Here is a 57,671-nt window from a genome sequence, read left to right as displayed (position 1 = left end):
TCGTGACGAAGTAAAAGACATTATTAGCTTCTGGGCTGAAAAAGGAGTTGATGGTTTCCGTCTTGATGTGATTAATTTAATCTCAAAACACCAGGACTACCAAAATGACTATCAAGGTGACGGCCGCCGTTTTTATACCGACGGACCTCGTGTGCATGAGTTTTTGCAAGAGATCAGTGATGCGGTATTTAATCAATATGGCTCGGTAACGGTTGGAGAAATGTCTTCAACCTCACTTGAGCAATGCCAGCAGTATTCATCACTCGATGGCAAAGAGTTATCTATGGTGTTTAATTTCCATCATTTAAAAGTCGATTATGAAAACGGTGAAAAATGGACTGAAACGCCTTTTGATTTTTTACAGTTGAAATCGATTTTTAATCATTGGCAACAGGGTATGTTTGCTCAAGGTTGGTCTGCTCTGTTCTGGTGTAACCATGATCAGCCGCGTATCGTTACTCGATTAGGTAATGATCAGGTGTATCGAGTTGAATCCGCTAAAATGTTGGCTACATCTCTGCACATGATGCAGGGTACGCCTTATGTTTATCAAGGTGAAGAGATTGGCATGACCAATCCCGGTTATACGTCGATTGAACAATATCGTGACCTTGAAAGTACTAATATGTACGACATTATGCTGAACCAGCAAGGTAAAAATAAAGCCGAGGCGTTGGCAATACTAGCTCAAAAATCACGAGATAACTCGCGAACGCCGATCCAATGGAATAGTGAACAGCATGCTGGTTTTACCAAAGGTAACCCATGGTTGGAGGTCGCTGAAAATTACCAAGACGTGAACGTAGAGCAAGCGCTTAAAGATGAAAATTCAGTGTTTTATTATTACCAGCGTTTAATTGCGCTGCGTAAAGAGATTGAGGTGATCACGACCGGAGATTACACCGATTTAGCACCAGCACATTCTCAACTATTTTGTTATCGACGCCGCAGTGACAAGCAAACGCTTATCTGCCTCAATAACTATTACGCAGAGCCTGCAGAATATGTATTACCTGCGGATTTGGCTGTTGGAAAAGGAACCTACATTCTGGGTAATTACCCGGAATTATTAACCGATGAGGTGACACATTTAGTTAAACTACAACCATATGAATGCCGTGTGTTATTGATCGAACACCCGTGATTTAATCAGTGATGACGAGTTATAAAGCCTTTAGTATTTCAGTATTAAAGGCTTTTTTAGTTATTGTTAACGCATCTTACATACTCTTACATTCAAAGCGAGTGTGGTATGTTTTAATGCTTGGCGCTGAAAGCTGGTTGTTATGACGTTTTATAAGTTAACCCCATTTTACTCGTTTATGTTAATTCTGATATGGTGAATTCTCCCTCATGCTTAAGAAATTTATCTTGTGTGCATTGTACTTGACGAACAGTCCTGTCTCTCTCGCTGAGAGCCTTTGCCATCCGCATGAGAAAATGGCATTTTCTTGTGGAGTTGGAACAAAAAGTCTATCCGTGTGCTCAGGGAACGATCGTAGTGTTATCTATCGATTTGGTACACCAGAAAATATAGCGTTAGAAATGGAGTCCGCCGTTCATTTTAGCACCTCGAGTTACAGTGGTGGTGGGACGGGTCATTTGAAATTTACCAACGGTAAGTATAAGTACATCGTCTATTCCAGTGGTGTAAGCGGTGAATGGCGCAAAGATGGCAGCCGAGAGTTTATTGAAACTGCGGGTGTATACGTTGTTAAAAATGACACTGTGTTGGCTGATGTTGCATGCCGGACTTTCTCGGGCGATAAGTTTATAAGCTATCTGCCACCGTACGAGGAAGAAGAGTTTAGGTATTACTAGACGATAATTAACATCGCGGATACAAACAAGCACACTTAAATTATAATATTGAATAATATAATAAAAACTCAGTTTTAATACTGTTTTTTATTGGTTTTTATCGGTTGCTTTTAATGGATACAAACAACTTTATTTTTTAAAGTTAGCTGTTAGTATGCGATTTCTTATCAACGATAGAGCATGAAAATTGAAGAAATTAATATTATTAGCTATGGCATTTTTGTCTACACCGGTTAATGCGGATCAACTTGCCTTAGGTTTTATAACCTCATATTCTCCTGCGGTTTACAAAGGGCTCGATTCAAATGTCGTCCCTTTTCCCATGGTAGGCTATGAAGGTAAACATCTTTTTTTCCGCGGCACTGGGGCTGGTTATGCTCTTTTACCACAAGGTACTCCGCTAAATATCATTTTTCGTGCTGAATATGACTCTCGAACTTTAAAGCCTGAAGATTCAGACAATCTGGGTATACGAGAATTGGATGAACGAAGCGCTGGTGCCCTTGGTGGCGTTACGTTCCAGGTGATTACTACTACCGGAACTCTTGAAGCGTCTGTCGGTAGTGATATCGCTTTAAATCATAACGGACTCTATGCTGAAGTGACTTTTAAGGAGACGTTCCATATGGGGGCTTGGGGTTTTACGCCTCAAATTGGCTATGCATTCAATGATGACAAACTTAACAATCACCTCTACGGCGTATCGGCAGAAGAAGCTCAACGTAGTGGTTTTTCAGAGTTTGATGCAGGTTGGAGTGGCCAGTTATTCGTTGGTGTTGGCTTTTATATGTATTTATCTAAAAATGTGAGGCTTATAGCTTCTGCTCGTTATTCTAAATTAGATTATGATTTAGCAGACAGCCCTATTATCAAAAGTGATAATGTGTTGTCTGGTGTTATTGGCGCATCGTATGTTTTTTAATATGTAGAAAGAGTGATAACGCTAAACGGTTAAACTCGAGATGAATAACTCGGAGCCGATTAGCTAGGTTGTAGCTCAATGTTACAAATAACCCTTTCGGTTATCATATCGGTGTTTTTCTGTTGGCGGAAGGCGGCAAAAAACCTAAATATCGTCCATAATTACAACTAGATAAAAGGTGGATTTAACACCGCCCCTGCAAGTGAAGTCATGTTCGACACTCGCGCGAACGGGTTATTATAGGGTAATGATATGCAACGATTTAAAAAAATCATTTGCGTCGTAACGTCTGATTCTAGCAGTGCTGCTGCATTAGAACGTGCGGTCGTGTTAGCAAAAAATAGCCAAGCTCGACTGACGGTTGTCAGAGTGATTGAAAGGATACCGTCCAATATAAAAATACCAAATAGTATTCTGTCACTTGAAAAAATTCAGGCCAGTATCGTTACGGAACATCAAAAAGAACTGAAAGCCTTGATAGCGCCTTGGCATAACCATCTTGACATCGAAGCCAAGATACTTATCGGTACGCCGTATTTAGAAGTCATCCGTGAAGTATTACGTGATAAACATGACTTGGTTATTAAGGCTGCCGAAATTAACGGTCGATTACAGAACTTGGTCGGCAGTAATGATATGAACCTGATGCGCAAATGCCCCTGCCTAGTCTGGTTGGTGAAGTCGGATACTCCCAAATCATACCGCCGAATTCTCGCAGCTGTGGATGTTGATAATAATGTCACAGCAGAAGAGATAGAGACAAGAAATTTACTTACCCATGAAGTTATCGATTTGGCGAGTTCGTTAGCACTGTCTGAATTTGCTGAACTGCATATTGCTCATGCATGGGAAGCTACTGGTGAAAGAGACTTACGCAGTGGGTTTGCCGCAATATCAGAGAAAGATATCGTGGCTTATACCGATAAGATAAAACAACAACACAGCCAGAGTTTGAACAAAGTAATGGATGGGATAGTGAGTAAGTTGGGAAAAAATTCTTTTGAATATCTCAACCCGCAATCACATCTGATCAAAGGCCTAGCACACAAAGAGATCCCCGCGTTAGCGGATAAGATTGAGGCTGATATTGTGGTCATGGGGACAGTGGCTCGTACTGGTCTTTCTGGATTTTTTATGGGTAATACGGCGGAAATGATCCTCAACCGGATCGACTGCTCAATACTTGCGGTCAAACCGCCGGGCTTTATCACTCCGGTGACCTTGGAGGAATAACAGGGTATACCGCTCTGTGTACAGTTTGAGTTGATAAAAAAATAAGCAATTAAGTTCCTAATATGTCACGATGCTACTTTGCTATAACAAAGAGTTAGTGACATGCAGTTAAACTTTTCTGATTTTTCCGCCATTCAACGTTACCACTTAATGACACAAACCATCATTCCACGTCCTATCGCTTGGGCGCTCACCGATTCGGGTGATGAGAACTATAACCTAGCCCCATTTTCCTATTTCACCGCGGTGTCTAGTGATCCTGCCTTGTTAATGATTTCTGTTGGCAAAAAGCCTAATGGTGACAACAAAGATACATTAACCAATATACTTAAAAATAAGCAGATGGTTATTCACATTGCATCTGCAGATCAAGCAGAACTAGTGACTCAGACCGCCGCGACATTAGCGCATGGCCAATCTGAGCTCGCCAATTCAGGGCTAACCACAGCTGCATTTGAAGATTTTCCATTACCGCGATTAGCGCAATGTGATATCGCTTATGGTTGTGAGCTTTACGAAATTAAAGAGTTGGGTGATGTACCACAAACATTAATATTTGTTGAAGTTAAGCAACTCTACATTAGTGATGCGGTTGTAGTTAAAGATGATAAAGACCGCATGAAAATTGCTGCCGATAAAGTGAAACCGCTAGCGCGATTAGGTGGCGGGGAATACGCGTCCATTACCGCGCCGTTTAGTCTGCAAAGGCCTGCGTAAATAAAGTTAGCTTAAGACGGGGATCGCTGAATAATGAAAACCCCGCAATCCATGAGATGGCGGGGCTAAAGGATACTCCTTGTTACAAGTTACTTGCTTATATTTTAACTGGTGGTATATCTATACCATTCATGACCCCCGGTATTAAGCATGGTTCGGTGAGATCATGTGCATGACCAGGGCTTTCTGACAAGATATCCTCGAAGGTTGCCAGCGGTAGGGTATTACCCAATTCCCCAACGGCAGGAATACCAACAAGTATGGTACTACCATCAGTGTCATGGCCCAGCGGTACGCACAGTTCTGGATGGTCATATTTACCGCGTTCAAAGGCTGTATTCCAGTCGGTTAGACCCGTTTCCATCATTTCTATAACTGCAGCTTCCCTTTCAGGACTTAAGGTTATCACCCTTAAACCGGCATCAAGATTTGCCAAGTTCATATTCGGGAACCCTTGTGTCGTCTCAGTTAGTGAACCTATATTCCTATAAAACGCAAACACCTGTTTTAAGCTCATTTTCGAACCATTGTGGAAGTACGGTGCGGTATGCTTAACATTATGTAGACTTGGCGCTTTAACTGCACCATTACGTAATAGGAACTCATCTGCAGCAATATCAGGAACACAATTTACATTCGGGTTGTTGTTAGGCTCTCCGTTACCGTTACCGACACCGACTAAGCCGGGCCCGCAGGCTAGCGTTAGCTGGAATGGAACGGGTGCTAGATTGGTTACGCCTAACCCATTTACTTGCATCGACGTTGGTAGTTGTAAAGAACCTGCGCCTGCGACGCCTGTGGTCAAATTAACGCCAATATCGGCTATCTTATCGGCATTGAAAGGTTGGTCTCCGACGCCAAAGCTAATAAGTGTTTTTAATTTGGTGAAGGCAAGCGGTACGTCTCCTTCACGGCCACCAATGCCCAAGTCTTCCGCTGTCGGACGCACGGCGATATTATAAAAACCGGCATCATAAACGGCGATACCACCATCAAATTTTATCATACGTTCGGTCAGTGCTGCTGGTTCTTCTCGGGCAAGTTGACCGGGTGGGATAAAGGGTTCTGGTGGTGGCGCACCAAATCCAGTGGTCGCCGCTACGGTTGCGCCGGTGAAGGTTGGATCAAAGTGACATACTGAGCAGGCTGTCGCCCCAGCCTGAAAACGCCCTAAACCTTCATCAATATTAAGCAGGCTAGCAATTGCTTTCTGGCACTGAGGTGTTGTCGGATCGTCACCTGCACACTGACCGATTAGATCGCCAGCGACGAGAGCACCGCCTAGCGGCTGATTAGGGCCATTGCCAGATTCTGAGCCTGCTACTGCGCCCGGGTCGATAAATTCAGCAAATTTTAGCGTACACAATTGGGTTGCGATAGCCTCCTGAGCGGCGCTATTATTTAATGCGACTAGTTCGATGCACTCCTCTAGATTTAGACCGACATTTGCAAGTCCACCGGGGCGGTTGCCATTACCTGGGAACGGAAGACCTAGATCGACAGTGACACTTTTATTTCTTAATGTATTGGTAATCAAGGCTTCATCTTCAGGGGTGATCACACCACCGTTGAGTAGTTCAACAATGGAATTTCCGGCAGTGAACAGGGTTGCTTCATAGGACTGTACAGCCAGCGCAAAGAACATAGGGAAATTAAGCTCCATCAGAGTTCGGTTTGCTGAGCCGATACCGCAATCGCTCGGTGATACGACTGTATTGAAATCTGGTGCTTCAAGGCAAATGTCATTTCCACTGCCATCCCCCCAGAAACGCTTGTCATAGATCTCGGTGACAAAAGCGCGATAATTATTGTAAGGTGCGGCAAGGCCTCGTTTGAAATCATCAGTGCTTGTACAACCTAACAGATCCCCTAACAATGAATCATCACAAGAAATCAGCTGATTGAACAACGGCGTTGCATTGACCAATTTTTTACCCATAAAGTGATTTGGCCGGCCGCTACCATCATCAATATGACCAACCATTTCCATCACACTGCCGATAGGTCCCAGAGCCTGAGAGGCGAGGGAAGAGAATGGCACATTCATGCGTTCTTTTCCTATCTTCGCTTCGTTGTCAGGGATACCACCGCCAATGTATACCCTGACCATGGCATCCGGATCACGAAACCCTAAGGTATTAACACCATTGAAGAAGATATCAGCCCTACCATCAAAAAAGCTGCGTTGATTAAAGATGGCATTATAGACGGTTTGGGTATTACGTGGTTCCACGTGCCGAACTGTATTTGGTAGTTCACTAAAGTTTTTATTAAATCCTTCATCTTCACTGTCCAGTTCTCCCATATCCTGACGACCTGGGCTGGTGCCGTTAGCGGCGCTAGCTATTGGGAATGACATTGCTAAAGGAGCATCACAATCAATATCGTTGCCGAGACCGTTTACTCCATCTTTACAATGTAGTCCCTCAAAACTCATCGCTCTCGGTCCCTGCGAGGATACTACGTCATTAACATCGCCAGCAATGTCTGAGTCGACTGGAGGAAGTGCAGCTGGAGCACCATCCAGAGGGTCATCTGTGGATGGTGCTCCAGTAATCACAGCAGCAATCACGGCGGCTTCGCTCACAAGTAAACCTTGTTCACTGCCTGCACCACCATATTCAGCTAGCGTTAATTTGCCATTAGGACCTACTAACTGATGGGTGAATTCTTCATTGAAAAGGATGGCTGGATCGTTTCCTCCGCCACCGTTTGTACGCCGTAAACCTGGACTCATTTGGTTGATATTACGATTATCCGCCCCTGCGGTGAAATGGCATGAGGCGCAGGAGGTAATACCATCCCCGCCGACCTGCATATCATAAAATGCAGCCTTGCCCATTTGTTGCAATAATAATTTTTTTCCTGAGTTGGTTATAGGGTTCCCCCAATCTGCGACGCTATAGCTAGGATCTGAACCGTCAAGCAGACCGAGTTCATTAACATCGGGAACGCCCATGGTTTTCATTGGTAATACGGCGTATACGGGGGTTATCGCTAGGTTCAGGCACAAGGCCAGTGCCAACATTCTCACTGGCGGCCTGATATGACTAGGAGATATTATTTTTTCACGTGATTTCATCTAGTGTACTCCATTATATGCGACTCTAGGTTACTATCCTTTTTATTGTTGCAACGTTAAGTTGCTATCCATGGTTTTACTTGTGGGAGAGTAAAATTCTCTCACAAGTAGAACTATAGGTAGATATAATTTAAATATAAAGGCGACATTGCTTTTATATTGGGAATAAAAGAAGTAGCTGAAAATATGGCGGACGATAACTGCAGTTTTAAATGAAAAATAGAGCCTTATTGTAGAGACTCTACCCATCTTGATTTTACTGTTTAGTGATGTTCAAGCGTGGAACTAATGCATTTTACCGTTAAACGCGATAAGCGACCCGCTTAGATTAGTTTTCGTTGGCTGAGTCAGTTCAATCATTAACTCGGCCATTTCAGCTGGATCAACCCAGGTGGTATGGTCAGCATCCGGCATCGCATCACGGTTCACTTGGGTATTCACTATCGTTGGTAGTATCGCGTTTATCTTAATATTATGTTCCGCCCCTTCGGCAGCCATACTTTCAACAAGTCCGTTTAATGCCAGTTTTGATGCCATGTAAGGACCAAAACCAGCAGGAATATTACGCACCGTATCGCGGGCTGAAACGAACATGATAGAGCCGCCACCGCTTTGTGCCATGGCATTAAAAATCTCACGGCCAAATACAAACGCAGTCATAAAGTTAGCATTGAATATTTGTTCCACTTCCTTTACTTCGATGTCTTGCCAATATCTCCACGTGAAAATACCGCTGCAATGGTAGTGCGCTTCAATGTTTCCTAGAATGTCGACAGCCTTGGCAGTCAGCGCTTTGCTCTCAGCTTCATCAGCAAGATCACCAAGTAGCGCTGTTAGCTTGCCTGGGTATTTATCTTCCATTTGTTTAACTTGTAATGAGTGTAAACCTGACTCATTATGAATAAAAATGATTGCGGTTGATAATAGTTATGAATGAAAATAATATTGCTAAAGTGGACTTTAACTTACTTAAATCGCTGCAAGCGTTATTGGCTGAGCAACATGTAGGGCGCGCGGCAAAGAAAATGAACGTGAGTCAGTCTGCAATGAGTCATACCCTTACTCGCCTTCGAGATACGTTTGATGACCGACTTTTTATTCGCCATGCTAAGGGCTTAGAGCCTACAGTTCGGGCGCTTGAACTGGCCGATAAACTTGACTTTATTTTAAATGAAATTGATGGATTGTTCGCGCCAGCGTCGCTAGAACTGGCACAAATCCATGCTCGTTTTCGTATTCAGACCCATGATTTTATTGTCGCGGCATATCTTGCTAAAGCTATCCGAGCGATTAATACTGAAGCGCCTCATGTGATCATGGACATACAGATGATGAGTCAGACTGGTTATGATGATCTTGATATTGGTAAGCTTGATATGATCATCGGCACAGGCGTAAAAGCTAAGCCTCGTTTTATGCAAAAGCGCCTAACGGATGAGACGGTAGTTTGCTTACTCGATAAGGATAATCCGGTATTGCATAGCTGGAATGCGGAATCACTCTTTCAGTGTTCGCACATTAAGTCGAGTTTATTGGATGAGCAGCACGACTCTGTTAGCCAGTTCGGTATCACAGCAGGCATGCCAGCGCGTAAAATAGGTTTGTATGCTGAAACGCTTAATCTACAACTCGCGTTATTAGCTAATACGCAGTTAATTTCCTTCCTACCGCAATCAATGGCAGTACAAGGGCAAACGTTATATGGACTCGCTGTAAAGGCGTGTCCATTCCCCCTACCTAAGGTGACGATCCGAGGCGTATGGCATGAAAGGCATCAAAACGATTTGTTACATAAGTGGGTAAGGGACAAGATTAGCGATGCTTTTGTGAGTGCATGATAACGTGATGATCCAATAGGTTGCTAATTTTATATACAGCAACAATCACCTCTCCTTTTTTTCCTGTGTTTTATTTGATTTAGGATAGGGATGTTTGATTCTCAATTGGTAATTAATAATAAATTTGCTACTGTTCATCGTAATAAAATGACAGTGGAATTCACGTTTTACGGCATTCCATTTAACGAGCTGTTAGTAGCTTAAAGGATTGTCGTGATTACAAAATTACCCCGTTGGGTTGAATATGGTTCGTTTGTGCTGGCGCTGGTTGCAGGGCTGATTAATTCCATTGGATTATTAGGTTTCAAACACCAAGCCGTTTCCCATTTATCTGGTACCGCGACACTACTTGGCACCGGCATGATAACCGCCAATTTTTCTGATGTGCTGCATTTGGCTTTAGTGATCCTTAGCTTCGTCATGGGTTCTGTTATATCGGGTTATTTCCTGCGTAGTGGCGCATTAAAATTGGGTCGTAACTACAGTGGTCTGCTTGCTCTAGAGGCAATGTTTATTTTGGGTTCTGTTTATTTTTTAGTAGAGGGCTCAGTGCAAGGCAATTATTTGGTTTCAGCGGCCTGCGGCTTGCAGAACGCACTTGTCACGACTTACAGTGGCGCGGTTATTCGAACAACACATTTAACCGGTATATTCACTGACTTGGGTATTATGTTTGGGGCCAGATTGAGAGGTCAGCCATTTGATAAAAGAAAGGCATCCTTGTTTATCTTAATTATTATCGGCTTTATTTCGGGTGGTACATTAGGTGCTTGTTTTTTCAATCAATTAAATTTTTATGCCCTATATATCCCCGCTGGTATCTGTTTGTTGTTGGCCTTTTCCTATTCAATTTACAGTGCCAAAGTCAGCAGAGCATGAGGGATTAATATTTCCTTCATCTGGCGTCCATACAACACAGGTTCATTTAGATTAAGGCCTAAAGGTGTACTCTGATAATCACTTACTACCGAGTACGCTTCCGGCTATAACGTCAATCACATTCATTACAGCTCCGCATTTTATACATAAACCATCAAAAACTAAGCCTTTTTCCTAGCGGACTTAGGTACCTTTCTCAAGCCAAACTGAAATATAAAATTTAAAATTTCACGTTCCTGATCAACTATCTGCATCAGCGTAGCTAAGGCCGTGAACCTCATGAAACACCCGCAATCAAACTTCTTTCTAATGAACAATACAATTCAAAATTACGCTTGGGGAAGCACTGACTCAATGACGGATCTTTTTGATACGGCTAATCCCCAGCAGCTACCACAGGCAGAGATGTGGATGGGTGATCACCCTAACGGCTGTTCCAAGATCCACCAAGGTGAGCATGAAATTCTGCTCTCTGATTTTATTGCTTCAGATATTGAGGCTATTCTCGGTCGGTCTGCAGCCTTTAAAGCTATGCCTTTTTTGTTTAAAGTATTAGCAGCCGAAAAAGCGTTGTCAGTACAGGTTCATCCGAATAAACAACAGGCGGAAACTGGTTTTGCCTTGGAACAGCAATCAGGTATTGCTCAAGACGATCCAAACCGTAATTATCGCGATGCAAATCATAAACCAGAACTGGTATTTGCGTTAACTGAGTATCAGGCAATGAACGGTTTTAGAGACTTACAAGCGATTGCGGATGATTTTACCGCACTAGATAGCAGCAGTTTAAATGCCGCGCTTCACATTTTTAAAGCCGACTTATCTGAGCAGGGATTAGCACAATTCTTCTCCTCGGTATTAAGCCAGCAAGGAGCACAGAAAGACCGGGCTGTAGCGCAGCTATTGCATTATGCAGAGCAGCAGGCTGACACGCGTTTTCAGCTGATTCGGCAGCTAAAAGACCAGTACCCAGAAGACATCGGCCTATTTTCACCACTATTTTTGCACACCGTGACTCTGCAACCGGGTCAAGCAATGTTTTTAGATGCAGGCACTCCTCACGCTTATATTCACGGCACGGCATTAGAGATAATGGCTAACTCAGATAACGTACTGCGTGCAGGCTTAACCCCTAAATATATAGATATCGCTGAACTTATCGATAAAACCAGTTTTAAAGCGCTTAAATACGAGGCATTACGCCTAGATCCAGTTCTCGAACATAACAGTGAACACTATCAAGTACCAGTGGCTGACTTCTGCTTTTCAGTTTACAAACGACCGCAAAAACAACCGCTTAAAGTTGACACAGCAGAAATACTATTTGCCCTTGACGCCTCGGTATCGCTAGAGCACAGCTCCGGTGAAGAGATGGTCTTTAATAAAGGCCAAGCCGTGTTTATTCCCGCCTATGCACAAGAATTCAGCATTAGCACTAGCGGTACACTGGCAAGAGCTTACTGTTAACTCCTGCGGTTTGGAAAAACATGATCTTGACCACAGTTCTGAAACAGAAAGACTAAAGCTAGGAATTTTTCCTAATAGCAATAAGCCGGCTTCTCAAGCCTCTGCAACATTAACCCTTTAAACTTTGTGGCATATCTGGTTGAACAGCAACTCAACCGGTCTCCGTTTATCGAGTGCAACCATTAGCAGCTTTCGATAAACATGCATCTAATAAACCTATTGAGGATTTCATATGTTTAAGCTGTTAGACCAGGTCAGAAAACCGACCCTGAATCTGCCCGTCGAAGAACGCCGTAAAATGTGGTTCAAACCATTCATTCAGTCATACCTAGTGGTATTTATTGGTTACATGGCGATGTATCTAATTCGTAAGAATTTTAACATTGCTCAAAATGACATGATCAGTACTTATGGTTTATCCATGACTGAACTGGGTATGATAGGACTGGGTTTCTCGATCACTTACGGTATCGGTAAAACGGTTGTTTCCTATTATGCTGATGGTAAAAATACCAAGCAGTTTCTGCCATTCATGTTGATCTTATCCGGCATTGCCATGATCGGCTTCAGTGTCAGCATGGGCGGTTCAGGCGTCAGCTTATTCCTAATGATGGCCTTCTACGGTTTAAGTGGTTTCTTCCAAAGTACCGGTGGACCGTCAAGTTATTCAACCATTACCAAGTGGACTCCACGCAACAAACGCGGCACTTATTTAGGTTTATGGAACATGTCGCACAACGTTGGTGGTGCTGCCGCAGCGGGTGTTGCATTGTTCGGTTCTAACTACCTGTTTGGTGGTCACGTTATTGGTATGTTTATCTTCCCGTCAATCATTGCCATCATTATTGGTTTTATTGGTCTGCGTTACGGTAATGATTCACCTGAAGCTTACGGTTTAGGTACTGTTGAAGAATTATTCGACGAAGAAATCAGCGCTGAAGATATTGAAGCTGAAGAACATCAGATGACTAAACGTGACATATTCGTTAAATATGTACTGAAAAACAAAGTGATTTGGTTATTGTGTTTTGCGAATATCTTCCTGTATATCGTGCGTATCGGTATCGACCAGTGGTCTACGGTATATGCATTCCAAGAACTTGGTCTTTCTAAAGAAGTTGCCATTACCGGTTTTACCTTGTTTGAAGTCGGTGCACTGGTTGGCACGTTGATGTGGGGTTATCTTTCGGATCTGGCTAATGGTCGCCGTGCGATTGTTGCTTGTGTGGCTTTAGTCTTAATTATTTTTGCTTTAGAGTTTTACCGTACTGCAACCAATGAATATATGTACCTTGGTTCACTGTTTGTACTTGGCTTCTTGGTATTCGGTCCGCAGTTGCTAATTGGTGTTGCTGCCGTTGGTTTTGTGCCGAAAAAAGCCATCAGCGTAGCCGATGGTGTGAAAGGCACATTTGCTTACCTTATCGGTGATAGTTTTGCCAAACTAGGGTTAGGTATGATTGCCGACGGTACTCCTATCTTCGGTCTGACTGGCTGGGCTGGTACGTTTGCAGCATTAGATGCTTCGGCAGTGGCTTGTATTGTGCTGTTATTGTTTGTTGCGATAGCCGAAGAGAAGAAGATCCGCCATGAAAAACGTATACATCGCGATATGTTAGCGGCAGCTGACGCTGTTTAATCGTGCAGTTTACCTCTCTGCTATTGCTTACGCGGTGGGATAGGGGTAATTTACGTTTTTATCATTTTCTTTGGATATATCAATATGATCAAAGTCGCCCTCGTTGATGATCACGTCATTGTGCGTTCTGGATTTGCACAACTGCTATCACTGGAAACCGATATCGAGATTAGCGGAGAGTTCAGCTCCGCAGCAGAAGCGCGTAAGGGCCTACCTGGCCTGAACGCGGACGTATGTATTATTGATATTTCCATGCCCGGTGAGAGCGGCCTGTCATTATTAGCCGATCTGCCTAGCGGTGTATCCTGCATCATGCTTAGTGTACATGATTCAGTTGCAATTATAGAAAAAGCGCTGGAGTTGGGAGCGCGCGGTTATTTAACTAAGCGCTGCAGCCCTGATGAACTGGTGCAGGCCGTGCGTACAGTGGCCAGTGGTGGTTGTTATTTAACTCCAGATATCACCATGCAGTTAGTGAAACCGAACAGCGGGAGAAAATCAATTACCCAACTGACCAAACGTGAGCATCAAGTAGGGGAGATGTTAGCCCAAGGCTTAGATGTAAAAGCAGCAGCGGCGCGTCTTGGTTTAAGCCATAAAACGGTGCATGTACATCGTGCTAATGCCATGGATAAGCTCAACGTCAAAAACAATGTTGAATTGGCAAGACACTTTGCCTGTGAAACACTATAAATGCCTAATATCTGGATAACATCGTTATGCACTTGGCTGCTGGTATCATGCAGCTGGTTCTGCTTGTGGGTGTTGTCTTATTCTTTTATTTCTGAGCCTGAACTGGCTATTCTATTTTTTCCTTTTGCGCTTCGTCTTGGTATCTCTTTGCATACCGCCAAACGTTTTTGGCCAGCAATATACGGCGCAGAGTTGTGGCTGATGGTGTCATTAGCGTTCTTACTTGAGCAACCGCAGTGGTTAGCCGTTATCGTTGCTAGTATCAGTAGTATTCCATTGGTGTGGTGGGCGCAACAATATTATTATGGTTCGCAGTTGCGCAGATTAGGGGTAATGGGAGTGGTGATATTAATGACTGCTTTGGCGAATACCCTGATACTCGGATTGTGGTTAAATCCTGCTGGTATGGTCTTTTTAGTTAGCGTAACGGGCGGTCTAATGTTGGTTCCAACTTGCTATTTATTATGGAGTTATTTGTTCCAGAATGTTTGGACCCCGTTAACGGCCGAGTTAGTCGCCAAACCCGTGGAACTGCGTAGCCGTCATATTATTTTTTATGTGCTGCTATTTGCACTTAATATTATTGTGCAGCTCGGCCTACCGGATGAACTGCGTCGTTTTGCCCCTTTTTGTTTAGTCATTCCTATCATAGTGTTGGCGTTTCGCTACGGCTGGAAGGGGGCGCTGCTCGGCACCTTGCTTAACAGCATCGCATTAATTGCCGCGCGCAACGGCGTCAGCCATATGGAAATAACCGATCTACTGTTGTCTCTGTTAGCGCAAAGCCTGACCGGGATATTATTAGGCATGGGTATTCAGCGCCAGCGGGAACTGAATCAGCAACTGCGTCACGAGTTGACCAGAAATCACAGCCTATCCCGAGAGCTTATTAAAGCCGAAGAATCTGTACGGCGTGATATTGCCAGAGAGTTACACGATGAAATTGGCCAGAATATTACTGCGATCCGAACTCAAGCTAGTATTCTCAAGCGTGTTGAAAATACGCCTGTGGGGGAGCGCTGTGCAACAACGATTGAAACGCTGTCCCTTAACATTTACGATACCACCAAAGGGCTGCTGACTCGTTTGCGCCCGAAAACCTTAGATGATCTTGGCCTTAAGCAAGCGGTACTGGAGTTGGTGCGCGAGTTAGAATGTGAAGCCAACGGCATAAAAACTACCGTTATTTGGAATGAACCGCTGCCAATGGACTCCGAACTTAGCGATGCCACGAATATCACCCTGTACCGGATCTGTCAGGAAGCGTTAAATAATATGGTCAAATACGCACAAGCTACCGAAGCAACCATCACGTTGACATTTCAGCAGGAAGCCCATTTGTCAGTGAAAGATAACGGCATCGGATTTAAGCCGGAAGATACTTTAGCCGGATTTGGTTTACGCGGTATTCGCGAGCGGGTACAGGTACTGGGTGGCAAATTTATGCTGACAACGCAGTCTGACAGTCAACAACCCGGAACCGAATTACAGGTGATTTTACCGATCCTGTGAAACCGCCGTTATCTATTTATCAATAATGAAAGACTTTAAGTGATGATCCATTTTTTAAAATCAGAACCAAACAGCCCACAGGTTGATGATCCTAAACAGGTTGATGCGCTGTATAAATACTGGCGTTTGCATATCATGTTTACCATGTATGTTGGTTATGCGATGTTTTACTTTACGCGTAAAAGCTTTAACTATGCAATGCCAGCGATGATCGCCGATCTTGGTTTAGATAAAGCCGACATTGGTATGATGGGCACGCTATTTTACATTACTTACGGCTTCTCGAAATTCTTTTCTGGTATTGTGTCTGATCGTTCTAACCCGCGTTATTTTATGGGATTAGGCCTGATAATGACCGGTATTATTAACATTCTGTTCGGTTTTTCAAGCAGTGTGCTGATGCTGACTGCACTATGGATGCTTAACGCCCTGTTTCAAGGCTGGGGCTGGCCTTCCTGTTCCAAGTTGCTGACTACTTGGTATTCTCGTTCGGAGCGCGGTTTCTGGTGGGCGCTGTGGAATACGGCGCATAATGTCGGTGGGGCATTGATCCCGTTGTTAGTCGGTTTTGTTACCTTACATTATAATTGGCGTTATGGTTTTATTATCCCCGGTATGTTGGCTGTGGTGGTCGGGTTGTTTATCTGTTGGCGGCTGCGAGATAAACCCGTGTCTATGGGGCTACCGACCGTTGGACATTGGCGCAATGACCCTCTTGAACTTAGTCATGAAAACGAAGGGCTAGGACTCAGTCGCAAGCAAATACTGAAGAAATACGTCTTAAATAATAAATATATATGGCTGCTGGCTTGCAGTTATGTATTAGTTTACATTGTCCGCACCGCTATTAATGACTGGGGTAACTTATACTTGACCGAGCAGTATCATTACAGCTTAATTACTGCTAACAGTGCTTTGTCACTGTTTGAAGTCGGTGGTTTTATTGGCTCTTTGGTCGCAGGTTGGGGCTCTGATAAGATTTTTGGTGGGAATCGTGGACCAATGAATCTGATATTTTCCCTAGGGCTATTTTTAGCGGTTGCAGCCTTGTGGTTAATGCCGATGATAAGCTTTGTGCTCCAAGCCGCCTGCTTTTTTGCGATTGGTTTTTTTGTATTTGGGCCACAGATGTTAATTGGCATGGCTGCCGCCGAATGCTCGCATAAAGATTCTGTTGGTGCGGCCACTGGTTTTGTCGGGTTATTTGCTTACATGGGGGCGGCATTGGCTGGCTATCCTTTAGCCTTGATAATGGAACAATATCATTGGAATGGCTTTTTTACGGTTATCTCCTGCGCCGCCGGGGTAGTGGGTTTATTGCTGTTGCCCTTTTTAACGGCACAGTCATCAAATTCGCCGAAGATAGCTCAAAACCCAAGCGAGCCAAATTACCTTTAGCAGTTAAATTGTTGATTTTAAATTAACCAGCGTTATCATTTGATGACGTAAAAAGATCTTCGAGGTAATATAAACAAAATAAGTAGAATTTTTATTCACTCTTAGCATGTCAAGGTTGATGTATATCAGTTTACGTGGCTATCTAGTGAGTTATTGTTACTCTGCTAGCTAATAAAGAGTTATTAAGGAAGTTAATTTGAAGAATAAGCATATTTTGGTTGTTGAAGATGAAGCGATAACCCGCGCGAAACTGGTTGGTTATTTTCAACATGAAGGTTACCAAGTGAGTGAAGCAGCTAGCAAAGCTGAAATGAATGTGGTGTTGGCGAATCATCACATTGATCTTGTTATGCTTGATATCAACTTGCCAGACGAAGACGGCTTGATGATCACTCGAACCCTGCGCAGCCAATCAAATATCGGTATCATTCTGGTGACTGGTCGTGTCGATGCCATTGATAAAATTATTGGCTTAGAAATGGGGGCGGATGACTATGTCACCAAGCCTTTTGAGTTGCGCGAGTTATTAGTACGGGTGAAAAACTTGTTATGGCGTATTTCACTGACAACGCAGGCCAACCATGCATTGGAAGATGTTAGTAACGTTGAACGTGATGATGACTTATTTTATTTTGGTGCATATAGTTTTGACATATCTAAACGAAAACTGTGTCAAAACGGTGAGCAAATCAAACTGACTAAAGCGGAATACGACATTTTAGTCGCCTTTACCGCCAATCCTGAACAGGTATTATCTCGAGAAAAACTACTGAATTTGATTGATCATCGAGTTGAAGCACCTAATGATCGTACGATAGACGTATTAGTACGTCGACTGCGTAATAAAATAGAATTAGATCCGAAAAATCCAGCATATTTAATTACCGTTCATGGTGAAGGTTATTTATTCGCAGGTTAGTTTCGCTTCGTTTAATTGAGTGAATTGAGTTCAATTCAATTAAACCAAATTAAGGGTTAACCGAATAAACAGGTTTGAAATAACTCGGCGACAAGGATTGCTCGGTAGGGAATTGCGCTAACAATTCTTTGGTGAGCGTTAATATTTCAGGCGCCTGATCCTTGGTGATTTTTCGCTTTAATAAATAATCAGTGGCCTGATCGATGGCCATTGCGCCTTGCAATACCATTTGGTCAGAATTGGCCATCAGAATTTTACCGCGGAGAATACCACGATAGACACCATGACTTAGGTAATGACTTAAGATTTGTGGACGTTCGCTTTCTTCTAACTTAGCCAATTCACCAATCGCCATCTCTGCCATTATGGCGTTGCCAGCAAGGTAATCGAGCTCATTCCGACCGTCCTTATCAACAAATTCAGCCAAGGTTTCATTTATTAGCGAAAACTGACGCATTTTATTATTCAAACCGTGTTTAATTGATACGATCTCGACATCACTATTTTTCAAAGCATCCTGTAAACCCAACGTCGACTGTTGACTGCCGCCACCGGAGTTAGGACCGGGGAACCAGGCTAGTTTTAACTTTTTGGTGCTGTTTGTTTTAGGGTGCTTGCGACTCAAGAATTGCCCTAACTTTGCGCCCATTTGGTACCAGGATACGCCCGTGCGTCCCGTCAGACTGGTGGTGGATACTTCGTTCACCAAGCCAAATAGCGGTACGGTTTTATTCAGCTCAGCGAGTCTGGTACTGAGCTGCTCAAAGTATACTGCGCCGACTAATATCGCATCGGCTTGCCATTGCAGGCACTGTTCAATTTGCGTCCATTGCTCGGAACTATTTTTATAACCGCCAGCTTCCAGCACTTTTAATGATACAGCTCTTTGTTTTGCACGTTCAGTCATGCCAAAATTGATACTTAGCCAATATGAATCTTTCAGATGTGGGTAAACGGCACAAAGACGTAATGGCGTTTTCGCCTGTTCAGTGGTTGCCGATACTGGCGCATTAAACAGCAATGTGATGAATACTAACTTGATGAATAGGAACAAAGATTTCATAATAGATTTCATTCTGTATTTCACTCTAAATGTGTACAAGTGGTTGATGGCTAGTGATTAGCGTTAAATTGGGTAATAGTCGTTGCTCTAGTCATAGCTGTTGTTTTAGTTCTAGTCATGTTAGCAAAGGAGATTACATTGCGATTTCGTCAAAGTATAGGTAACAAGCTGTTGTTCGCGTTTAGTTTTGTTGCTTGCTTATTGGTTGTTATCAGTACCGTATCTTGGCATAGCTTAAGCCTTATTGCCGACAACAGTGAAAAAATCACGCAACAGACGTTGCCAACGTTATCAAGTGCCCGTGAACTGGCGAACATCAGTCTGCAAATAACTAATCGCACTACCTTACTCAAAAATGCTACCAGTGACATTGAGCGACATAACATTAATGCTGAATTGACCCAGTTAAATCTTGCTATTGGCAAGCAGTTTAATGCCTTTGATGCTTCAGGGTTTGGTCATAGTAATGGTAATAGCAATATCCGTCACCTAGTATTGCAAAAAACCAATATCATCAACAATATCCATCAGCTCAATGACAATGCCAAATTACAAATTCAGCAGTACCAGCAGCGTGAAACTTCATTTCAGCAGGTTACTGTTGGTGTGCGACATATATTTCAGTTATCACAATCTCAGGTGGCCAACGCTAATACGTTTGCTTTAGTTAGATTGAGCGGACTTTATGAGTTAATTGGGCAAGGTAAGGATAGCAATATTATCTATCAAGATATTGATCTTATTATTGATGAAGATCTTAATTTATTAGATAAAATGACCGCATTGGAAAAATACAGCTTAGAGCTGGGACAAGTCGCTGACCTTATTATTACTAGCTCGAAACCAGCGCAACTGACGCCATTGATTCAACAAAAAGATCAACTCTTACACATTATCAATCAGCTGGTGGGCTCAATCAAGGATCCTGATCGTTTAGAACGCGCTCAGTCTACAATGTTAAGCCTGGTTATGTTCAACGATTTAATCAGTCAGCAACGTGATTATCTCAATCTAGAACAACAACTGAATGATTTACATTTGCATATATCCAAGCAATTAAGTGAGCTTAATCAGGGTATTCTAGCCTTGGTAGAAAAACAAACGAAGCAGGCTCTAGAAACCAGTAAACAACATCAAAATCAGGTTACTTGGTCGCAGAGCATGCTTTTACTCGCTACCTTTTTGTCATTAATCGTGATTATTGGGGTAATGTGGAAAATTGTATATCAAGGCATAGTGTTCAAATTATCTAACTATACCCAAGTGATTAAAAAGCTTGCAGAAGGTGATCTTGAAATCTGTGTTGAGCCTTCTAATGATGAAGAGTTAAAGCAAATGGCATTGGCGCTTGATGTTTTCCGTGACAACGCCTTAAAAAAACAAAAGCTTGAACAAGCACAAATTGAAACAGAAAAAGAACTACGTCTACACAAAGAAAACTTAGAGCAACTGGTAAAGCAAAGAACAGCGCAGCTTATGCGAATCAATCAACGACTCAATGATGAATCTGTGGGTCATGCATTGGCAAAGAAACAGGCGGAAGATGCCAATAATGCCAAATCGGTGTTTCTTGCTAATATGAGCCATGAGATCCGCACGCCGATGAATGGCATGTTGGGTACATTAGAGTTGTTATCGGATACGCCACTGTCTGCGCAACAACAGACTTATACCCAAACTATTCTGACATCGGGTGAAAACCTGTTAGAAATTCTCAATGATATTCTTGATTATTCAAAGATTGAAGCGGGTCATATCGAAGTATCAAAACGTGCCGTCAATCTAGCGCGTTTGGGTAATAATGTGATAGCACTGATGCGAGCTAGGGCTGAAAAAAAGGGACTGAATTTAACCTTTAATCTGGATGCCGATCTCGAACCTTGGGTACTTGCTGACTTAGGTAAGCTTCGTCAGATTATCATCAACTTAGTCAGTAATGCGATAAAATTCACCGTTGCAGGCAGTGTGTCGCTGACCATTAGTAAGCATGACAAGCATAGTAATGAACTTAGTTTTCGCATTACTGATACCGGCTGTGGCGTAGCTCTGAATAAACAGAAAACCATTTTTGAAGCTTTTACCCAAGTGGCTAATTTAAGCAGCGCTGCTGGTACCGGCCTAGGTTTAGCTATTTGTCAGCGACTGGTTTCGGCAATTAAAGGCTCACTTTCGTTAACGAGTAAGGAAGGACAGGGCAGTTGTTTTTTCTTTAGCATTCCATTGGAAACTGCCCCACAAGCGTTGATCAACAAACAGTTATCTATAGCGACCAGCGTGGTTGAAAGCAACAGCTGTTTCCGTATCCTCATTGTTGAAGACAACCAAATCAATCTTGATGTTGCTTGCGCACTGGTTAAAAAATTAGGCCATCAAGTTTACAGTGCTAGCGACGGTGCTTCTGCACTGGCGATGTATTCACAACAACATGTTGATCTGGCCTTACTCGACATCAACCTGCCTGATATTGATGGCGTCGAATTAGCGAGCCAACTGCGTGAGATGGCGCAGCATAATCAGCGCCCATTAAAGACTATCGCAGTCTCTGCCCATGTGTTTAAACAAGACATTACCAAGTTTATCGACTCAGGTTTTGATGGTTTTATTGCTAAACCTGTGCAGATGAAACGCCTTAAAAGTACCATTGCTAAGGTGATGGTGAATACAATTGGCCTTGATGATACTGCTAACATAGCTGATAAAGCAGTACCTAAGGTCGAAGGTCAAATGACAGATAAGGGCGCGATATTATTAGACTATCTACCGTTATTGGAGTCTCCACCGTTATTAGAGACAGCAACGCTTGAACAAGACCGTCAATATTTGGGAAAAGATAAGATTATTGCGTTAGGGCAGTTATTCTGTCGACAGACAGAGTCGGATTATGCTGACTTTTCTGCGCTTGATGCAGAACAACAGGAGAAGTTACTGCATAAATTGAAAGGCGCTGCGATTGCTTTAGGGCTGATTGCTTTGTATGACCTGTGCAGCCAACTGGAACACGCTTGTAAAAGTAACATATTAACGACATTACAATTGTCAGAACTCGATTTATTGATTAGCAATTCTGTCGGTCAGCTCGAAAATTATTTAGCACAACTTGCTGACGAGATTTAATTTCAATTAATCCGCGCCTTGATCATTATTAACGCCACAAAGCGTTTCGAAGCTGGTATCGACATTTTCCTATTCAATTTACAGTGTAAAAGTTAGATATGGAGCACCCCTAAATAGATATGCTCACTAGTATTGTAGATCGCATTCCGTATAATTAAGATGATTATGTATTGAATATTAACAATTTTTCATATCATATCCTTAAATTGTCAGGGTCTTAGATGAACATAGAAAATTTACTGCAATTCTTTGAGCAGTTAAAACCATTACAACGTGTAGTTATACAAGCTCACGATTTTCCCGATCATGATGCTATATCTTCAGCCTATGGTTTGTCATTCATCTTACAGTCATTAGGTATGAAAACATTGATTGTGTATAACGGTGAAATAGACCGGATCTCCTTATCTAATATGGTTGAATGGCTAAATATCCCAGTGGTTCATTGCAGTAAAGCCAATCTAAATGCAAATGATCATATTATTACAGTTGATGGCTGTATCGGTGAAAATAACGTAACTGATTTACCTGGTGATGAAATTGCGGTTATTGATCACCACACCGTTACTGCTCCGAATAGCCTTTGGTTTTCTGATATTCGTCCCAATTATGGTGCTACAGCCACTATTATATTTGAATATTATCAGATGCTTAAAATTGATATGCCGATGAAAGTTGCTACTGCGCTATTAGTTGGACTAAATATAGATACAGCCAATTTAACGCGTGGTTTTTGTAATGCTGATTTGAAAGCTTTTATTACTTTTAATCAAATTGCTGATTTAGATATCGTCAACAAAATATGCCGTAACTCACTGATTCATTATGAATTAACAAACTTTGAAGATACCTGCAAATTGGTCAAACAATCAGAAGGGATCGCAACTGTGCTTCTAAAAGAGCCTTGCGCCAAGAATATGTTAGGGGTTCTTGCTGATTTTTTATTAAGTGTTAATGAGTTTGATGTGGTTATTGTAGCGATAGAGAATAAAGGCGCATTACAATTGTCTTTACGTTCAGAATGTCCGAAAGTAAACGTTGGCCAATTGCTACGTAAAACACTTAATGACACCCGTATGGGTTTTGGTGGTGGGCATAGTCATATGGCTGGCGGTATCGTATTAGCAGATAACGCTCAGCATTTTATGGAACATGATAATGCGCACTTTGCCCCTTTTGTGAAAGCGATTAAAGCTTTACGGTTATTAGAAACAGCAGTTTAAATTCCAGGTAATATCAAAACGTGGTGTACTAACCCACAGCTATACAGCATCCCTTTATGATTCATGTAATTGGAATCGCTGCGGTTAAGATCTAAAGCTGCACCATGGTAATCACTTACGCTGCAGCATGCTTGTCTATCGTGGTTCAGTAACGTTGAAGCTAGATACTGAGTAGACAATGCTTGAGTTATCGCTGCAGTAGCACTGAAATCCCATAAGCTACCGCCACCGAGTTGTGGTTTAGGTAACTTCACATAACACGCTGGTGGATTTTCGAGTACGCCAATGGCATTCATGACAGCCCCGCAGTTTTTGATTACTTGTAATTCCAATCCTTGTTGTCCTGCAAGCGCTGTTACTTGCTTAATGACTGTCGGATAACGTGGGTCTTGCTGGAAACTGCGGTCGATATACAAACTTAATACAGAACTAATAGGCTGCGGTTGCTCAAGTTGCTCTGGCAGATCCGCTCGCCAAGGCAATCCATTTTTCAATACGCTTGATATGAGTGGTTGGGCATTAATGGCTTGGTAGAGGTCATTCGTACTAGGGTTATACACCACGCCAATGATAGGTTTACCTGCCATATCGACCAACGCGATAGACACGGCAAAGCCATTTCCACCTTCAATAAAGGGTAGGGTGCCATCGAGTGGATCGATACACCAGAAATAGTCTTTATGAAAACGGGCGTGGGTTGCGACATCTTCCTCGCAGGCATTTTCTTCAGTCAACAGGGCAATATCATATTGTTCGATAGTAGGCTCTAGTATCGCTAATATAATGGCTTGGCTATCCAAATCTACTTGCGTTACCACCTGCGCACTTAAACTCGAACCAGCCTGTTTACTGTGTACCTGCAGTGAGCGCCTATCTACGTTATTAATGAAATCGCCTGCTTTTAATGCTGCCTCGGTGGCGAGTTGTAATAGCTGTTTTAGCTGACAAACGCTTAGTTTCATTATCTCTATTTACCTTGTTCAGCTGAGTTTAATTGTACTGTTTACGGTACTAGTTTAACTGCGCTGTTTTTAACAGTAACAGTGCCTGCTGAGTCAGCGCTTCGGTGTAGCTGTTGATCTTCCAGTGCGTGGGACTCCAACCTTTCATAAAGCGTTGAAAATCAGCCCAAGCCAGACTATAAAGTGGTCGCCATACATCTTCTACTGCTTGCGGGTCAATATGTGGTTGCAGCTCTGATAGTGCTTGGTGTAATTGTCCAAAGTAATAATTGAGCAGCTCAGGTACATCTTGCTCGCACTGTTGATGCGGCACGCAGCTACTGAGTAATAAAATCACGTCTTTCATGCCGCAGCCTTTGCCGACATATTGAAAATCAACACCAGCTACGCGATCGCTAGTAGTTGAAAAGCAGAAGTTAGCTAACTTAGCGTCACCATGAATAAGTGTTTGAAACTGGCATTGCTGTAATGTTTTATCTATTCGTTCAGCGGCTTGCTGCAATGGCATATCGGTTAGTTTTTCTAGCTCGTCAGGACGGGTGGCGAGGTGCCAGTAGCTGCCGCATTCCCACAGACCATCGGGTTCAATCGCTAAGTGCTGAGCATGGAAATAAGCTAACCAAGACAAGCACGCTTCTATTTGTTTATGAGACGCCTGTTTATACAGAATTGATTTAGGCTCAACACTGGTGAATGTTTGTGTAAATCCTAGCGTGGCTAAATCTTCCATGATGAGTAATATCTCATCATCCTGTTCTTCAACATACAGACACTTAGGGACAGGGCATTGCGCCAAACAGTGATTGGCGTAATGCTGATACCAATGTAATTCCACCTGATATGATTTTAACTTTCGCTGATGGGATAGTGGCGTATTCCAACCACGCGGGTGCACCTTTGGTTGGGGTAATTTAATGTGTTTCACTATCACCGAAGTATGCTGACTACCGCTTAACATGGTACGAAAAAGCTCGCCGTATCCGCCCCATAACGGTTGGATCAGTTGAGCGCTGACAACACGTTCTGCTTTCATCGCGTTGGCGACGGCCTGTAAAACGTCTACGGGTATACTCATATCTGATCCATGAATTTAAATAGGTTAACAGTGTACAAAATAGTGCGGCTGATAGGTATATTTCCTTTGCCATTGTTTGTTTTTACATTGTAAAGTTAAGGACAAATCGGCATGAGTCAAGACTTGTCCCAGTCATCAGATTTTCTGACGATAATATCGACAATTTCAGCAAGCTCTTTCCCTTTTGGCGTTAACCCGTAATACACAGTAACAGGAACCGTTTCTTCTTGTCTTCGCCAAACAAAACCTTCTTCCTTCAACAGTTTTAATCGCTCACTGAGCACTTTGCTAGAAATTAGAGCTAGCTGCTTTCGTATTTGCCCGAAACGAATTTCTTGATGCTGACCAACTAACCAAACAATATGAGCCGTCCACTTTGTAGAGACCAATGTTAAGTATTTATCAGCACTACAATAATCTTCAGGCTGTTTCCCTTGTTCACTCATGTTATCTCCCTCATTTTTTTTATTATATCGAACATGTATCAAATTACCATAATCGTACCGGTTACTAGGAAGTAACTAGTTACTTTTTGGTACCTAATTTCTTTTGGAAACTTACTTCAGTATGATCACTTCATCGCCACAGAACATTGAAACGAAGGACATATTATGAAAGCAGTATTGTTAGTCATTTTAAGCACTTTATCTTTTTTAGCTAATGCAGCAATAGATTACGAAAAACCGCAAACACCGAGCGAGTTACACCAGTTATTTTCAGAGTATTTTGCCAATAAAGATATTACTGGGCTAGGTACGTTATTCCATGAAGATGCAGTATTCGTTTTAGACGTTGAAGGTAACCTAGCTAAAGGTAAAGAAGCTATCAAGCAGAGCTTAAAAGGTTATATGCAAGGAGACGTGGAAATAGTTACGCACGGTACATCTATTCACATCAATGGTGATACCGCTCTTATCCGTTCCGACTGGGAGATTCCTAATGTACAAAGCGGAATGGCACTTGAGGTGATGAAATATACTGATGGTGGTTGGCTTTATATTATTGATAATCCTAATGGCTTCTAAAGATTAGCTAGTTATTTTGATTTTAAACATGCAATGATAAGTCTGGGTTGGTCATAACCGACTCTGCTAGAAGAAACGCCCAAAGCTAATAACCTTGGGCGTTTGTGTTCTATCATTCTAATCACAGTTTGCAAAATATATCCTGTGTCGTAAGGATGCAGAACGCGGTCAACCCTATGAAGGTTGGGATCGGGGAGTATTGATAATACGATCAATTTACGAATATCCTGAATGTTCAATTAGATGGGCATACCTCCCCAAATTGCAGCAGAAAATCCAACAATAGCGATCAAGGTTCGAATCATGTGGACTTTAGCCCATGCTGCTAGTGTTTTTGCTGCTATTTCTGGATCTGTTGTCGTTGAAAACCTGTTGTTAGCTTGACGAAAAAACAACAGGTAGAAGCTCAGCAGACATACTGCGCATATTGCACTGAGTAACCATGCAGGCCAACTTGCTTTACTAGTACTATATACGAAGATAAAAGTGATAATTGGCAACAATGTGCCAATAACGGTGAGTGGTGCGAAATACCGGAACAAACTTGGAGCCATCTTGTGGTGAAGACGTAAGAATGTTTTTGCTGGCATTTTTTGCCAGTATGGAACGAGGATGCAAGCTTCGGTTAATAGTGCGCCAGCTAATAGACCTGTTGCCATTATAGATATGAACTCTAAATAAATCACGACCATACCCCTAACAAATATAGGCTTAATAACAGGACCACAAGTGAGTCGATTGCTATTGTTAACGCATATCCCTTTCCAGTTACTTTCCAGTTAAAAACAATGAGCGTAATAAATAATGTTTTGCTAATTAGGGCAGCGATAATGATAGGTAGTTGTATTGCATCATTGAATGAGGCCCAAATCATTAAAGAGCCGATTGTTGCTATGGGCAGGCCACCGGCGCGGGCCAGAAATAATGATATCTCGCTGTCTACCGTTAGGCCATAAAAAGCTTTAAGTGCGTAACGAGGTGCGACAACCTGTATGATTAAACTTGATGTTATTAGACCACTTAGTAGCAATATAAGGTCAATGTGAGTTGAGATCATTTCTTCATTCCTATGTTGGTACTGCAACCGTTTAAAAATAGACTAATAAGAGTCTGCAAATATTGTTTATGGGTACTCTCATTCGCATTAACGAAAGAGATGCCGTTTAGAGACGCAATCATAAATTCAGCGGCTTGAGAAGGCGTCAGATTAATTAAAGTCAGGTTGATAGAACCCGATTTTTGTAAATCTACTAACACCTTGGTTAATAATTTATCGAACGTTTCACAGGCTAGTACAGAAATATCGTTTGCTAGAGTGCCATTTTCACCAATCAATTCAGCGCCATGAGGTGAACCAAAAAGTATACTTCTATAAGGTTCAGTCCAAGCTAAAAAACAATTTAGTAGGCGTTGTTCTACCTTTTGGTCAGAGCAAAGAGCGATTTCTATATTGGCTATCGTCGTATTATGTATGCCTTCAGATACCGCTCGAAGCAGCGCTTTTTTATTCTTAAAATGCGCATATATCGTTGGCCTAGATAAATTTGCGTCGTTGGCAATATCCTCTAGAGATGTACGTTTATAGCCGTAATGTGAAAACCTATTCATTGCAGCGTGCAGGATTAAATCGTGGGTATTTTCAGTGTCGAAAATATTCATATCTATTAAACTCTGGTGAATAAATTGAACTTCACAATATACAAAATTTGTAGATATGTAAAGTACGTGAAAGCCGAATTAAGAGACATTGAGACTTTAGGGCGATGTAGAAAAGATAAATACCAACAAAAAATGCATAAAATTACCTGCAAACTGTAACAGCTGACTGAACGGCTACGTCTAACTCTATGAAACCTGCATTTGGCAGGAAATTATAAAAAACACATAGGGTAAAACAATGAAAAAGACTATCGCCATGATGGGTATATCTCTAGTTGCTACAGGCACCGCAGTGGCTGCACCACAAGTATTTCCGTTTGTTGAAGTTGCTATCTATCGGGTTAAGCAGCCAAAACTACATCCGGTATTGTTGAACGATGTGATGCAAGACGTTAAAGCTATGCCCGGATTTATCAGCAGTATTCATTTACGGTCGATGACAGAACCAGATCTATTTGCTGACATTAGTTTATGGGAAGGCACTAACGTTACTAGAACGGCTAAATCTGTGGGGAATTCCTTTTTAGGTGGGGCTAGTGAATTAAAGGTTTTTGGTTATTTTCAATCTACATCATCAAAAACTGAATTGGATCAGTTTATCCAGTCTGGAGCTGTCATTGAATTGGCTGCTTATTCGGTGAAAGACATTACAATACAGGAACAATCACGACCGGGTGTTTATTTGGAATTACAAAATAGTTCAAGCTTTTATACTGGTATGGCATTATCCTCAGTGAAGACCAATGGGGGCTATGTTGACTTTATTGCATGGGCATCTCAGCAAGCCGCGGAAGAAACCGCTGCGAAAATAATGGCGATGCCAGAACACCAAGCTTTTTTCCAAAATACTGCAGAAATGGCACTATTTGATTTTTTTACTGTTTATGATCAAAATGGATTACTGAAATGATATATAACCCTTTTACTGCCGAAATTCATCACGATCAAAAAGATGCAGAACTTGCCAGTTCAGCTGCCGCTGGAAATAAAGACGCCTTGGAAATGTTGATCCGTCGCCATCAAGGGTGGATATATAATATTGCAGTCCGTATGGTGCTTAATCCACAAAATGCGCAAGACATTACGCAAGAAGCATTATTAAAAATTGTCACCAGAATTGCTCAGTTTGAAGGTCGTTCCTCTTTTCGAACTTGGGCTTACCGAATCGTGACTAACTGTTTTCTTGATAGTAAACGAGGCCCTATAGAAAGTGGTTTTTCTGGATTTGCAGCTTATGGACATGATTTAGATGCCATTACTGATCATGAATTAGAACTTACAAAAGAGCATGAGCCTGAGCGAGCATTGATTGTCGAAGAAGCCAAAATGGGCTGTATGTTGGGAATGCTACTTTGCCTTAGCCGTGAACAGCGCATGGTTTATATCTTAGCTGATATATTTGAAGCTAGCGCACCGGTTGCAGCAGATATATTAGCTATCACTGCAGGTAATTTTAGGCAGAAATTGTCTCGCGCTCGTCGAGATTTACATAGTTTCATGCATAATAAATGTGGACTCGTTGATCCTGCTAATCCGTGTCGTTGTGAGCGTAAAGCGACTGGCTTTATGAAAGAGGGTTGGTTGGAACCTAATAAGTTAAAATTTTCAGGTTCTCATTTGAAAAACATGCAAGATAAAGCCCAGCTAGAAGTTCACCCACTGGATGAATTTGCAGATAATGCATATGGTCAATTGTATCGTCAACATCCGTTGCAAGAACCTTTGCAAGGTACTGGAGAGGGAGTTGATCGCATACTCATCCGACTTTTAGATAGTCCTGAATGTCACCGTATTTTCGGGTTGTCTAGTTCTTGAAGTACAGAGTTACAGAAATAACACTTGGAATAAATTAGGCTTCTATATGTTCACGTGAATGGATTTCCTAAACGTAATATGGACATTGGCAAAAAATATAACGTCGCGCTGCTACGGATGCTAACTCGCAGGCGCTTTAAATATTCGCAGAACGCGACGTTAATGTTAATTTTAATCATCTCGCTAATCGAAGTATCGCCTAATCAGTCAAAAACACTGCCGTACCAGACACTGTGATGCCGCCAACTGTCGGAATTGAAAGGTTTAACTGACTTGGCCAACCCATTATTTCACCTTGTAGAATATTGATATTCCGCGGCGTATTAATGATGTTGGCTTCTCGTAAATATCCACCTAGGGCTACGGCCGCAGCGCCCGTAGCCGAATCCTCGACGACACCGCCAACCGGAAATGGATTACGAGAGTGAATGAGTTCATCGTTTTCACGCCAGATCAATTGCAACGTGGTTAAATCATCATCGAGCATTATCTGTTTAAGCTTGTCGAAGTCGTAGTTTAAGTCATCTAAGCGTTGTTTTGATTTCACCGCTAATACTAAGTGCCAATTACCGCCAAAAGCGCGTGCTGGTGGAATGCTGCTATCTAAATCATCCACGCTCCAGCCCAGTGCAGAAAGCGCGTCTTGAAGCAAAGTGCCCGATGGTAATTCAAATTTAGGCTCTACTGACGTAAGCGCGGCTCTCATTTCACCGTTATGCTCGCTAACCTCAACTGGAATAGTCCCTATCGTCGTTTCAAATTGATAGATGCCGCTGCCTGCTTTTTTACCCAAGGCAACGCCGGTTGCTATCGTTGCGTGTCCGCAGAATGGCACTTCAGCTTCTGGACTGTAATAACGTACGGTGCGCTTACTTCCCTTGTTCGGCGCGACAAAAGCCGTTTCTGAAAACCCAACTTCGGCTGCTATTCGTTGCATCTCTTTTGGTTCTGGTAATGAGTCTCCAATCCATACGCCTGCTGGATTGCCACCTTTAGGTGTGGAAGTAAAGGCAGCTAGTTTTTGTAATGTATGTGAATTCATTGGACGTTCCTTTTAATTTTAATTCGAGTTTAATTTGAGTGGTTACACAATTAATTTACGTCACCCAATAAAGACAGTAAATGAGTTATTATTGACATGCTATGTGCATAAATGCACACTGAATTAAAACTCACTGAGGTGCTTGTTTATGAATTGGAATGATTTGAAATATTTTCTGGCCTTGGCGAGAGAGGGCACTATTAGTGGTGCTGGTCGGGTGCTGAATGTCAAACACACTACTGTAGCAAGAAGAATTGAAGCGCTTGAACTAAGTCTCGGCACGCGACTATTTGATAAGAGTCGAAGTGGTTACGCGATGACCCAAGCGGCAGAGAATCTATACCAACAAGTGGTATCAATGGAAGAAAAAGTACAAACCATAGATAGGCAAGCTGCCAATCAGGATGCTGCCTTAGCTGGGCCATTAAAGCTGACTATTGCGTTTGAACTTGCTAATCGCCTTATCATTCCTAAGATGGGGGACTTCTGCCAACGTTTTCCAGACATCGACATGCAGTTACTCATGACCAAAAACCTCGTCGATCTAGCTGTCATGGAAGCTGACTTGGCCATTCGTATGACACCTAATCCACCGGATTATCTTGTGGGCACTGAAATTATGAAATTGCACCATGGGATCTATGCTTCGCCAGAACATTTACACGATCGCTCAACAAAAACCAAAGTGATCCTTTTTCAGTCTGAACAAAAGCGACCGGATTGGGTAAAACAACAGGCAAGGGATGCTGAGGTATCACTTCGAGTCGATGATGTAGGTTCAATGGCTGTTGCCGCGGCTAACGGTTTTGGTTTAGCAAAATTACCTTGTTTTATCGGCGATACCCAACCTAGATTGGTTCGTTTAGATGTCCATATACCGCCATCGGATTGGGGGATTTGGGTTTTGAATCATGTTGAGTTACGGTCTACAGCGAGAGTGCGTGCCTGTAAAGAATATTTAATTTCGGTGTTAGAAAGTCAGCGTGATTTAATTACCGGTAATTTATCAAATTAGGTACAATAATTCTAAGCCGAATTTGCCCCAAGGTAGCTTGGAGCAGTTACTCACTCACAATGTATCCATGTCGATTTACCATACATTTTCTCATGTGAGGGATTGAAGTGTTCGTTAGGCATAAATTAGGAGATGAAATGGCGTTATCGGCCTTATCTAGATCATTTATTTATCGAAAGAAAATTCAAGCTTTGCTAATGAGTGACATACTGCACCAAGGCGCATCACTGCATCAATATTTTCATCCGTAGCACCAGAATTTAGCAGTGACATCGCATGTGAACGTAGGCACATATGCCCGCCATTAATCACAGATACCGCAATGCAGGCATAGTGATAAGCAGCTTCATTAGCAACTTTAATTTCATCAAAAGAACGAAAATTTAATGCCTCTAATGTCCCACCTGCATTCACATCCAAATATTGGCGAGAAACAAAATAAGGATTGGTCACACCCATTCTTGCAACTGAGAATAAAATAGCTCGCTTTTGTTCTTGAGCGGGTTTTCCGATCCAGCTTTCTACCAAATTTTCTACGTAGGTACTTTGTACTGTGTATACTGCCGCCCATGCCGAAAATATGATGCTTTCTTTATCTAAACCTGGGGTGTTTAATAAAATATTTTTTAACAGGTTTTCTTGGTCAATACGGGCGTCTAACATCATTAATTCTGACTCTTTATAATTTCATTAAGAATGATTTTATACTTTATACTTTATACTTTATCACTTTAATTGCTGGCTAACGATATTTTTACCTCATTGTAGCACCTTACAAATTTAACTGTATTTATGCACAGTTGTTTTGTGTATGCTTATTATCGATAGGTCAGTTTAGTACTTTGCTTGGATTGTTTAGCATTTCACTGTTTAAAAGGACATAGACTGTTATATATTTATATCAATTAAGGTGTTATCAAAATGACTAACTCAGAAACAAACTGCCTTTGTGGTGCCGTGAGAATTATTGCAGAGGAAGTGAATCCTAAGTTTACCGTGTGCCATTGCCAATCATGTCGAACTTGGGGCGGAGCTCCATTCTTTGCAGTGAAGTGCGGTACTAAAGTGAAAATTGAAGGTGAAGATAAAGTTAAAATGTACGAGTCATCGTCTTGGGCGTCTCGTGGTTTTTGTACCGAATGCGGAACACATCTTTTTTATAAATTTAAGGCAACAGGTGAATATAATATGCCAGTAGGCCTGTTTCCAGACCTGAAGGGGTTGGAAATGGATATGCAGTATTTTAGTGACATGCGACCTAGTTATTACTGTTTTTCAAATGAAACAAAAGAAATGACTACAGCTGAGATAATGGCTTATTTTTCAGCCGAAATGTAATTAAACATATAACAATTTCCTATTCGCAAGGCGTCAACATCAATCTCGCTATACTTTCTGTAATGTGAAACATTATCTTTAAAGCTATGACCCTAAGCCATTGCTGTTATTTGACCAGAAATAGTACGCTTTATGGTCTAAGCTTAAGGCGCTGTTCGGTACTTTAGGTGGACGATTGTATAGGCATCAACCTTGTCAGGTTACATTGCTTGAACGGGTCGTATAATCAGACGTTAACTCTTCCAAACCGTAATCGTACCGTAAATCAACTGAGTTAGGAGAATTCCAATGAAATACGTCATCAGCTGGTTCGAACGCCCGCAGGGTTCGCCCATAGAGTACGAGAATGCCCAGAAACGAATCCTTGAGATATTCGATCAATGGAAGGCGCCCGCCAATTTCAAGGTCGAATTCTTCGTGATACGTGTCGGTGAGTGGGGTGGACATATGCTGGTAGAGTGCGACGATCCTGTGACCGTTCACAAGCATTGTTCGATGTTTCCTGCTTTCGTATTCGAGGCGCGACCCGTCATTGAGGTCGATGAAGCCGTCCGCGGTGAAGTCGAGGTCATTGCTTGGCGAGATGGACTGAAAATCAAGTGATGACAGCCATCACCTTCGGCTCTGATTCCGAGCGTTAATCCCAATTTAGCCATACTGTCTGTAATGCTAACCATATCCTTTGAAGCTTAAGCTCTAAGCCAGTTTTGTCCAACAACGTGTCAGTTGGCTGTCCTTATACACTTTTGCCATATGACACTCTGGCAAAAGTGGATCTTCCAGAACCCTGATTTTCACACAATATAGATAACAATCCTTAATCCAGATTAAGGATTGTTATCTATATTGTTGGTAATATTTGCCATTGCTGATCGCACATAGCAAAAATGGACAAAAAAGAACAGCCATGCGTCAGTAGGGCTGTTCTTTTTTGTCCTTTATAAGGCTGATGAATAATATAAAACGATTTTTAAGAGGATTGAATTTGAGTACTTTGTATACCGAAACCCGTATTGGCAGCATGACATTAAAAAACCGCTTTATTCGCAGCGCTACGTGGGAAAATATGGCGACAGAAGAGGGCCATATGACAGATAAGCTCTACGCTATCTACGAAGAACTAGCTAAAGGGGAAGTCGGTCTAATTGTAACTGGCTATGCAAATATAGTAGAAGAAGAAAAGCCGAATGCCGGCATGATGGGAATGTATAATGATTCCTTTATCGGTGAATACAAAAAGCTTACCGAGTTGGTACACAGCAATGATTCTAAAATAGTCATGCAACTTGCCTATGGTGGCACAAAAACCACTTACAATGTCGGTGACAGGGTGATCTATGCGCCGAGTGAAGTGTGCGAAAGAGGCACGCAAACATTAGGTAAAGTGATGACTAAGGATGAAATAGATTACATCGTTCAGGCATTTGCTCAAGCAAGCCGAAGAGCCAAACAATCAGGCTTTGATGGCGTTGAAATACACGCGGCACATACCTATTTAATCAATCAGTTTTTAAGCCCTTATTATAACCGCAGAGAAGATCAATATGGCGGCAGCTTAGATAATCGAATGAGATTGTTATTAGAGATCTATGCTGAAATAAGAAAACTTGTCGGTGATGAGTATCCGATATTAGTTAAATTGACTGCATCTGAATTTTTTGAGGGTGGTTTAACCTTTGCTGAAACACGTGTTATTTGTAAAAAATTAGAAACGATTGGCGTGGATGCCATTATCATTTCAGGCAATATTCATGGTAAGGCTAGTACTATGATTGGCGAGTGTTTTGATGGGTACGCCATTCAACAAGAAGGTTACTTCCATGAATATGGCCAGGTGATTAGTGAAGAGGTGAATGTGCCCGTTATTACCGTCGGCGGATTAACGGATATTGCTGCGATAGAAGAGATTGCGCATAAAACCAATATTCAATACTTTGCACTCTCAAGACCTTTACTGTCTGAACCCGCTTTAATTAAGCGCTGGAAAGACGGCGACAGAGCGCCAGTTGAATGTGAAAGGTGTTCAAAGTGTCGCACAAGACGTGGCAATTTCTGTGTTGTGAATAAAGACAGAAAATCGCAATTAGCACGCTTATAAAGCAGCCGTCATATATTTTTCCCCAGAACCAAGTCAGCAATCCTAGCTGACTTTACATCTCCTTATGTCCTGTGTTCCACTACCAAACACGGGCAGTCAGAATCAAGATGAGCAAATAAAGAAATTTAAATTTTTCTTAAGTTTCTTTATAAGTTTCTCTTAAGTCTTTCTTAAGAAACGTTAGTTAAACTGTTTTATCGAGATTTGAGTCAGGAGATTAGATGAATAAAATACTGGTATTAGCATTTTTAGCGGTTCCGTTGATCACGCTTCAGAGTTGTTCTTCCACGGTGGAAAACCCTCATGAAAATGTGAAACAAACTGTTTTACAGTGTAATAGCTGTCACTCAGCAACAGCGTCAACATCTGCGGCGCAGAATACACCGTTACTGGGTGGTATGGATGAGCAATACTTGATGGAACAGCTGAACAATTTCCGCTTTGATAAACGCGGTGCTGGCAGTGTATCAGCTGCGAATCAAGAAATGTCACGCCAAGTAAAAGTACTTCAGGATGATGAGTTACGGTATATAGCGAACTATTACGCAGCGCTACCGACTGTTTATTCAACTGAAACGGTTGCTGGGGATATTAATAACGGCAAAGCGTTATATGCAACAAACTGTAAAGGTTGTCATTCCAGCTCTATTGGCCGCTTCTTTACCGACAGCCCTAAAATAAGCTATTTAAAAGGCCCCTACATTCTTGAACAACTGACTCTGTTTGCTGCAAATAAAAGAAATTTTAATGTTGAAAACAAGCACAAAAATAAAATGGTTGAGGTCAGTAAGCTATTTAGCAATGAAGAGTTATCAGACATAACCGCTTACATAAAATCAAAGTAATCTGCGCAATAATAAAGGCTGAGAAGATCGCTTTAACGGCAGTGATTCTCTAAAATTAGCCTCCTTATTGGATAATGCCGCTCACTTAAAGTGAACGGCATTTTCGGTTGTAACGTCGGTTATATCCTAGCCTTTGCAAAATAGTGACAAAACAACTGGTAGAAGCGACTAACATGCATTGGTTTTTCACCTTTATACTGATGTAAGAAATAAAAGTGCCACGCTCTTCCCTGAATCTCAGGTAACACTCTAATGAGTCGTTCGTCAGCTAGATGTGATTGCGCTAAAAATTCAGGAAATAATGCGATTCCTACATCATTCAGCATCATTTCTAGCGCCGTTGTAAGTGTGTTGACTTTCGCGCAGTGTTCAACATTTACCAGTCGTTTATTCGCTTGTTTATTATCAAATAATTGCAACTCATCATGTTGCCAAGCTGTTGCTATAAACTTGTGTTCAGGTAACTGTTCAATGCTATTAAGACCACCATGTTGTTTAATGTAGCGAGGTGAAGCACAAAATATTTCAGACACTTTCCCTATCGATAACGCACGATAATTGCAGTCTTTTATATCGCCTCCAAAAATTGCAGCATCTAACTTGTGTTCGATCAGATCTTGCCATTTCTCAGTCACAACCACTTCAGGTATGAGTTTTGGAAACTCTAAACTCAACTGTTTCACTGCCGGAATTACAATACCTTTTTCAAAAAATGGAGGCACTGACACTTTAAAACTGCCACTAGGCTGAGCTTTTGCACTATCAAGCTCTGCTAACGTCATGCTCAATTGATCGCTTAATAATTCACTGCGAGCTAGTAACGTTTCCCCAACCGCAGTTAATACTACCCCTCGAGTATTACGTATTAATAACTGCTGCCCCGCAGATTCTTCTAAACGTTTTATTTGTTGGCTAATTGCCGATTTACTCAAGCCTAATTTTTTAGCCGCTGCAGTAAAAGAGCGTTTTTTTGCCACTTCAACGAAAATTAAGAGTAGAGGTGCCAATTTTACACTGTTCATATATTTAAACACCAAGTTCATTATTCGGTTATTGTTTAATATGCGCTACGCCATTAAGCTGTGTCAACTCAATCAATTAAGGAATTAGCAAAATGGCAAATTTAGTGATAGTCGATCTAACACCTCTAGATAAAACACAACTTTCTGAATACAGCGCCCTAGCGGCTGAAACATTGAAACCTTTTAACGGTCACTTTATCGCTAAAGGTGAAATAGAGACATTACATGGTGAAGCAACTCACTCGATGAAAGCTGTCATCGAGTTCCCGGATAAAGAAAGTGCAAAGAACTGGTATAACAGTACTGCATACCAAGCCATTATTCCGTTACGTGAGCAAGGCATGAACAGTAATTTTCATTTAGTGTAAGTGTGACTTAAACTCCGACATTGTGAACCTCAATCAGTGATGGTCTATATAAGAGAGTGTTTCTCTATCTATAAAAATAGACCATCACACTTTGAGCCCCAAACCGAGATAAAAATATAAGTCGTTAACGACCCCCAAAGCGCCTTATTGCAATTTTTTTACTCTTAAAGGCGTTGGAAAGAATTTGAGGTACTTTTTATAACGGTTGGTAACGCCGTGCTATATCAGCGAGTTTAATCATTATCGACCCACTCAATTTTTAATGCATTGATCATCAGCCACTGTTTTTTTTCCGACAATTTAGATGGTTTTTTACACCCCTCCTTTATCTATGACCATCGGCTTTCCATCACGTTCAGCGGTGCCTTTCCAGCAGGAAATAACAGCGTCGGAGGCGATGCGTTTTCCAGTAACGTCGCATTGATTCAAGAGTTGCGAGTGGCAAAGGTACGAAATGATCTTTATCACCTTTATGTTCAACAGGCCTACGAATTCAATGAACCAGTACAATCTCACGCTACCTTGAACTAAAATGAAGAGATAATCATGCAATAACTGAAAATATTTGGAACTATGCGCTAACAGTAACGCATACACTCTACGGGTGTAGTAACTATTTTATAACTTATCGCGTCTAAAATGCGGTCACTCAGACAATACATTGATGAAGGTAAATACATTATGAATGGCACGACTCAAATACAAGGTGTAGTGAAGGAAAAACTGTTTAGAGGAATTATTGGCGGTTTGGTCGGCACTATTGTATTCACCCTTATGGGACAATACATGGCCCCCAAAGTACTTGGACAACCTATGGATGTAGCTGCGCTTATGGCGCCAATGTTAGGCGGTTCTCATACTTTAGGAGTAATAGTGCATTTCATTATGGGAACTTTCCTATTTCCTATCGCCTACCTGGTTGTAGGGATTCAAAATCTAAAAGGACCCGCTTCAATACGAGGCGCGATATTTTTAACCGTCATATACTTAGGTGCGATGACGGTGATGATGCCAATTTTGGGGCAAGGCCTATTCTTTAACAGCCTACCTAAAGCGATGGTCGCATTAGTTGCACACATTGTATTTGGTTTACTGATGGGCGCAATCATAGGCAAGCCTAACAAGTAAGCATACTACTGTGATGACGTAAACACGTTCTATTTAGAACGACTTTAATCATTCAGGTTTGTCGCCAGCTGTTGAGCGCCCAAAGCTAATCACCTTGGGCGCGTCTTCTAAGTCGGCATCAATAGCGGTAATCGTAGCGGTAATCGTAGCGGTAATCGTAGCGCGAGCCCAGAAGCCTGGTTTTGGTATCCAAGCTTGTGCTACTGTAAATTTGTACATAGGGCGAACAACAACACAGAATGTTGAATCCGCTAAGATGTTAGCCACTTCTTTGCTCATATCGCTATTAAACTATCAACTAACCTTTGCCAACTTAAAGTTGCCGTTAGGCGGGTGCATCAATGATGATGATCTCGGCATCAGATATGGCTTTAATGCTGATCACTTGTTGCTTAGTTACTTCCGCGCCATCGCCTTTATGCATCAATACCACTTGCTGATTATCAATAATTTCAAACTCGCCGTTGGATGCTAACACATACGCTTGATGTTCAATTGTATGGTTAAACAGCGTGCCTTCTTTGACTTTTCCCCCATAGATACGTGCCTTTTGATTGATAAACAGTGCGTCGTCTTGCTCGTTTGGGTAGCCGGAAACGAGTAGGGGCAGGCTAGCCTTGTCTGTATGATTAACAGTATCTTTATTATTAACTGTGTCTGAGTTATCTGAAAATACCTTACTGTCCCATCTGGGTTTGACGTTGTGCTTGTTCGGCTCTATCCAAATTTGATATAGCGTTAATGGCTCTTTTGTTAAATTGTATTCCGAATGGGTGATACCCGTACCAGCACTCATTACTTGTACTTCGCCTGCGAGGGTCACGCCTTTATTACCGGCATTGTCTTTATGAGTGATAGCCCCAGAACGTACGAAGGTAATGATCTCCATATTACGATGCGGATGAGCTGGAAACCCCGTTCCAGCGGCAATCAAATCATCATTAACCACGAGTAACGAGCCAAAGCCCATTCTTTTCGGGTTATAGTAATTGGCAAAACTAAAGTGGTGATTGGCTTTCAACCAACCATGATTTGCTTTGCCAATCTGTTGGAAAGGGTAATGTTTTATCATGGTGTGTTCCTCTTCTGTTATCTTTTAGGCCTTGCTTGTTAGGCTATTTCTATCGTGCGCAGCAGTAAAATTGTGTACTGGTCCACGCGGTACAATTAAGGTCGGGTTAATGGTGTCATGACTCGCATAATAATGGGTCTTGGTATATTCCAAATCAACTGTGCTAGCGATGCCGTTAATCTGAAATAGCTCGCGGACATAGTTGCTGATATGGTGAAACTCAGTTAATTTATTGCGGTTACATTTAAAGTGACCATGATAAACCGCGTCAAAACGTATTAATGTAGTGAACAAGCGCCAATCCGCTTCTGTTAGTTGTGATCCAGCTAAATAACGCTGAGTACTCAGATGCGTTTCCAGCCAATCTAAACTGCTGAATAGTGCGTCAAATGCTTCATCGTATGCTGCTTGCGTGGTGGCAAACCCAGCGCGATATACACCGTTGTTGATGGTGTGATAAATACGTTCGTTAATCGCATCAACTTCAGACCGTAAATCTGTTGGGTAATAGTCATCGTGATTACCCGTTAAGTTATTAAACGCTGTATTGAAAATACGAATAATCTCACTCGATTCATTGTTAATAATGGTTTGGGTCTGTTTATCCCACAATACCGGTACGGTAACGCGACCTTCATAATCAGGCGCTGCTTTAAGGTAAAGCTGGTAAACATAATCACTTTGATACAGTGAATCGTTATAATCACTGGTATTAGCGTCAAACTCCCAACCATTACTGCGCATTTCCGGTTTAACCACGCTGACAGTGATAATGTCTTCGAGCTGTTTTAGTTGTCTAAAAATTAATGCGCGATGTGCCCAAGGGCAGGCTAACGACACATACAAATGATAGCGACCTGCTTCTGCCGGATAACGACTGCCTTCCACGTTTGAAATAGTGTCTCTGAAGCGACTTTCCTGACGTTCGAATTGACCTTTACTACTTGTGGTTTCGTACCATTGGTCATGCCATTTACCGTTGACGATTAATCCCATGAGAATACTCCTATCTGATGCCGTGCTAATTTCTGTGTTAATAGCAGTGTTAGTGCCTACTTTCTTCTATCGCTAGGCTAATATCTAATTAGATAGATAAAATGTAGGCACTGATTGGTGTTTTCATACGTTACATTAATGAAATTTATTGATTAGTTAATATTTTTTACTAGCACGCGGTCGAGTGACAGTTTACCGCCGCCTTGCAGCATTACTGACATGCTGATTGCAAATAGTGCCAACGCAAATTCATAACCGTTGTTACTCATGAAGAGGCCGTTAGCAAAATGAGTACTGAAAATAGCAACTAGCATAGTAACGGCTAAAACCAATGCGGTTGGTCTAGTCAGCAAACCTAAGATCAGCAGTAAACCACCAAAGAACTCGGCACTACCTGCCGTCATCGCCATTAGGTAACCCGGTGCTAGGCCGATTGATTCCATCCATTGACCGGTACCTTCTAGCCCATAACCACCAAACCAAGCAAATAGTTTTTGTGCGCCGTGTGCAGTGAAAATAATGCCTGCTACTAAACGTAGTGGTAATGCTGAAAAGTTGTTGTCTGATGTTAATAATTGTTTGATTGTTGGAATATTCATGTCGCGCTCTCTTTGATTCGTTAATGTGTGTTTGAGTATGTAGCTATTCTATTCGCTTAAATGAATTGGAATAACCGGTAAAATTTGTTTAGTATATTCAAAATATTTGAACAATTGATGGCAAGAGAGGCGTAAATGTATAAATCTCCTATTACCATAGAAGCATTACAGGTGTTGGATACAATCGACCGTCGTGGCAGTTTTGCTGCAGCGGCAGAGCAGTTAAACAAAGTACCCTCGGCACTCTCTTACATAGTGCAGAAATTAGAAGAACAGTTGGCGGTGACTTTATTTGTGCGTCAGGGCCGACGCTCGGTGTTAACGCCTGCGGGTCGGCATTTGCTTGATGAAGGCCGTAAGCTGCTTGGCGCAGTGAGCAAGCTGACCGAACAAACGCAAACCATCTCTCATGGTTGGGAACCGAAAATTAACATTACCTTCGATTCTCTTTTTGATATGCAGCAATTGTTTGCACCATTAGCGCAGTTTTTAAGTGAACATCCCAATATCGAAGTAGACTTGAATGAAGAGGTGATGAATGGCTCGTGGGAAGCATTGATTGAAGACCGCACTGATTTACTTATCGCGGCACCGGAACCGATCCCGCATCAACAAGGCATAAGTGTGACTGCTTTAGGCCATCTGACGAAAGTATTTGTCGTGCCTAAAGGCCATGAGTTAGCGAGTTCTACAGTGCCACTTAACAGGTCTGAAATTGATAACTACCGCACTGTTGTAGTTCACGACTCTGCACAAACCGCGATCCCTTGGTCAAATAACCTGATTGAACAGAGTCGGCATTTTTACGTCAGTTCAGTTGAACACAAGATCCAAGCCATTATTGCTGGCATTGGTGTGGGTTATCTGCCGAAAGAACGTATTCAATCACAGTTAGACTCGGGGGCTTTAGTCGAGATAGGCTTAAACGAAGGGGAACATGTCTCTGGTATTTACCTTGCTTGGAAAACGGTGAATAAAGGTAAAGGACTAAAACGACTGCGAGAGATTATGCAACAGCATTTAGCGAGTTGAAGTGTTGATTGTTTATCTCTGGGTCATTGTCATTTGAACATCGCGTAGTTGATTTCACTTTTGCCTCCTCTCACTCCGCTGTTTCTTTTTGGTGAATTTAATTTCCTATTGGTGTATTTGCTTGCTGGTGGTATAGTCTGGTTTAATATTGTTACATCTAGTTTCCCTGAATGAGAGATAGCCATGAGATATAAAATTAAAATAACCAAAGACAAAAAACCATTTTGTGAAGTTTCAATTGAAAATAATGATCATAAAACCAGAGATGAAATTCTAACTTTAGCATTAGCACGATTCCCAACGGTGGAAGGTTTTTCGAGAGAGATTTTATTCTCAGATGATGAAGTACGCTATCTTAAGAGTACGCCGACAGGTATCGAAGTACTTGCGGTGCAACCGATTTATCAACCTCGCAACGAGCTATAGAAACTATTTTATATGATCAACTTTTGATGTGGTAAACAATTAGGTGATAAAAAATAGGTGACTGCGATATGAAAAAGATAGGTTCGGTTGGTGCTGTGTTAGTCGGTAAAGCAGTCCCTTTTGCGAGAGATTCAAAAAGTGGCATAGACAAGAAGGTAATGGTCGAGCGTCAATTGGTCGATAAATTAGGATTCATCAATGACGAACAAGGCGATTTGATTGTGCATGGTGGTATTGAAAAAGCCCTTCATATTTATCCTAGTGAGCATTACGGTGAGTGGCAAAAAACGTTAAATGCTAACATTCGATTTCAACATGTGGGGGCTTTTGGTGAAAATATTAGTTCCTCCGGTCTCGATGAACACACTATTTGTATTGAAGATAAGATCCGTATAGGGACGACATTATTACAAGTTTCACAGGGACGTATGCCTTGTTGGAAATTAAACGAAAGATTTGAACACAATGACATGGCGGTTAAACTGCAACATACATTACGTACAGGTTGGTACTTTCGGGTTCTGGAGGAAGGGACTATAGGTGCGGGGGATGATATTTTACTTTGTGAACGATCTTATCCAGACAGGTCTGTTGCACGCATAATGAGTCTTATTTTTAGTGGATGTTTAGACAAAACAGTCCTCTTAGAGCTACTCGCGTTGCCATTGGTTGATTCATGGCGCAGGCTTGTTGAACGACGATTAGAAAACGGCGTGTTAGAGGACTGGAGCCCCCGGTTAATGGGGCCTTAGTTTAAGGGGGTCTATTCTAAGTATTAATATGATGCCCTAAGTGCTGAGATAGTCGTTTGCTACTATCACATATGGCTTGGATAGCCTTTTCTTGAATCGCTTCTTGCTGCTTAAAACCTATGATGAGAATGCAAGCGATGATATTACCCGTCGCGTCAAAGACAGGCGCTGATATTGCTTTTGCGCCCGGTATACTTGGGTTTATTGTGTTTCGAACAGCATAACCCTTATCTTTAACCGATGTTAACGCTTGTTTAAATGTCTCACATTGCGCTGTTTCGCCCTGTGTTTCAGCTGTTAGAAGGTGTTGATATGCTTCTTCAGGTGAAAATGCAGCAAAACACATGCCTACAGAGCTTTGTGTTAGTGGTGCGTGAAAACCAACTCTAAAGCTTATTGCCACTGGGTATGGACTTTCGAGGAAGCGAACAATCATAGGGCCTTGTGTGGTCCAAACCGCGAGTGCTGTTGCTTCTTGTGTTTCTAATCTTAACCGTTGCAGCTCAGGTTCACAGAAATGGAGAATGTCTGTGTGGCCAAGGATCTTTGCACCCAATTCGATTAGCTTGGAGCCATGGCAGTAGTGGCCATTGATATCTTGGGTGATAATGCCGATACGCAGAAAACTGGCAAGATATTTATGGAGCTTACTTTTAGATATATCCATTTGTAGTGCTGCGTCGCCTAATGAGATAGGCTGATTTTTGTTAGAGAAAAAATCGATGATCTCAAAAGCTTGTTCTACAGATTGTATACCTTGGTTTTTCTTTTCCATAATGTCCTATTACTGGCTTTGTATGCGCTTGCTAACGGTCGATGTAACATAGATTTCAACATGATTTCAAAATAGTCGTGTTAAATTATTTTTACTTTTCACGAGCTTAAACATGATACAGGCGTGAGTGATAAATTCATAGTCAGAACGTTTGATCGTCGCGGTTCACTCTTTATATTATCGTTGGTTATGTTAGTTTACGTTGTATATTAAAATTAGCGTTCAATATTAAGGGAGTAAAGGATGTTTTTAACGACAAACAAGGTTGAATTAAGATCATTAGATATTAATGATAGCGCTGAATTTTATGCGTGGTCATGCGATCGAGAAGTGACTCAGTTCAGCTTATCTTCTTACGCATACCCGCAATCTAAAGCAGATATCTCAAGCTGGTTATCAAGTATTAATAGCAACGCTAAATGTGTGTCATTAGGTGTTTGCTGTGCTGAAACAGGAAAATTGATAGGCTATGCAGGTATCGCGTCTATCAGCGCGTTAAATCGTTGTGGCGAATACTTTATCTTAATTGGCGATAAAACATATTGGGGTAAAGGCATAGGAACAGAGGTCACGAAACTGATCACCAATTATGGCTTTAATACCTTGGGTCTACACCGTATCGAGCTAACCGCTTATACTAATAATCCATCAGCGATCAAAGCTTATGCAAATGCTGGTTATGTGCATGAAGGAGTGAAAAGGCAGTCGGGTTTCCGCGACGGTGAGTTTGTTGATAAAGTGATGATGGCTGTGCTGGCACCAGACTGGAAAAATGAGCTGCTGTAGGCAGAAATAAACGATAAATAGGCAAGGAGTTGATGCCTGATTAAGTTCACCTACACAGCGATAAAGCGATAGTTTAACCGCCAAACTCAGCAATTAAGAAGTCAATGAAGCAGCGTGATTTCTTAGGCTGATAGCGACGATGCGGGAAGATGGCAAACATACCAAATGTCAGCGTACTATAACTGGGTAAGACCTCTTCTAATGCCCCCGACTCAAGCGCATCTTTGATTATGAAATGCGGAATTAAAGCGATGCCGCCACCCGTAATAGCCATCGCTTTGACTGCCCGAGGACTGTTTACCGCCACGTTAGACTTCACCGCTATGATTTCTGTTTTACCATCGGGTGCCACGATAGGCCATTGTTTGCCAATCCTAAAATTACTATCAATAATGCAATTGTGCTGGTTAATGTCCTGGGGGGTTAGCGGATGACCATATTTGGCTAAATATTGGGGTGACGCGCATAAGGTTAACGGAAAATCCGCTATCTTTCTGGCGATAAGGCTAGAGTCATCGACACTGCCGATGCGTATCACCACATCAACGGCTTCTTCGAGCATATCTATCATGCGGTCGGTGAGTTGTAGATCGACTTTAATATCGGGGAAACGTGCTAAAAAAGCAGGTAACTTTGGTGATAACATGGTATCGCCAAACGTCACTGAAGTACTAATACGTAAGTTACCTCGCGGTGAGGTTTGCTCGCCCGTCACATTATCGACAAGTTCTGAAAACTCACCCAATAAGGGCAGGGCGCTATCGTAATAACGTTGACCAGCTTCTGTTAATGCTAATCGGCGGGTCGAACGATTGAACAAACGAACTCCTAATTGCGCTTCAACCTCGGCGATGTATTTACTGACTAACGCCTTGGACATTGCCAAGCGCTCGCTTGCTGCCGTAAAAGAACCCGTTTCAACTACCGCTATCACCGTTTTAATACCGTCTAATGTATCCATGTATTACGTATCCTGCTTATGTTGAAAAAGGTTACGTTGAAATAACGCACAAGCCCTTGCTGATTTAGCTATACCGCCCTGATTACCAATATCACTCTGATTATCAATGCTGGCCTTATTGTCAGCACTGTTCTTATTGTCAACAGCGTGTTGATAATCATTCAATGATACACCTGTTTATCAATAGTTCAACTTAGTCGATACTTACTCCATCAACAACGCAGCAACGCAATATGGATTGTTAGTTGATTATGTAATCAAACATTATTTATATGACCAAACACAGTCAACACACATTTAAGGAAGTTACTTATGTCAGCAATTAAATTATACCGTCACCCATTATCAGGCCATTCACACCGTGTTGAGGTTTTCCTTTCTCTATTAGGTTTAGACAGTGACATCATCGATGTTGATCTAATGAAAGGTGCGCACAAACAGCCTGACTTTTTACAAAAAAATAGCCTTGGTCAAGTGCCTGTTATTGAAGATGGGGAGTTCACGTTATCAGACTCTAATGCCATTTTGGTTTACCTTGCGAGTAAATACGATTCTTATCGCACTTGGTTACCTGAAGATTTTGCTCAAGCTGCGCAAGTTCAGCGTTTTCTGTCTGTTGCTGCGGGTAAAGTTGCCTTTGGCCCTGCTGCTGCACGTTTAGTTAATGTGTTTGGCGCGGGTCTTGACCACCAAAATGCCAAGAATATTGCGCATGGATTGCTCGGTGAACTCAATACTCATCTTGCAGATAGCACTTGGTTAGTCGGACAACTACCAACGATTGCTGATGTAGCAAACTATGCTTATATTGCTCATGCCCCAGAAGGCGATGTGTCATTAGCCGATTACCCACATGTACGTCGTTGGTTAGCTAGCTTTGAAGCATTAAAAGGCTTTGTGTCGATGCAAAAAACCGCTGTCGGTCTTGCCGTTTAATTGGCTGATTGCACTTATGTGATTACACTTATGTGAGTGTATTCGTGTGTGCAAACATAGCTATTTATGTTGGTACATACGAGACATCATATTCATTAAAATCTGTTTATTAAAACGAATGGCATAGGATGTATACCATGGATATTAAGCCGAACCTGACCTCGAAATTAGTTACCTCGCCATTTCATCGTGGTGAACAAGTCATACAGGAAAAGTTAGGGGTAAGGGAACAGATGGAACGTTTCGGTAGTCGTGTTATTCGCGACCATATGCCGCAACAGCATCGTGAGTTTTATCAGCAATTGCCGTTTATATTTGTTGGGCATGGCGATAAAGATGGTTGGCCATGGGCATCTATTTTATTTAATCACCCGGGTTTTATTCACAGCCCAGATGAGCAAAGCCTGCAGCTTAATACCCAACCCGTAATTGGCGATCCGTTGCTCAAGGCAATGGACAGTAATACCAAACTTGGATTGCTGGGCATTGAGCTGGAAACACGTCGTCGTAATCGTTTAGCTGCGCATATAACGGGGTCAAATGATAAACAGATCCAGCTTTCGATTGATCAATCTTTTGGTAATTGTCCGCAATATATTCAAAATCGAGAATATGAGTTCATTGATCCTAACAGTATGCCAAAAAGTAGTGTCGAGGCTATGACTGAATTTGACATGAGGGCACAGCAGCTGATTGCCAATAGTGATACTTTTTTTGTCGCCAGTTTTGTGAATAATGACATCAACAGTACTAGTGATAGTACGAGTGATACTGACAGAGACAAAGCTGATAGCAGTGACGCGAGTATTGGGGCTGATGTATCACATCGTGGCGGAAAACCTGGCTTTATTCGCGTGGATAATAATAAAAGTCTCACGATCCCAGATTATCTCGGTAACAATCATTTTAATACCTTGGGTAATTTCCTTGAAAACCCGAAAGCGGGATTACTTTTTATCGACTTTGACAAGGGTCATATACTCACGCTGACTGGCCGTGTTGAGATCTTGTGGCAGTCGGAAGATAGCCAACATTTTGCTGGTGCAGAACGTTTATGGACGTTTCATCTTGAGCAAGGTTATCGCTTAAATTACAGCTTGCCTTTGCGTTGGAAACTCAACGAGTTTTCGCCTAATACGTTGATGACGGGAACCTGGGCTGAAGCCGCTCAGCAGAGGGAAATACAGCATCTACTTGAGTCACATCAAAGCCAATGGCAAGACTATCAAGTGGTCAAAATAGACGATGAAAGTAGCCTGATTAAATCTTTTTATTTACAGCCAACAGGTGTGTTAAAAGCGTTGCCGAAATTTAATTTTACCGCTGGGCAGTTTTTAACGATTAAAGTAAATATCAATGGCAAGGATGTTATTCGAACTTACACTATTTCCAGTGCGCCTGCAGACCCCTTGTTACGTATTAGTGTTAAACGGGAGACATCAATTGATGGCGCACATCAGGGCTTAGTTTCTCACTATCTGCATGACAATATAAAGCTTGGACATACGGTGCAGCTAAAAGCACCAACAGGAGATTTTGTTTTAGATACAGCAGAGCTAATATCGACGAAAGCAACTTCTACGAAGGTAAGACCTACGAAAATAAGGCCTGCGGTATTGCTTGCTGGTGGTGTGGGCATCACGCCCATGATTGCGATGGCGCGGCATGCCCTATTTGAAGCTGTTCGCACTCGATCTTTAAGACCGATTACGGTGATTGCAGCCGCTCAAAATGCCCAGCAACGTGCGTTTTATAATGAACTTAACCAATTTAATGAACAAAGCGGAGGTGGCATTCGCACTTTCTGGGCATTAAGTCAGCCTGAACCGGACCTAAAACCGGGCAAAGATTACCACCATCAAGGACGTATTAATAAAGACTTGTTGCAAGCAGTATTGCCGATTGATGATTATGACTTTTACTTGTGTGGCCCCAGTGCATTTATGCAAAGTATGTATGATTTACTACGTGAGTTAGGTATCAGTAACGAGCGTATTAAAGCAGAAGAATTTGGTCCTGCTTCATTAACACGTCAACATGATACTAGTTCTGTGGCGTTTACCGCTATGTCTAATGCGAGTGATGGCGCAAGTGCGGCGGTGATTGAATTTAGTCAAACGCAAGTCGAGCAAGCCTGGACTGCAGAAGAGGGCACATTACTGGAATTTGCTGAGAACCATGGACTCACTCCTGAGTTCGGTTGCCGCAGTGGTCAATGCGGTGCTTGTAAAACCAAACTACTGGCGGGTAAAGTCAGTTATCAAACCGAAGTGTCAGCTGATTTACGCGATGATGAAGTATTATTGTGTTGTGCAGTTCCAGCGGCCATTGATGGCGAAGACGTTGTTCGTATTAAGCTTGAAATGTGAGGGGTTGTTTGGGCGCGTTAAATAATTCTATTTAGCGTTATTTATAAATTGATCACGTTTTCAATAAAAATAGTATTACTCTCCTTGTGGTAATGATAAACGTCAATATACTCAAATAGATAGGGGTTATTTTTTGACTTGGTGACTTCATTGTGTGGCATCAGGAACACCACATGGCAATGGTCCTAATAGCGCGAAACCTTCTCGTATTTAGTAATTAAAGGAATAATAATGAGAACTGAAATTTGGCAACAAATGCTTAAAGCATCGAACAATATGGTCGAGCCTGTTGTTATTTCTGGTGCTATTCCTGCGGATGAAATTGACGACTATATGCAGCTGTATAAAGAGATCTTTACTGAATTTATTCAGCAAGGAAATACCCATTAGGGTTGCCGTGTATATGTGGGGGATAAGCAGGATAATCATTACGGTGAAAAACTAAAATCTGCACCGCCAGCTAGCGAGCAAACATTACAGCAATGGACGACTGATGTTTTTGAACATAATCGTTTCGGTATCGTGTTGAACAGCTTGGAGAAATATTCGTTAAAATTTGCTGAAAAAGTAGCGAAAGGCTCAGAATCGTTATTGGAATTAACGGGCATGCCCATGGGTGGTTTAGCGTTTCTGTGTTTTGTAGGTAATTACGATTACACGCCTTTTGGGGTGCATAAAGAGATATTGGGCGAAGAAGGTTTTTTGTTTCATATGGGGCCACATGACAAAACGTTTTACACATGGGAAACCAGTAAGTTTTATGCATTGTCAAAAGGCCAAGATGTGTTCCCTGTGACGGAAGAAGTGCTAGGTGCTGCGGATCATGTTTTTAAGCTCAAACCGGGCGATGTACTTTGCATTCCTTCTGAAAAATTTCATGTCGGACAAACACCTGAATTTTCAATCAGTATGGTTATGGACTTTATTAATCCTTCGGTAAAGAAATTTAGTCGTCAAATGGCGCAACAAATTGCGGGAAAAGAGGCTGGTTCCATTACTATGGAGCGACATATTGACCGTATTATTAAGCCTTCTAAGTTGCAAGCAGCGAATCCTGTCACTGAGTTATGTGAACAGATCGATCTCTGTACTGAATTGAACGAAGTGATTCAAGAGCGTTATCATAAATTACGCAGTAATCATGGTTATCATACTCCAACCATACAAAGGGGAGAGATGAGTCTACTATCTTCTGAAAAATTGGCGTTGACTCAGCCTTACAAATTACAATTTGAAATGGATCAAACGGGTGATACTTTTTGTTTTTACGCTCGTGGTCATAAAATAACAGTGATCAATCACCCTAAATTACCAGCATGGTTACTTCAAGCAAATCAAGGTACTGAATTCAATCAACAATCAATTGCTGAGTATTTCTTACCTGAGTGGGAGTTACAGCAAGTCATGGTATTATGTATGGGGTAATCGCTGACGCTGAAGTGTTTGGTAAAGGTGAATCCCAATGATTGATGACAAAGAACAAATCAATTACATAGAAACATTACTAGCAAGTGATGATTATCAAACCATTGTGTTACAACTACAAAACATTGAGCATATTTATCAACAAGTCTCTAAAGCTGAACTGATTGACTCATCATGGCATCAAAGTAGTGAATTAACTAATGGTATTGGTATATCCCCTAATGATGCAATGCGTTGTTTTCAAGGTACTTCCCGAACAGCTAAGTACTTAAAAGCTGTATATCAGCAAGTGAAGCGATTAATAAAACAATATCCTGATCGCCCTGTAGAACTTGTTTATGCTGGGTGTGGACCATGGGGTTCATTGATCACTCCTTTGTTGGTAATGTTTAAACCACAGCAACTCCAAGTCACCTTTATTGATGTCCATTCAACCTCGCTAAACAGCCTCAAACAAATAGTTAACGCGTTGCAATGTGAATTACTTGTTAGCAACTACGTCAATTTGGATGCTACGCAGTACCTGCATGCTAAAGAAATAGATCTAATCGTGACAGAGACTTTGTATAACGGTCTGCACAGTGAAGGCATTGTTTCTATTATTCGGCATCTTGCTCGCCAGCTATCAGAAAAAGGTGATGTTATACCAAAACGGATTGTTATTGATGCTCACTTAATTGATATGAAATCAGAACTGAAATTACTTAATAGTTTTGATCATGCACTAGGACAAGTCCCCACTAAAAGACAGTTACTTGAAAATAGAGTGTTTTTGGGAAATATGTTTGAATTAAGTAAAGATGTTCTTGCAGTAATAGACGCTCACCAGATGAATGAAAAACCTTCAGATAACCTGCCTTGTAAAGCATTATTTATTCCTGATATTAATGATGAACAACATTTTGCTTTAAGTACTTGTTTGTATTTAACCGATGAGATTGTACTGGATGAATATGAAAACGGCATCACTTACCCTCTATGTATGTCGTTATCTAGGCAGTATATTGGTAAACAAGTTTTATTCAAATATCAATGTATAACACCGGTAGGGTTCATACAGCAGGGATAGATAAGTTGATCACGTTTTCCATAAAGAGCGTATTACTCGTCTTGTGAAAATGATAAACATCAATATACTCAGATAGATAGGGTTATTAGTTAAGGAATGGAATGCCTAACATAATTTATGCTGCACAATGCTCTTTTCAATGCGATGTTACCGCGTTACAACGAGAACTCAGGACGTTAATGAATAATGACTGGGTCGACCATATCAACAGGCAGTGTTACTCCGGTGGCTGGGATGTTCAGCCACTGCGTACGCTACAAAAAAATGCTCTACAACATCCGATATTGCAAAGTTTTGCTTTAGAAGAGCAAGGGAATTGGATTGATTTACCAGTGCTGGCGACGTTACCGAAAATTAGACGTATTTTGAATTGGTTTCAATGTGATATTGAAGCTGTGCGGTTAATGCGTTTAAAACCTGATGCACATATTCAATCTCATCAAGATAAAGGTTTAGCAATGGAATATGGTTTCGCGCGTTTTCATATTCCCATATGTGCAGCTGAGCAGGTCGAGTTTATGGTCAACGGCAAACTTCTTCCTATGAAAAATGGCGAGTTATGGTACTTAAATGCTGATGCTACTCATTCTGTGAGACATGTGGGCAACGACGATAGAATCAACTTAGTGATTGATTGTAAAGTCAATAAGTGGCTACAACAACAAATATTGTCGGCTGTAATCATTAAAAATTAATTACCTATAAAGAGCGGGGACAAAATGCAATTACCGATTAATTGTAATGCCCAATATATTGAAAATTTAATATCTAAAGATGATAGTCATGTTATTTTTGATTGGATTTATACTCATGTTGAAGGTCTTGATTACGAAAATATTGAGATGGCTGATGGTTCCGTATTTCGCCTTAGTGTGGGTAAATGCATGTTTGTTGATGAGCTTCTCACCGATGCCGCGTTTCTCGAAAATATACATGGACGCCGTCAACGTTGGCCTGCTGTGCTATTACCTGTAAAACAAAAAATAGAACAATTTACTGGTTTAATATTTAGTGTTTGTGTTTGTATATATTATCGCGATGGTAATGAAAGCATGGGGTTTCATTATGATCCGCCAGCCTTTGGTCCTACCAACGTGATACCGTCATTGAGCCTAGGGCAGCCCAGAGAGTTTATTTTTAGAAACAAGCAAGATCATTCAGATCAATATTCTCTGACGTTAGGCGATGGCAGTTTGGTTATTATGGGCGAAGGTTGTCAAGAAGAGTATGAGCATGCTTTACCTGTAGCTAAACACCATGACTTACCTCGTATTAATCTCACTTTTAGGCAGTTTAATTGGCCTGATTTAACTTATACCTAAATATTAACTATCTGGCTAGTTAAGAAATATCACCACAAAATTTAAAGGATTAAGAATGAATAATGAATTTGCTGGGAGCACAGTTTTTAGCACTGCAACTGATTTTGCTGAGTCTGAAATATCTACGGGTTCATTAAATGATTTATTACGGCAACAATTGAATCCAACAAAACCTTCTGAGTTTTCTGTTACTCAGAATAATGAAACTGAACAAAACCATCAAGGATTGGCACTATGCGTTGTAAACACGGTGAAGGAAATACTGGATAATGAAAAGCCAAATGTGGTTTCGCTAGAGCAGAACTTAACTGCATTATTTGAAAATCTTCATCAAATTTATCAACAAGCAAATATAGATCCAGCATTACGGAAAAGGCAGTTTATTGCTCGTCATGGTTTAGTGATGTCGCCGGACCATTGTATCACTACACAAAAAGATACCTTAAGAGTCAGTGCTTTTATTCGTGGCGCGCACCAAGCGATTGCAACATTAAAAACTAAGTCTGATGAATGTTTACATCTTGTCTACCCTGCTTGTGGTCCGTTTGCACCGTTATTATTGCCCTTGATAACGTATTATAAAGAAACGGGTTTATATGACGAAAACGATCTTCGTATTACCCTGATTGATATGCAGCAAGGGGCTATCGATAGCTTAAAAGTGATAATCCACGAAATGGGTATAGCGGGATATATCAATGATATATGTTGTCAGGATGCCTGCGAATACCAACCAATATCACCCATTCATATGGTGATATTGGAAGCTATGCAGCATGGATTTAGTCGAGAGGGCCACCTTCCTATCGCCCGACATTTTGCGGCGTTGATGGAGGAAAACGGGATTTTTTTACCTCAAGAAATAAGCCTGCGAGCTGTATTAACCGCTGGGCAACAAGAATTTGTTGAGCAGTGGCAAGATGAAAATGGCCATGTTTGTGCAGCAGATATGCAACAGCAGACCATCAATGCAAGGGTTCAACTCGGTGAGATACTAAATTTAACCTCAACATCATTACTCACATTACCCGAGCGAGTGCTAGATGAGAATATCAGCCTTATAGAGTGTGGCGAAGTATTGTTACCTGAGCTTGATGAACGAATGAGCAAGCCACTATTGGTCATTTGCACTCAGATCAAGGTTTATGGCGATGAATATATTGGCGAGTATGATTCTGGTATTACTCATCCACTACCGGATATGCATGTGTGTGTAAACTTTGTGCCGCATGATGCTAAACCGGGAGATTTGTTGGTCAAAAGTGGCGATAAGCTGAAATTCTTTTACCGTTTGAATGGACTTCCTGGTTTTTTAGCCACGATACCAGCTTAGGTATTATTCACCGTTCACTCATAATTAGAGAATATGTGTTCATCGCAATTAGGCTGTAGGATTTTAATAATGGAAAGGAAGCATAAATGGAAAATAAAGCAATAAGGTTGGTACTTTTTGCATCGAGCAGTGTTGTGATCCCTACAATCAATAAGCTGTTACAAGCAGGGCAACTAGTTGGAGTTGTACTAACGGCTCGTAACGATGCGGATGCAATGCAATTGAAACAGCAGCTTGATCAGGGAAATATTCCGAATACTTACTATCAGCCTGAAAACCCAGAGCAAATGGCACATCAAGTTGAATCTTGGCGTGCCAATACGGGGTTAATATTTACTTTTTCCCATAAACTGCCACTAAGCATTATTAATGTGTGTCGCAACGGGTTTTATAACTTACATGCCTCGGCCTTACCACAATATCGCGGTGCTATGCCGCTATACTGGCAGATCCGAAACCGTGAAAGCCAGAGCTATTTAAGTATGATAAAGGTAGAAGAAGCCTTTGATAGTGGTGATATTATGTTGCAACAAGCTATGCCATTACATGTTTTAGATACCTTAAATAGTTTAGGTCATATGATGGCGGAGCTGTCAGCTGAATTTGTGCAGGAATTTCTTGCTAAGTTACAAGAGAGCTCCCTAATAGCAAAACCACACTTGAGTGATACTGATTCAGTATTAATTGCCGCACCTATGCCAAATCAACAAGATTTGATGGTCAATTGGCAAACTATGAATGGCGAAGACATTGCTGCTTTGGCAAGAGCTGGTAACCCTTTGTTTAATGGTGCTATGTTAGTATGGAATCAATCTTTCATTGGTTTATTGCAGGCCACGCCAGTGAAACATGCAAATTACGGAGTACCAGCTGGTACAGTGCTACATATAGGGGAACCGGAAGGGTTGATAGTGGCTACTCTAGACGGCGCTTTACGCTTAGATGTATTAACTATTACAGAAGGAGTCTTTAGCGGACTTACTTTTGCTGAACGATTTGGATTGGATGCAGGCATACTGTTTGGTAGCACACCTGAATGAAATTTGCCTCAGGAGAGCCTCTGATGAGGGTTAGTAGATTAATTTCTCGATGGAAAGGTCCCCTGAAGGGCAAGGATTGAACTCATGCCTAAACTGGGCTGATAAATGGCAAATCCTCGGCCTTTGCCTGTTACAGCATTGGTTATTGTACCCCCTGTGATACCACCACCGCCACCGCTGATAGCAACAGACACAGCATCCGAGGCCATAGTTGTATCTGTAGTGCTACTGAAACCCTGCGTTACATTTGGAAGACCAGTCTTAGCTGTTGCCCAATAGCCAGAGCCTGCATCATTTTGATCTCCAGTCCCTACTTTGGCATTCACGGTTACAGTTGCTGTGATAGCCGTTCCAGTGGACGTTGTAGGTGTAAACGTTGCGTTGTGAGTGTGAGCTGGTAATTGAGTTTCTGTTAATGTGACGCTTTCTGCTCCGAAATTTGAGCCCAGACGTCTTTCTACTAAGTCTGGGCCTTTGCCTGTGCCCACCGAAACTCGACCCTTAAGATCGGGTAGCGCAAATGAGGTTCGACCGTCACCGCCCCAAGTAGTGCCCAAAATGGCAAATAGTGCTTGGTTTTGGCTGATAGCGATGAGCTGTCCATCACAAAAAGCCCAGTCTTTTGGCGCAAAATTCCCACCGAATTGAATAATACCGCCCAACATAAATTCCATAAGTATTCCTCATTTATTTTTGTCAATAAAGTTAAAATTAATTCATCGTAATAGAAGTAATTATATTACCTTTGATTTGGTTTTAAGTTATTGATAATTAATCTGCGAGCAAGCACGTAAATGTAGAATTTAATATACGATCCATGTCTTAAATATTGTGATTTTAATTGGATCATGATTGTTAGGAGGCTGTAATAGGCTGTAATAGATTGTTAAAACGAGCTTGTTTATGATGTTAGTGAAACGGATTTAAAAATTAAACATATTTAGAGATGACAAATTGAAAGTTTGATTTAATAAAGCGCTTTTAGGTTTTCGACAGCTTAGATTATTATTGTTTAAAAGGAATTTTATGATGAAAAAATATCTATTGGCACTTTTATTTATGCTGTTGACATCGCCAACATGGGCGGCGACAACTAGTGGTTATTCTTTTGATGGTGATGATTATGCCTCAATGTCAAATATTCATGCTGAGCTACAAGGGGAGTCCGGCGCAACAGTATCTTTTTGGGTAAAATTAGACTCGCTGGAATCCCAGTGTTTTTATTCTAATAGTATCGGCGCCCTCTATTTTTGTTATGACGGGGATGGTTCTATTGGTGCTGGTACCGGGAAATTCTTGATGGGGCAAAATCTTGGTGCCAACGTTTTAATATCTGACGCTACTCCTATCGTAAATACCGGTATTTGGTATCATTTTGTCGTTGTCTTTAATTCCAGTGTATGGACTCTCTATATTGATGGCACTACTTACACTACTTCTGGAGGAGCCTTTGGTTATACATTAGCACATTTAAATTTGGGTGGGACATTCGATATTGGTCGTTCTCAATCGTTTAATAAATATGTAAAAGGAACCATTGATGACTTTCAAATTTATAATGTTGCCTTAGATCAAGCAATGGTAACGAGTCTTTATGGTAATGGTAGTCCAAGCGAAATATCGGCTGATACAACTGGTTTGATAGCATATTGGAAAATGAATGGTACGGCTACTACAGGTGCTGCTTCAGTAATAGACAGCCAGACTGCAAGGAATAATACTGGGCAGTTGGGAGCGAATAGCTCCAGTGGAGCTGATGATCCTGCTATTAATCAGGCCGGCATTGTCAGTGACGGTATTTCCGCCAATGCAGCCCCCGTGGCGGTAGCCGACAGTTACAGTGTCAATGAAGGCGCGACGCTGAAC

General features: G+C 41.6%; 59 protein-coding genes (1 of these 59 running past the window's edge). 39 read left to right on the top strand and 20 right to left on the bottom strand.

Annotated elements, in window-relative coordinates; genetic code table 11:
- The 5 genes from treC to CXF93_RS07145 all read left to right on the top strand — a co-directional run.
- On the top strand, nt 1-1,144 hold the 3' portion of the coding sequence (gene treC, locus CXF93_RS07165; protein ID WP_101061746.1) for an alpha,alpha-phosphotrehalase. The gene continues 539 nt to the left of window position 1, outside the view; the window shows 1,144 of its 1,683 coding nt (coding positions 540-1,683); the start codon falls outside the window, past its left edge; the stop codon is at nt 1,142-1,144.
- Between the two features lie 335 nt (nt 1,145-1,479).
- Nucleotides 1,480-1,821: a hypothetical protein gene (locus CXF93_RS07160; protein ID WP_232784133.1), complete on the top strand. Its 342-nt coding sequence runs from the start codon at nt 1,480-1,482 to the stop codon at nt 1,819-1,821.
- A 187-nt stretch (nt 1,822-2,008) separates the two neighbouring features.
- The gene (locus CXF93_RS07155; RefSeq protein ID WP_232784132.1) at nt 2,009-2,743 is read left to right on the top strand and encodes a MipA/OmpV family protein; all 735 of its coding nucleotides are present in this window, start codon (nt 2,009-2,011) and stop codon (nt 2,741-2,743) included.
- A gap of 252 nt (nt 2,744-2,995) precedes the next feature.
- On the top strand, nt 2,996-3,976 hold the full coding sequence (locus CXF93_RS07150) for a universal stress protein (protein ID WP_101061744.1): 981 nt from the start codon (nt 2,996-2,998) through the stop codon (nt 3,974-3,976).
- 102 nt (nt 3,977-4,078) lie between these two features.
- Nucleotides 4,079-4,693 (top strand): flavin reductase family protein, encoded by a 615-nt coding sequence (locus CXF93_RS07145; protein WP_101061743.1) that lies wholly within the window; start codon nt 4,079-4,081, stop codon nt 4,691-4,693.
- 97 nt (nt 4,694-4,790) lie between these two features.
- Here the strand turns inward: CXF93_RS07145 and CXF93_RS22080 are convergent, their stop codons facing one another.
- Both CXF93_RS22080 and CXF93_RS07135 read right to left on the bottom strand, forming a co-directional pair.
- Nucleotides 4,791-7,775: a cytochrome c peroxidase gene (locus CXF93_RS22080; RefSeq protein ID WP_198551618.1), complete on the bottom strand. Its 2,985-nt coding sequence runs from the start codon at nt 7,773-7,775 to the stop codon at nt 4,791-4,793.
- A gap of 285 nt (nt 7,776-8,060) precedes the next feature.
- Nucleotides 8,061-8,678, bottom strand: a complete 618-nt coding sequence (locus tag CXF93_RS07135) for an SDR family NAD(P)-dependent oxidoreductase (RefSeq protein WP_369832203.1) — start codon at nt 8,676-8,678, stop codon at nt 8,061-8,063.
- Nucleotides 8,679-8,704: 26 nt separating this feature from the next.
- On the opposite strand from CXF93_RS07135, the gene CXF93_RS07130 reads away from it, so the two are divergent.
- The 8 genes from CXF93_RS07130 (at nt 8,705) to torR (ending at nt 18,120) form a co-directional block, all read left to right on the top strand.
- Nucleotides 8,705-9,613, top strand: coding sequence for a LysR family transcriptional regulator (locus CXF93_RS07130; protein ID WP_101061741.1), 909 nt, complete (start codon nt 8,705-8,707; stop codon nt 9,611-9,613).
- 213 nt (nt 9,614-9,826) lie between these two features.
- The gene (locus tag CXF93_RS07125) at nt 9,827-10,492 is read left to right on the top strand and encodes a YoaK family protein (protein ID WP_101061740.1); all 666 of its coding nucleotides are present in this window, start codon (nt 9,827-9,829) and stop codon (nt 10,490-10,492) included.
- Between the two features lie 279 nt (nt 10,493-10,771).
- Entirely contained in the window at nt 10,772-11,959 is a 1,188-nt protein-coding gene (gene manA, locus CXF93_RS07120; RefSeq protein ID WP_101061739.1) for a mannose-6-phosphate isomerase, class I, read from the top strand.
- Nucleotides 11,960-12,191: 232 nt separating this feature from the next.
- Complete coding sequence (uhpT, locus tag CXF93_RS07115) at nt 12,192-13,598, top strand: hexose-6-phosphate:phosphate antiporter (RefSeq protein WP_101061738.1); 1,407 nt, start codon at nt 12,192-12,194, stop codon at nt 13,596-13,598.
- Between the two features lie 84 nt (nt 13,599-13,682).
- Nucleotides 13,683-14,291 (top strand): transcriptional regulator UhpA, encoded by a 609-nt coding sequence (gene uhpA, locus CXF93_RS07110; RefSeq protein WP_101061737.1) that lies wholly within the window; start codon nt 13,683-13,685, stop codon nt 14,289-14,291.
- Nucleotides 14,292-15,803 carry a signal transduction histidine-protein kinase/phosphatase UhpB gene (uhpB, locus tag CXF93_RS07105; RefSeq protein WP_101061736.1) on the top strand — a complete coding sequence of 504 codons (1,512 nt, stop codon included), beginning with the start codon at nt 14,292-14,294 and terminating at the stop codon, nt 15,801-15,803.
- Between the two features lie 42 nt (nt 15,804-15,845).
- A complete protein-coding gene (locus CXF93_RS07100) occupies nt 15,846-17,201 on the top strand; it encodes an MFS transporter (protein WP_101061735.1) in 1,356 nt (451 codons plus the stop codon).
- A gap of 196 nt (nt 17,202-17,397) precedes the next feature.
- On the top strand, nt 17,398-18,120 hold the full coding sequence (torR, locus tag CXF93_RS07095) for a two-component system response regulator TorR (protein WP_101061734.1): 723 nt from the start codon (nt 17,398-17,400) through the stop codon (nt 18,118-18,120).
- A 49-nt stretch (nt 18,121-18,169) separates the two neighbouring features.
- On the opposite strand, the gene torT is transcribed toward torR, so the two are convergent.
- Nucleotides 18,170-19,183: a TMAO reductase system periplasmic protein TorT gene (gene torT, locus CXF93_RS07090; protein ID WP_232784131.1), complete on the bottom strand. Its 1,014-nt coding sequence runs from the start codon at nt 19,181-19,183 to the stop codon at nt 18,170-18,172.
- Nucleotides 19,184-19,321: 138 nt separating this feature from the next.
- Between torT and torS the strand changes: the two genes are divergently transcribed.
- Both torS and CXF93_RS07080 read left to right on the top strand, forming a co-directional pair.
- Nucleotides 19,322-22,297, top strand: coding sequence for a TMAO reductase system sensor histidine kinase/response regulator TorS (gene torS, locus CXF93_RS07085; RefSeq protein WP_101061732.1), 2,976 nt, complete (start codon nt 19,322-19,324; stop codon nt 22,295-22,297).
- Nucleotides 22,298-22,518: 221 nt separating this feature from the next.
- The gene (locus CXF93_RS07080) at nt 22,519-23,520 is read left to right on the top strand and encodes a bifunctional oligoribonuclease/PAP phosphatase NrnA (protein WP_101061731.1); all 1,002 of its coding nucleotides are present in this window, start codon (nt 22,519-22,521) and stop codon (nt 23,518-23,520) included.
- Here the strand turns inward: CXF93_RS07080 and CXF93_RS07075 are convergent.
- The 3 genes from CXF93_RS07075 to CXF93_RS07065 form a co-directional block, all read right to left on the bottom strand.
- On the bottom strand, nt 23,517-24,482 hold the full coding sequence (locus tag CXF93_RS07075) for a 3'(2'),5'-bisphosphate nucleotidase CysQ (protein ID WP_101061730.1): 966 nt from the start codon (nt 24,480-24,482) through the stop codon (nt 23,517-23,519). The genes CXF93_RS07080 and CXF93_RS07075 overlap by 4 nt on opposite strands.
- A 49-nt stretch (nt 24,483-24,531) precedes the next feature.
- Entirely contained in the window at nt 24,532-25,557 is a 1,026-nt protein-coding gene (locus tag CXF93_RS07070; RefSeq protein WP_101061729.1) for a phosphotransferase, read from the bottom strand.
- 116 nt (nt 25,558-25,673) lie between these two features.
- Nucleotides 25,674-26,003 carry a helix-turn-helix domain-containing protein gene (locus CXF93_RS07065; RefSeq protein ID WP_101061728.1) on the bottom strand — a complete coding sequence of 110 codons (330 nt, stop codon included), beginning with the start codon at nt 26,001-26,003 and terminating at the stop codon, nt 25,674-25,676.
- A gap of 165 nt (nt 26,004-26,168) precedes the next feature.
- Here CXF93_RS07065 and CXF93_RS07060 point away from each other — a divergent pair, with 165 nt between their 5' ends.
- Nucleotides 26,169-26,582, top strand: coding sequence for a DUF4440 domain-containing protein (locus tag CXF93_RS07060; protein ID WP_101061727.1), 414 nt, complete (start codon nt 26,169-26,171; stop codon nt 26,580-26,582).
- Between the two features lie 239 nt (nt 26,583-26,821).
- Here the strand turns inward: CXF93_RS07060 and CXF93_RS07055 are convergent, their stop codons facing one another.
- Genes CXF93_RS07055 through CXF93_RS07045 form a run of 3 tightly spaced genes read right to left on the bottom strand, consistent with a single transcriptional unit; the run spans nt 26,822 to nt 28,241 of the window.
- A complete protein-coding gene (locus tag CXF93_RS07055; protein ID WP_157824427.1) occupies nt 26,822-27,241 on the bottom strand; it encodes a DUF1772 domain-containing protein in 420 nt (139 codons plus the stop codon).
- 23 nt (nt 27,242-27,264) lie between these two features.
- Entirely contained in the window at nt 27,265-27,639 is a 375-nt protein-coding gene (locus CXF93_RS07050; protein ID WP_101061725.1) for a hypothetical protein, read from the bottom strand.
- Complete coding sequence (locus CXF93_RS07045; RefSeq protein WP_101061724.1) at nt 27,636-28,241, bottom strand: TetR/AcrR family transcriptional regulator; 606 nt, start codon at nt 28,239-28,241, stop codon at nt 27,636-27,638. Before CXF93_RS07045 ends, CXF93_RS07050 begins: the two co-directional genes overlap by 4 nt.
- 238 nt (nt 28,242-28,479) lie before the next feature.
- Between CXF93_RS07045 and CXF93_RS07040 the strand changes: the two genes are divergently transcribed.
- Both CXF93_RS07040 and CXF93_RS07035 read left to right on the top strand, forming a co-directional pair.
- Nucleotides 28,480-29,151, top strand: coding sequence for a hypothetical protein (locus CXF93_RS07040; RefSeq protein ID WP_101061723.1), 672 nt, complete (start codon nt 28,480-28,482; stop codon nt 29,149-29,151).
- Entirely contained in the window at nt 29,148-30,056 is a 909-nt protein-coding gene (locus CXF93_RS07035; RefSeq protein WP_101061722.1) for an RNA polymerase sigma factor, read from the top strand. Before CXF93_RS07040 ends, CXF93_RS07035 begins: the two co-directional genes overlap by 4 nt.
- Before the next feature lie 199 nt (nt 30,057-30,255).
- Here CXF93_RS07035 and CXF93_RS07030 read toward each other — a convergent pair whose 3' ends face one another.
- Nucleotides 30,256-31,098 carry a PhzF family phenazine biosynthesis protein gene (locus CXF93_RS07030; RefSeq protein ID WP_101061721.1) on the bottom strand — a complete coding sequence of 281 codons (843 nt, stop codon included), beginning with the start codon at nt 31,096-31,098 and terminating at the stop codon, nt 30,256-30,258.
- Between the two features lie 148 nt (nt 31,099-31,246).
- On the opposite strand from CXF93_RS07030, the gene CXF93_RS07025 reads away from it, so the two are divergent.
- The gene (locus CXF93_RS07025; RefSeq protein ID WP_101061720.1) at nt 31,247-32,113 is read left to right on the top strand and encodes a LysR family transcriptional regulator; all 867 of its coding nucleotides are present in this window, start codon (nt 31,247-31,249) and stop codon (nt 32,111-32,113) included.
- Nucleotides 32,114-32,278: 165 nt separating this feature from the next.
- Here the strand turns inward: CXF93_RS07025 and CXF93_RS07020 are convergent, their stop codons facing one another.
- Nucleotides 32,279-32,779, bottom strand: coding sequence for a carboxymuconolactone decarboxylase family protein (locus tag CXF93_RS07020; RefSeq protein ID WP_101061719.1), 501 nt, complete (start codon nt 32,777-32,779; stop codon nt 32,279-32,281).
- Nucleotides 32,780-33,034: 255 nt separating this feature from the next.
- Between CXF93_RS07020 and CXF93_RS07015 the strand changes: the two genes are divergently transcribed.
- The 4 genes from CXF93_RS07015 (at nt 33,035) to CXF93_RS07000 (ending at nt 36,394) form a co-directional block, all read left to right on the top strand.
- Nucleotides 33,035-33,451 carry a GFA family protein gene (locus tag CXF93_RS07015; RefSeq protein WP_101061718.1) on the top strand — a complete coding sequence of 139 codons (417 nt, stop codon included), beginning with the start codon at nt 33,035-33,037 and terminating at the stop codon, nt 33,449-33,451.
- Between the two features lie 288 nt (nt 33,452-33,739).
- Nucleotides 33,740-34,054: a DUF3303 domain-containing protein gene (locus tag CXF93_RS07010; RefSeq protein WP_101061717.1), complete on the top strand. Its 315-nt coding sequence runs from the start codon at nt 33,740-33,742 to the stop codon at nt 34,052-34,054.
- Nucleotides 34,055-34,436: 382 nt separating this feature from the next.
- Nucleotides 34,437-35,549 carry an NADH:flavin oxidoreductase gene (locus CXF93_RS07005; protein WP_198551617.1) on the top strand — a complete coding sequence of 371 codons (1,113 nt, stop codon included), beginning with the start codon at nt 34,437-34,439 and terminating at the stop codon, nt 35,547-35,549.
- 221 nt (nt 35,550-35,770) lie between these two features.
- A complete protein-coding gene (locus CXF93_RS07000) occupies nt 35,771-36,394 on the top strand; it encodes a cytochrome c (RefSeq protein WP_101061716.1) in 624 nt (207 codons plus the stop codon).
- Nucleotides 36,395-36,513: 119 nt separating this feature from the next.
- Here CXF93_RS07000 and CXF93_RS06995 read toward each other — a convergent pair whose 3' ends face one another.
- On the bottom strand, nt 36,514-37,416 hold the full coding sequence (locus CXF93_RS06995; protein WP_101061715.1) for a LysR family transcriptional regulator: 903 nt from the start codon (nt 37,414-37,416) through the stop codon (nt 36,514-36,516).
- Nucleotides 37,417-37,508: 92 nt separating this feature from the next.
- Here CXF93_RS06995 and CXF93_RS06990 point away from each other — a divergent pair, with 92 nt between their 5' ends.
- On the top strand, nt 37,509-37,784 hold the full coding sequence (locus CXF93_RS06990; protein WP_101061714.1) for a DUF1330 domain-containing protein: 276 nt from the start codon (nt 37,509-37,511) through the stop codon (nt 37,782-37,784).
- Between the two features lie 639 nt (nt 37,785-38,423).
- Nucleotides 38,424-38,912 carry a DUF6789 family protein gene (locus tag CXF93_RS06985; protein ID WP_157824426.1) on the top strand — a complete coding sequence of 163 codons (489 nt, stop codon included), beginning with the start codon at nt 38,424-38,426 and terminating at the stop codon, nt 38,910-38,912.
- A 48-nt stretch (nt 38,913-38,960) separates the two neighbouring features.
- Here CXF93_RS06985 and CXF93_RS06980 read toward each other — a convergent pair whose 3' ends face one another.
- The 4 genes from CXF93_RS06980 to CXF93_RS06965 all read right to left on the bottom strand — a co-directional run bounded on the left by CXF93_RS06980 (nt 38,961) and on the right by CXF93_RS06965 (nt 41,579).
- A complete protein-coding gene (locus CXF93_RS06980) occupies nt 38,961-39,191 on the bottom strand; it encodes a hypothetical protein (RefSeq protein ID WP_101061712.1) in 231 nt (76 codons plus the stop codon).
- Nucleotides 39,192-39,237: 46 nt separating this feature from the next.
- Nucleotides 39,238-39,984, bottom strand: a complete 747-nt coding sequence (locus CXF93_RS06975; protein ID WP_101061711.1) for a pirin-like bicupin family protein — start codon at nt 39,982-39,984, stop codon at nt 39,238-39,240.
- A 24-nt stretch (nt 39,985-40,008) separates the two neighbouring features.
- On the bottom strand, nt 40,009-40,980 hold the full coding sequence (locus tag CXF93_RS06970; protein ID WP_101061710.1) for a glutathione S-transferase family protein: 972 nt from the start codon (nt 40,978-40,980) through the stop codon (nt 40,009-40,011).
- Between the two features lie 152 nt (nt 40,981-41,132).
- Nucleotides 41,133-41,579, bottom strand: a complete 447-nt coding sequence (locus CXF93_RS06965; protein WP_101061709.1) for a DoxX family protein — start codon at nt 41,577-41,579, stop codon at nt 41,133-41,135.
- 135 nt (nt 41,580-41,714) lie between these two features.
- Here CXF93_RS06965 and CXF93_RS06960 point away from each other — a divergent pair, with 135 nt between their 5' ends.
- The 3 genes from CXF93_RS06960 (at nt 41,715) to CXF93_RS06950 (ending at nt 43,789) form a co-directional block, all read left to right on the top strand.
- Nucleotides 41,715-42,611 carry a LysR substrate-binding domain-containing protein gene (locus CXF93_RS06960; RefSeq protein WP_101061708.1) on the top strand — a complete coding sequence of 299 codons (897 nt, stop codon included), beginning with the start codon at nt 41,715-41,717 and terminating at the stop codon, nt 42,609-42,611.
- A gap of 183 nt (nt 42,612-42,794) precedes the next feature.
- Entirely contained in the window at nt 42,795-43,037 is a 243-nt protein-coding gene (locus tag CXF93_RS06955; protein ID WP_101061707.1) for a hypothetical protein, read from the top strand.
- A 68-nt stretch (nt 43,038-43,105) separates the two neighbouring features.
- The gene (locus tag CXF93_RS06950; protein WP_101061706.1) at nt 43,106-43,789 is read left to right on the top strand and encodes an MOSC domain-containing protein; all 684 of its coding nucleotides are present in this window, start codon (nt 43,106-43,108) and stop codon (nt 43,787-43,789) included.
- Between the two features lie 16 nt (nt 43,790-43,805).
- Here CXF93_RS06950 and CXF93_RS06945 read toward each other — a convergent pair whose 3' ends face one another.
- On the bottom strand, nt 43,806-44,564 hold the full coding sequence (locus CXF93_RS06945; protein WP_101061705.1) for an IclR family transcriptional regulator: 759 nt from the start codon (nt 44,562-44,564) through the stop codon (nt 43,806-43,808).
- 243 nt (nt 44,565-44,807) lie between these two features.
- Between CXF93_RS06945 and CXF93_RS06940 the strand changes: the two genes are divergently transcribed.
- Nucleotides 44,808-45,350 carry a GNAT family N-acetyltransferase gene (locus tag CXF93_RS06940; protein WP_101061704.1) on the top strand — a complete coding sequence of 181 codons (543 nt, stop codon included), beginning with the start codon at nt 44,808-44,810 and terminating at the stop codon, nt 45,348-45,350.
- Between the two features lie 73 nt (nt 45,351-45,423).
- On the opposite strand, the gene CXF93_RS06935 is transcribed toward CXF93_RS06940, so the two are convergent.
- Together CXF93_RS06935 and CXF93_RS21965 are read right to left on the bottom strand one after the other, a co-directional pair.
- Nucleotides 45,424-46,311, bottom strand: coding sequence for a LysR family transcriptional regulator (locus CXF93_RS06935; RefSeq protein ID WP_101061703.1), 888 nt, complete (start codon nt 46,309-46,311; stop codon nt 45,424-45,426).
- Between the two features lie 3 nt (nt 46,312-46,314).
- A complete protein-coding gene (locus CXF93_RS21965) occupies nt 46,315-46,476 on the bottom strand; it encodes a hypothetical protein (RefSeq protein WP_157824425.1) in 162 nt (53 codons plus the stop codon).
- A 147-nt stretch (nt 46,477-46,623) separates the two neighbouring features.
- On the opposite strand from CXF93_RS21965, the gene CXF93_RS06930 reads away from it, so the two are divergent.
- The 9 genes from CXF93_RS06930 to CXF93_RS06895 all read left to right on the top strand — a co-directional run bounded on the left by CXF93_RS06930 (nt 46,624) and on the right by CXF93_RS06895 (nt 55,805).
- On the top strand, nt 46,624-47,247 hold the full coding sequence (locus tag CXF93_RS06930; RefSeq protein WP_101061702.1) for a glutathione S-transferase family protein: 624 nt from the start codon (nt 46,624-46,626) through the stop codon (nt 47,245-47,247).
- A 137-nt stretch (nt 47,248-47,384) separates the two neighbouring features.
- Nucleotides 47,385-49,616: a pyridoxamine 5'-phosphate oxidase family protein gene (locus CXF93_RS06925; protein ID WP_101061701.1), complete on the top strand. Its 2,232-nt coding sequence runs from the start codon at nt 47,385-47,387 to the stop codon at nt 49,614-49,616.
- A 231-nt stretch (nt 49,617-49,847) separates the two neighbouring features.
- Nucleotides 49,848-50,006 (top strand): hypothetical protein, encoded by a 159-nt coding sequence (locus CXF93_RS21960; protein ID WP_157824424.1) that lies wholly within the window; start codon nt 49,848-49,850, stop codon nt 50,004-50,006.
- A gap of 15 nt (nt 50,007-50,021) precedes the next feature.
- Nucleotides 50,022-51,041 carry a cupin domain-containing protein gene (locus CXF93_RS06920; RefSeq protein ID WP_101061700.1) on the top strand — a complete coding sequence of 340 codons (1,020 nt, stop codon included), beginning with the start codon at nt 50,022-50,024 and terminating at the stop codon, nt 51,039-51,041.
- A gap of 37 nt (nt 51,042-51,078) precedes the next feature.
- Complete coding sequence (locus tag CXF93_RS06915; protein ID WP_101061699.1) at nt 51,079-52,110, top strand: hypothetical protein; 1,032 nt, start codon at nt 51,079-51,081, stop codon at nt 52,108-52,110.
- 101 nt (nt 52,111-52,211) lie between these two features.
- Entirely contained in the window at nt 52,212-52,805 is a 594-nt protein-coding gene (locus CXF93_RS06910; RefSeq protein WP_101061698.1) for an aspartyl/asparaginyl beta-hydroxylase domain-containing protein, read from the top strand.
- Nucleotides 52,806-52,829: 24 nt separating this feature from the next.
- Nucleotides 52,830-53,432, top strand: a complete 603-nt coding sequence (locus CXF93_RS06905; protein WP_101061697.1) for an alpha-ketoglutarate-dependent dioxygenase AlkB — start codon at nt 52,830-52,832, stop codon at nt 53,430-53,432.
- 55 nt (nt 53,433-53,487) lie between these two features.
- The gene (locus CXF93_RS06900; protein ID WP_101061696.1) at nt 53,488-54,765 is read left to right on the top strand and encodes a hypothetical protein; all 1,278 of its coding nucleotides are present in this window, start codon (nt 53,488-53,490) and stop codon (nt 54,763-54,765) included.
- 86 nt (nt 54,766-54,851) lie between these two features.
- Nucleotides 54,852-55,805, top strand: a complete 954-nt coding sequence (locus CXF93_RS06895; RefSeq protein ID WP_101061695.1) for a methionyl-tRNA formyltransferase — start codon at nt 54,852-54,854, stop codon at nt 55,803-55,805.
- 38 nt (nt 55,806-55,843) lie between these two features.
- Here the strand turns inward: CXF93_RS06895 and CXF93_RS06890 are convergent, their stop codons facing one another.
- A complete protein-coding gene (locus CXF93_RS06890) occupies nt 55,844-56,479 on the bottom strand; it encodes a phage tail protein (protein ID WP_101061694.1) in 636 nt (211 codons plus the stop codon).
- A 352-nt stretch (nt 56,480-56,831) separates the two neighbouring features.
- On the opposite strand from CXF93_RS06890, the gene CXF93_RS06885 reads away from it, so the two are divergent.
- A partial coding sequence (locus CXF93_RS06885) for a LamG domain-containing protein (protein WP_157824423.1) occupies nt 56,832-57,671 on the top strand: 840 nt, incomplete at its 3' end.

The sequence above is a fragment of the Moritella sp. Urea-trap-13 genome, from assembly GCF_002836355.1.
In the GTDB taxonomy this organism is placed as follows: Bacteria; Pseudomonadota; Gammaproteobacteria; order Enterobacterales; family Moritellaceae; genus Moritella.
This window is presented reverse-complemented; position numbering and strand designations above follow the sequence as displayed.

Excerpts from the sequence above, each read along its gene's own strand:
- uhpA (WP_101061737.1), top strand. The coding sequence starts at position 13,683 with ATGATCAAAGTCGCCCTCGTTGATGATCACGTCATTGTGCGTTCTGGA.
- CXF93_RS07040 (WP_101061723.1), top strand. The coding sequence starts at position 28,480 with ATGAAAAAGACTATCGCCATGATGGGTATATCTCTAGTTGCTACAGGC.
- CXF93_RS06940 (WP_101061704.1), top strand. The coding sequence starts at position 44,808 with ATGTTTTTAACGACAAACAAGGTTGAATTAAGATCATTAGATATTAAT.
- CXF93_RS22080 (WP_198551618.1), bottom strand. The coding sequence starts at position 7,775 with ATGAAATCACGTGAAAAAATAATATCTCCTAGTCATATCAGGCCGCCA.
- uhpB (WP_101061736.1), top strand. The coding sequence starts at position 14,292 with ATGCCTAATATCTGGATAACATCGTTATGCACTTGGCTGCTGGTATCA.
- uhpT (WP_101061738.1), top strand. The coding sequence starts at position 12,192 with ATGTTTAAGCTGTTAGACCAGGTCAGAAAACCGACCCTGAATCTGCCC.
- CXF93_RS06980 (WP_101061712.1), bottom strand. The coding sequence starts at position 39,191 with ATGAGCAAAGAAGTGGCTAACATCTTAGCGGATTCAACATTCTGTGTT.
- CXF93_RS07035 (WP_101061722.1), top strand. The coding sequence starts at position 29,148 with ATGATATATAACCCTTTTACTGCCGAAATTCATCACGATCAAAAAGAT.
- CXF93_RS07060 (WP_101061727.1), top strand. The coding sequence starts at position 26,169 with ATGAAAGCAGTATTGTTAGTCATTTTAAGCACTTTATCTTTTTTAGCT.
- CXF93_RS07025 (WP_101061720.1), top strand. The coding sequence starts at position 31,247 with ATGAATTGGAATGATTTGAAATATTTTCTGGCCTTGGCGAGAGAGGGC.
- CXF93_RS06915 (WP_101061699.1), top strand. The coding sequence starts at position 51,079 with ATGATTGATGACAAAGAACAAATCAATTACATAGAAACATTACTAGCA.
- CXF93_RS06965 (WP_101061709.1), bottom strand. The coding sequence starts at position 41,579 with ATGAATATTCCAACAATCAAACAATTATTAACATCAGACAACAACTTT.
- CXF93_RS07075 (WP_101061730.1), bottom strand. The coding sequence starts at position 24,482 with ATGAAACTAAGCGTTTGTCAGCTAAAACAGCTATTACAACTCGCCACC.
- CXF93_RS06925 (WP_101061701.1), top strand. The coding sequence starts at position 47,385 with ATGGATATTAAGCCGAACCTGACCTCGAAATTAGTTACCTCGCCATTT.
- CXF93_RS06950 (WP_101061706.1), top strand. The coding sequence starts at position 43,106 with ATGAAAAAGATAGGTTCGGTTGGTGCTGTGTTAGTCGGTAAAGCAGTC.
- CXF93_RS06960 (WP_101061708.1), top strand. The coding sequence starts at position 41,715 with ATGTATAAATCTCCTATTACCATAGAAGCATTACAGGTGTTGGATACA.
- CXF93_RS07130 (WP_101061741.1), top strand. The coding sequence starts at position 8,705 with ATGAATGAAAATAATATTGCTAAAGTGGACTTTAACTTACTTAAATCG.
- CXF93_RS06970 (WP_101061710.1), bottom strand. The coding sequence starts at position 40,980 with ATGGGATTAATCGTCAACGGTAAATGGCATGACCAATGGTACGAAACC.
- CXF93_RS21960 (WP_157824424.1), top strand. The coding sequence starts at position 49,848 with ATGAGAACTGAAATTTGGCAACAAATGCTTAAAGCATCGAACAATATG.
- torT (WP_232784131.1), bottom strand. The coding sequence starts at position 19,183 with ATGAAATCTTTGTTCCTATTCATCAAGTTAGTATTCATCACATTGCTG.
- CXF93_RS07050 (WP_101061725.1), bottom strand. The coding sequence starts at position 27,639 with ATGATCTCAACTCACATTGACCTTATATTGCTACTAAGTGGTCTAATA.
- CXF93_RS07015 (WP_101061718.1), top strand. The coding sequence starts at position 33,035 with ATGACTAACTCAGAAACAAACTGCCTTTGTGGTGCCGTGAGAATTATT.
- CXF93_RS06935 (WP_101061703.1), bottom strand. The coding sequence starts at position 46,311 with ATGGATACATTAGACGGTATTAAAACGGTGATAGCGGTAGTTGAAACG.
- CXF93_RS06985 (WP_157824426.1), top strand. The coding sequence starts at position 38,424 with ATGCGGTCACTCAGACAATACATTGATGAAGGTAAATACATTATGAAT.
- CXF93_RS07020 (WP_101061719.1), bottom strand. The coding sequence starts at position 32,779 with ATGATGTTAGACGCCCGTATTGACCAAGAAAACCTGTTAAAAAATATT.
- CXF93_RS07150 (WP_101061744.1), top strand. The coding sequence starts at position 2,996 with ATGCAACGATTTAAAAAAATCATTTGCGTCGTAACGTCTGATTCTAGC.
- CXF93_RS07010 (WP_101061717.1), top strand. The coding sequence starts at position 33,740 with ATGAAATACGTCATCAGCTGGTTCGAACGCCCGCAGGGTTCGCCCATA.
- CXF93_RS07000 (WP_101061716.1), top strand. The coding sequence starts at position 35,771 with ATGAATAAAATACTGGTATTAGCATTTTTAGCGGTTCCGTTGATCACG.
- CXF93_RS06905 (WP_101061697.1), top strand. The coding sequence starts at position 52,830 with ATGCAATTACCGATTAATTGTAATGCCCAATATATTGAAAATTTAATA.
- CXF93_RS07070 (WP_101061729.1), bottom strand. The coding sequence starts at position 25,557 with ATGAGTATACCCGTAGACGTTTTACAGGCCGTCGCCAACGCGATGAAA.
- CXF93_RS06930 (WP_101061702.1), top strand. The coding sequence starts at position 46,624 with ATGTCAGCAATTAAATTATACCGTCACCCATTATCAGGCCATTCACAC.
- CXF93_RS07045 (WP_101061724.1), bottom strand. The coding sequence starts at position 28,241 with ATGAATATTTTCGACACTGAAAATACCCACGATTTAATCCTGCACGCT.
- CXF93_RS06910 (WP_101061698.1), top strand. The coding sequence starts at position 52,212 with ATGCCTAACATAATTTATGCTGCACAATGCTCTTTTCAATGCGATGTT.
- CXF93_RS06995 (WP_101061715.1), bottom strand. The coding sequence starts at position 37,416 with ATGAACAGTGTAAAATTGGCACCTCTACTCTTAATTTTCGTTGAAGTG.
- manA (WP_101061739.1), top strand. The coding sequence starts at position 10,772 with ATGAAACACCCGCAATCAAACTTCTTTCTAATGAACAATACAATTCAA.
- CXF93_RS07065 (WP_101061728.1), bottom strand. The coding sequence starts at position 26,003 with ATGAGTGAACAAGGGAAACAGCCTGAAGATTATTGTAGTGCTGATAAA.
- CXF93_RS07145 (WP_101061743.1), top strand. The coding sequence starts at position 4,079 with ATGCAGTTAAACTTTTCTGATTTTTCCGCCATTCAACGTTACCACTTA.
- CXF93_RS06975 (WP_101061711.1), bottom strand. The coding sequence starts at position 39,984 with ATGATAAAACATTACCCTTTCCAACAGATTGGCAAAGCAAATCATGGT.
- CXF93_RS06990 (WP_101061714.1), top strand. The coding sequence starts at position 37,509 with ATGGCAAATTTAGTGATAGTCGATCTAACACCTCTAGATAAAACACAA.
- CXF93_RS06955 (WP_101061707.1), top strand. The coding sequence starts at position 42,795 with ATGAGATATAAAATTAAAATAACCAAAGACAAAAAACCATTTTGTGAA.
- CXF93_RS07100 (WP_101061735.1), top strand. The coding sequence starts at position 15,846 with ATGATCCATTTTTTAAAATCAGAACCAAACAGCCCACAGGTTGATGAT.
- CXF93_RS06895 (WP_101061695.1), top strand. The coding sequence starts at position 54,852 with ATGGAAAATAAAGCAATAAGGTTGGTACTTTTTGCATCGAGCAGTGTT.
- CXF93_RS06945 (WP_101061705.1), bottom strand. The coding sequence starts at position 44,564 with ATGGAAAAGAAAAACCAAGGTATACAATCTGTAGAACAAGCTTTTGAG.
- CXF93_RS07080 (WP_101061731.1), top strand. The coding sequence starts at position 22,519 with ATGAACATAGAAAATTTACTGCAATTCTTTGAGCAGTTAAAACCATTA.
- CXF93_RS06890 (WP_101061694.1), bottom strand. The coding sequence starts at position 56,479 with ATGGAATTTATGTTGGGCGGTATTATTCAATTCGGTGGGAATTTTGCG.
- CXF93_RS07030 (WP_101061721.1), bottom strand. The coding sequence starts at position 31,098 with ATGAATTCACATACATTACAAAAACTAGCTGCCTTTACTTCCACACCT.
- CXF93_RS07055 (WP_157824427.1), bottom strand. The coding sequence starts at position 27,241 with ATGGCAACAGGTCTATTAGCTGGCGCACTATTAACCGAAGCTTGCATC.
- CXF93_RS06900 (WP_101061696.1), top strand. The coding sequence starts at position 53,488 with ATGAATAATGAATTTGCTGGGAGCACAGTTTTTAGCACTGCAACTGAT.